At 69.2% G+C, this 54223-nt stretch carries 68 protein-coding genes (2 of these 68 only partly in view); 12 read left to right on the top strand and 56 right to left on the bottom strand.

Annotated features, from left to right (window positions below; all coding sequences use genetic code 11):
* Together FDA94_RS04570 and nagA are read left to right on the top strand one after the other, a co-directional pair.
* Positions 1–486, top strand: partial view of an SIS domain-containing protein gene (locus FDA94_RS04570; RefSeq protein WP_137245730.1) — the 3' portion only. 378 nt of this gene lie to the left of the window's left edge; only the last 486 of its 864 coding nucleotides appear in the window; the start codon falls outside the window, past its left edge; it ends in the stop codon at positions 484–486.
* Positions 483–1604 (top strand): N-acetylglucosamine-6-phosphate deacetylase, encoded by a 1122-nt coding sequence (nagA, locus tag FDA94_RS04565; RefSeq protein ID WP_137245729.1) that lies wholly within the window; start codon positions 483–485, stop codon positions 1602–1604. Before FDA94_RS04570 ends, nagA begins: the two co-directional genes overlap by 4 nt.
* A gap of 136 nt (positions 1605–1740) precedes the next feature.
* Here the strand turns inward: nagA and FDA94_RS04560 are convergent, their stop codons facing one another.
* Complete coding sequence (locus tag FDA94_RS04560; RefSeq protein WP_170990778.1) at positions 1741–2859, bottom strand: GuaB3 family IMP dehydrogenase-related protein; 1119 nt, start codon at positions 2857–2859, stop codon at positions 1741–1743.
* A gap of 26 nt (positions 2860–2885) precedes the next feature.
* Complete coding sequence (guaB, locus tag FDA94_RS04555; protein WP_137245728.1) at positions 2886–4367, bottom strand: IMP dehydrogenase; 1482 nt, start codon at positions 4365–4367, stop codon at positions 2886–2888.
* 457 nt (positions 4368–4824) lie between these two features.
* Between guaB and FDA94_RS04550 the strand changes: the two genes are divergently transcribed.
* Positions 4825–5814 (top strand): helix-turn-helix transcriptional regulator, encoded by a 990-nt coding sequence (locus tag FDA94_RS04550; RefSeq protein ID WP_137245727.1) that lies wholly within the window; start codon positions 4825–4827, stop codon positions 5812–5814.
* Positions 5815–5862: 48 nt separating this feature from the next.
* Entirely contained in the window at positions 5863–6240 is a 378-nt protein-coding gene (locus FDA94_RS04545) for a DUF5319 domain-containing protein (protein WP_062337713.1), read from the top strand.
* Here FDA94_RS04545 and FDA94_RS38995 read toward each other — a convergent pair.
* The 4 genes from FDA94_RS38995 to groES all read right to left on the bottom strand — a co-directional run bounded on the left by FDA94_RS38995 (position 6201) and on the right by groES (position 9262).
* Positions 6201–6362: a hypothetical protein gene (locus FDA94_RS38995; RefSeq protein ID WP_170990777.1), complete on the bottom strand. Its 162-nt coding sequence runs from the start codon at positions 6360–6362 to the stop codon at positions 6201–6203. The genes FDA94_RS04545 and FDA94_RS38995 overlap by 40 nt on opposite strands.
* Positions 6359–7003 carry a sigma-70 family RNA polymerase sigma factor gene (locus tag FDA94_RS04540; RefSeq protein ID WP_137245816.1) on the bottom strand — a complete coding sequence of 215 codons (645 nt, stop codon included), beginning with the start codon at positions 7001–7003 and terminating at the stop codon, positions 6359–6361. Before FDA94_RS04540 ends, FDA94_RS38995 begins: the two co-directional genes overlap by 4 nt.
* Positions 7004–7266: 263 nt before the next feature.
* Entirely contained in the window at positions 7267–8889 is a 1623-nt protein-coding gene (groL, locus tag FDA94_RS04535) for a chaperonin GroEL (RefSeq protein ID WP_137245726.1), read from the bottom strand.
* Positions 8890–8950: 61 nt separating this feature from the next.
* A complete protein-coding gene (gene groES, locus FDA94_RS04530) occupies positions 8951–9262 on the bottom strand; it encodes a co-chaperone GroES (RefSeq protein WP_062337716.1) in 312 nt (103 codons plus the stop codon).
* A gap of 259 nt (positions 9263–9521) precedes the next feature.
* Between groES and FDA94_RS04525 the strand changes: the two genes are divergently transcribed.
* The 3 genes from FDA94_RS04525 (at position 9522) to FDA94_RS04515 (ending at position 13149) form a co-directional block, all read left to right on the top strand.
* Positions 9522–10586, top strand: coding sequence for a ricin-type beta-trefoil lectin domain protein (locus FDA94_RS04525; RefSeq protein ID WP_137245725.1), 1065 nt, complete (start codon positions 9522–9524; stop codon positions 10584–10586).
* A 54-nt stretch (positions 10587–10640) separates the two neighbouring features.
* Positions 10641–11792: a class I SAM-dependent methyltransferase gene (locus FDA94_RS04520; RefSeq protein ID WP_137245724.1), complete on the top strand. Its 1152-nt coding sequence runs from the start codon at positions 10641–10643 to the stop codon at positions 11790–11792.
* A gap of 181 nt (positions 11793–11973) precedes the next feature.
* Positions 11974–13149 carry a hypothetical protein gene (locus tag FDA94_RS04515; RefSeq protein ID WP_137245723.1) on the top strand — a complete coding sequence of 392 codons (1176 nt, stop codon included), beginning with the start codon at positions 11974–11976 and terminating at the stop codon, positions 13147–13149.
* 62 nt (positions 13150–13211) lie between these two features.
* On the opposite strand, the gene tsaD is transcribed toward FDA94_RS04515, so the two are convergent.
* The 16 genes from tsaD to coaA all read right to left on the bottom strand — a co-directional run bounded on the left by tsaD (position 13212) and on the right by coaA (position 26771).
* Positions 13212–14234 carry a tRNA (adenosine(37)-N6)-threonylcarbamoyltransferase complex transferase subunit TsaD gene (tsaD, locus tag FDA94_RS04510; RefSeq protein ID WP_137245722.1) on the bottom strand — a complete coding sequence of 341 codons (1023 nt, stop codon included), beginning with the start codon at positions 14232–14234 and terminating at the stop codon, positions 13212–13214.
* Positions 14227–14658: a ribosomal protein S18-alanine N-acetyltransferase gene (gene rimI / locus FDA94_RS04505; protein ID WP_137245815.1), complete on the bottom strand. Its 432-nt coding sequence runs from the start codon at positions 14656–14658 to the stop codon at positions 14227–14229. Before rimI ends, tsaD begins: the two co-directional genes overlap by 8 nt.
* Before the next feature lie 20 nt (positions 14659–14678).
* On the bottom strand, positions 14679–15380 hold the full coding sequence (tsaB, locus tag FDA94_RS04500; RefSeq protein ID WP_137245721.1) for a tRNA (adenosine(37)-N6)-threonylcarbamoyltransferase complex dimerization subunit type 1 TsaB: 702 nt from the start codon (positions 15378–15380) through the stop codon (positions 14679–14681).
* Positions 15381–15412: 32 nt separating this feature from the next.
* Positions 15413–15952 carry a class F sortase gene (locus FDA94_RS04495; RefSeq protein WP_246059508.1) on the bottom strand — a complete coding sequence of 180 codons (540 nt, stop codon included), beginning with the start codon at positions 15950–15952 and terminating at the stop codon, positions 15413–15415.
* 4 nt (positions 15953–15956) lie between these two features.
* The gene (locus tag FDA94_RS04490) at positions 15957–16592 is read right to left on the bottom strand and encodes a hypothetical protein (protein ID WP_137245720.1); all 636 of its coding nucleotides are present in this window, start codon (positions 16590–16592) and stop codon (positions 15957–15959) included.
* Between the two features lie 117 nt (positions 16593–16709).
* A complete protein-coding gene (tsaE, locus tag FDA94_RS04485; RefSeq protein WP_137245813.1) occupies positions 16710–17138 on the bottom strand; it encodes a tRNA (adenosine(37)-N6)-threonylcarbamoyltransferase complex ATPase subunit type 1 TsaE in 429 nt (142 codons plus the stop codon).
* A gap of 26 nt (positions 17139–17164) precedes the next feature.
* Positions 17165–18217 (bottom strand): alpha/beta fold hydrolase, encoded by a 1053-nt coding sequence (locus FDA94_RS04480; RefSeq protein WP_137245719.1) that lies wholly within the window; start codon positions 18215–18217, stop codon positions 17165–17167.
* Positions 18214–19341, bottom strand: coding sequence for an alanine racemase (gene alr / locus FDA94_RS04475; protein ID WP_137245718.1), 1128 nt, complete (start codon positions 19339–19341; stop codon positions 18214–18216). Before alr ends, FDA94_RS04480 begins: the two co-directional genes overlap by 4 nt.
* Positions 19338–20798, bottom strand: coding sequence for an NAD(P)H-hydrate dehydratase (locus tag FDA94_RS04470; protein ID WP_137245717.1), 1461 nt, complete (start codon positions 20796–20798; stop codon positions 19338–19340). Before FDA94_RS04470 ends, alr begins: the two co-directional genes overlap by 4 nt.
* Before the next feature lie 143 nt (positions 20799–20941).
* Positions 20942–21400 (bottom strand): holo-ACP synthase, encoded by a 459-nt coding sequence (locus tag FDA94_RS04465; RefSeq protein ID WP_137245716.1) that lies wholly within the window; start codon positions 21398–21400, stop codon positions 20942–20944.
* Complete coding sequence (locus FDA94_RS04460) at positions 21397–22113, bottom strand: ABC transporter permease (protein ID WP_137245715.1); 717 nt, start codon at positions 22111–22113, stop codon at positions 21397–21399. Before FDA94_RS04460 ends, FDA94_RS04465 begins: the two co-directional genes overlap by 4 nt.
* Positions 22110–23018: an ABC transporter ATP-binding protein gene (locus FDA94_RS04455; RefSeq protein WP_137245714.1), complete on the bottom strand. Its 909-nt coding sequence runs from the start codon at positions 23016–23018 to the stop codon at positions 22110–22112. Before FDA94_RS04455 ends, FDA94_RS04460 begins: the two co-directional genes overlap by 4 nt.
* Complete coding sequence (locus tag FDA94_RS04450; protein ID WP_137245713.1) at positions 23015–23881, bottom strand: ABC transporter permease; 867 nt, start codon at positions 23879–23881, stop codon at positions 23015–23017. Before FDA94_RS04450 ends, FDA94_RS04455 begins: the two co-directional genes overlap by 4 nt.
* A complete protein-coding gene (locus FDA94_RS04445) occupies positions 23878–24768 on the bottom strand; it encodes an ABC transporter ATP-binding protein (protein WP_137245712.1) in 891 nt (296 codons plus the stop codon). The genes FDA94_RS04450 and FDA94_RS04445 overlap by 4 nt, the downstream gene beginning before the upstream one ends.
* A gap of 53 nt (positions 24769–24821) precedes the next feature.
* A complete protein-coding gene (locus tag FDA94_RS04440) occupies positions 24822–25778 on the bottom strand; it encodes a DUF389 domain-containing protein (RefSeq protein WP_137245711.1) in 957 nt (318 codons plus the stop codon).
* A gap of 69 nt (positions 25779–25847) precedes the next feature.
* Positions 25848–26771, bottom strand: a complete 924-nt coding sequence (coaA, locus tag FDA94_RS04435; RefSeq protein WP_137245710.1) for a type I pantothenate kinase — start codon at positions 26769–26771, stop codon at positions 25848–25850.
* 60 nt (positions 26772–26831) lie between these two features.
* Here coaA and glmS point away from each other — a divergent pair, with 60 nt between their 5' ends.
* Together glmS and FDA94_RS04425 are read left to right on the top strand one after the other, a co-directional pair.
* Positions 26832–28700 (top strand): glutamine--fructose-6-phosphate transaminase (isomerizing), encoded by a 1869-nt coding sequence (gene glmS, locus FDA94_RS04430; protein ID WP_425460134.1) that lies wholly within the window; start codon positions 26832–26834, stop codon positions 28698–28700.
* A 40-nt stretch (positions 28701–28740) separates the two neighbouring features.
* Positions 28741–30147, top strand: a complete 1407-nt coding sequence (locus tag FDA94_RS04425) for a PhoX family protein (protein WP_137245708.1) — start codon at positions 28741–28743, stop codon at positions 30145–30147.
* A gap of 34 nt (positions 30148–30181) precedes the next feature.
* Here the strand turns inward: FDA94_RS04425 and glmM are convergent, their stop codons facing one another.
* Genes glmM through rplM form a run of 3 tightly spaced genes read right to left on the bottom strand, consistent with a single transcriptional unit; the run spans position 30182 to position 32510 of the window.
* Positions 30182–31513 carry a phosphoglucosamine mutase gene (glmM, locus tag FDA94_RS04420; RefSeq protein ID WP_137245707.1) on the bottom strand — a complete coding sequence of 444 codons (1332 nt, stop codon included), beginning with the start codon at positions 31511–31513 and terminating at the stop codon, positions 30182–30184.
* A 1-nt stretch (position 31514) separates the two neighbouring features.
* Positions 31515–32036, bottom strand: coding sequence for a 30S ribosomal protein S9 (gene rpsI, locus FDA94_RS04415; RefSeq protein WP_062431430.1), 522 nt, complete (start codon positions 32034–32036; stop codon positions 31515–31517).
* A 30-nt stretch (positions 32037–32066) separates the two neighbouring features.
* Positions 32067–32510, bottom strand: coding sequence for a 50S ribosomal protein L13 (rplM, locus tag FDA94_RS04410; protein ID WP_061295262.1), 444 nt, complete (start codon positions 32508–32510; stop codon positions 32067–32069).
* Positions 32511–32905: 395 nt separating this feature from the next.
* On the opposite strand from rplM, the gene FDA94_RS04405 reads away from it, so the two are divergent.
* The 3 genes from FDA94_RS04405 (at position 32906) to FDA94_RS04395 (ending at position 36820) form a co-directional block, all read left to right on the top strand.
* Positions 32906–33487 carry a CAP domain-containing protein gene (locus FDA94_RS04405; RefSeq protein WP_170990775.1) on the top strand — a complete coding sequence of 194 codons (582 nt, stop codon included), beginning with the start codon at positions 32906–32908 and terminating at the stop codon, positions 33485–33487.
* Positions 33488–33513: 26 nt separating this feature from the next.
* Positions 33514–34233 carry a hypothetical protein gene (locus FDA94_RS04400; RefSeq protein WP_137245705.1) on the top strand — a complete coding sequence of 240 codons (720 nt, stop codon included), beginning with the start codon at positions 33514–33516 and terminating at the stop codon, positions 34231–34233.
* 61 nt (positions 34234–34294) lie between these two features.
* Positions 34295–36820, top strand: coding sequence for a hypothetical protein (locus tag FDA94_RS04395; RefSeq protein WP_137245704.1), 2526 nt, complete (start codon positions 34295–34297; stop codon positions 36818–36820).
* Positions 36821–36827: 7 nt separating this feature from the next.
* Here FDA94_RS04395 and truA read toward each other — a convergent pair whose 3' ends face one another.
* The 31 genes from truA to rplW all read right to left on the bottom strand — a co-directional run.
* Entirely contained in the window at positions 36828–37631 is an 804-nt protein-coding gene (gene truA, locus FDA94_RS04390) for a tRNA pseudouridine(38-40) synthase TruA (protein ID WP_137245703.1), read from the bottom strand.
* Between the two features lie 76 nt (positions 37632–37707).
* Positions 37708–38220 (bottom strand): 50S ribosomal protein L17, encoded by a 513-nt coding sequence (gene rplQ / locus FDA94_RS04385; protein WP_137245702.1) that lies wholly within the window; start codon positions 38218–38220, stop codon positions 37708–37710.
* 81 nt (positions 38221–38301) lie between these two features.
* Positions 38302–39318: a DNA-directed RNA polymerase subunit alpha gene (locus FDA94_RS04380; RefSeq protein WP_030451474.1), complete on the bottom strand. Its 1017-nt coding sequence runs from the start codon at positions 39316–39318 to the stop codon at positions 38302–38304.
* 110 nt (positions 39319–39428) lie between these two features.
* Positions 39429–40055, bottom strand: coding sequence for a 30S ribosomal protein S4 (rpsD, locus tag FDA94_RS04375; RefSeq protein ID WP_030451475.1), 627 nt, complete (start codon positions 40053–40055; stop codon positions 39429–39431).
* A gap of 20 nt (positions 40056–40075) precedes the next feature.
* On the bottom strand, positions 40076–40480 hold the full coding sequence (rpsK, locus tag FDA94_RS04370; protein WP_020542285.1) for a 30S ribosomal protein S11: 405 nt from the start codon (positions 40478–40480) through the stop codon (positions 40076–40078).
* A 37-nt stretch (positions 40481–40517) separates the two neighbouring features.
* On the bottom strand, positions 40518–40898 hold the full coding sequence (gene rpsM, locus FDA94_RS04365) for a 30S ribosomal protein S13 (protein ID WP_137245701.1): 381 nt from the start codon (positions 40896–40898) through the stop codon (positions 40518–40520).
* A gap of 213 nt (positions 40899–41111) precedes the next feature.
* Positions 41112–41225 (bottom strand): 50S ribosomal protein L36, encoded by a 114-nt coding sequence (rpmJ, locus tag FDA94_RS04360; protein WP_003956441.1) that lies wholly within the window; start codon positions 41223–41225, stop codon positions 41112–41114.
* A 15-nt stretch (positions 41226–41240) separates the two neighbouring features.
* Positions 41241–41462: a translation initiation factor IF-1 gene (infA, locus tag FDA94_RS04355; RefSeq protein ID WP_030451477.1), complete on the bottom strand. Its 222-nt coding sequence runs from the start codon at positions 41460–41462 to the stop codon at positions 41241–41243.
* Positions 41463–41913: 451 nt separating this feature from the next.
* On the bottom strand, positions 41914–42381 hold the full coding sequence (locus FDA94_RS04350; protein WP_170990774.1) for a hypothetical protein: 468 nt from the start codon (positions 42379–42381) through the stop codon (positions 41914–41916).
* A gap of 128 nt (positions 42382–42509) precedes the next feature.
* A complete protein-coding gene (locus FDA94_RS04345) occupies positions 42510–42953 on the bottom strand; it encodes a DUF1707 SHOCT-like domain-containing protein (protein WP_137245699.1) in 444 nt (147 codons plus the stop codon).
* A gap of 31 nt (positions 42954–42984) precedes the next feature.
* Positions 42985–43788, bottom strand: coding sequence for a type I methionyl aminopeptidase (map, locus tag FDA94_RS04340; protein ID WP_137245698.1), 804 nt, complete (start codon positions 43786–43788; stop codon positions 42985–42987).
* A gap of 124 nt (positions 43789–43912) precedes the next feature.
* Positions 43913–44599 carry an adenylate kinase gene (locus tag FDA94_RS04335; RefSeq protein WP_137245697.1) on the bottom strand — a complete coding sequence of 229 codons (687 nt, stop codon included), beginning with the start codon at positions 44597–44599 and terminating at the stop codon, positions 43913–43915.
* Positions 44599–45915 (bottom strand): preprotein translocase subunit SecY, encoded by a 1317-nt coding sequence (gene secY, locus FDA94_RS04330; protein ID WP_137245812.1) that lies wholly within the window; start codon positions 45913–45915, stop codon positions 44599–44601. The genes FDA94_RS04335 and secY overlap by 1 nt, the downstream gene beginning before the upstream one ends.
* Before the next feature lie 215 nt (positions 45916–46130).
* Positions 46131–46586: a 50S ribosomal protein L15 gene (gene rplO / locus FDA94_RS04325; protein WP_137245696.1), complete on the bottom strand. Its 456-nt coding sequence runs from the start codon at positions 46584–46586 to the stop codon at positions 46131–46133.
* Between the two features lie 2 nt (positions 46587–46588).
* Positions 46589–46771, bottom strand: coding sequence for a 50S ribosomal protein L30 (rpmD, locus tag FDA94_RS04320; protein WP_030451484.1), 183 nt, complete (start codon positions 46769–46771; stop codon positions 46589–46591).
* Between the two features lie 2 nt (positions 46772–46773).
* Positions 46774–47406, bottom strand: a complete 633-nt coding sequence (rpsE, locus tag FDA94_RS04315; RefSeq protein WP_030451485.1) for a 30S ribosomal protein S5 — start codon at positions 47404–47406, stop codon at positions 46774–46776.
* A 37-nt stretch (positions 47407–47443) separates the two neighbouring features.
* Positions 47444–47821 (bottom strand): 50S ribosomal protein L18, encoded by a 378-nt coding sequence (rplR, locus tag FDA94_RS04310; RefSeq protein WP_062345048.1) that lies wholly within the window; start codon positions 47819–47821, stop codon positions 47444–47446.
* Positions 47822–47823: 2 nt separating this feature from the next.
* A complete protein-coding gene (gene rplF, locus FDA94_RS04305) occupies positions 47824–48366 on the bottom strand; it encodes a 50S ribosomal protein L6 (protein ID WP_030451487.1) in 543 nt (180 codons plus the stop codon).
* Positions 48367–48384: 18 nt separating this feature from the next.
* Positions 48385–48783 carry a 30S ribosomal protein S8 gene (gene rpsH, locus FDA94_RS04300; RefSeq protein WP_030451488.1) on the bottom strand — a complete coding sequence of 133 codons (399 nt, stop codon included), beginning with the start codon at positions 48781–48783 and terminating at the stop codon, positions 48385–48387.
* 69 nt (positions 48784–48852) lie between these two features.
* Positions 48853–49038, bottom strand: a complete 186-nt coding sequence (locus FDA94_RS04295; protein ID WP_030451489.1) for a type Z 30S ribosomal protein S14 — start codon at positions 49036–49038, stop codon at positions 48853–48855.
* A gap of 5 nt (positions 49039–49043) precedes the next feature.
* A complete protein-coding gene (rplE, locus tag FDA94_RS04290) occupies positions 49044–49613 on the bottom strand; it encodes a 50S ribosomal protein L5 (protein ID WP_030451490.1) in 570 nt (189 codons plus the stop codon).
* Positions 49610–49873: a 50S ribosomal protein L24 gene (rplX, locus tag FDA94_RS04285; RefSeq protein WP_202610623.1), complete on the bottom strand. Its 264-nt coding sequence runs from the start codon at positions 49871–49873 to the stop codon at positions 49610–49612. The genes rplE and rplX overlap by 4 nt, the downstream gene beginning before the upstream one ends.
* Positions 49874–49882: 9 nt before the next feature.
* Positions 49883–50251 carry a 50S ribosomal protein L14 gene (rplN, locus tag FDA94_RS04280; RefSeq protein ID WP_030451492.1) on the bottom strand — a complete coding sequence of 123 codons (369 nt, stop codon included), beginning with the start codon at positions 50249–50251 and terminating at the stop codon, positions 49883–49885.
* Positions 50252–50448: 197 nt separating this feature from the next.
* Positions 50449–50742, bottom strand: a complete 294-nt coding sequence (rpsQ, locus tag FDA94_RS04275) for a 30S ribosomal protein S17 (protein ID WP_030451493.1) — start codon at positions 50740–50742, stop codon at positions 50449–50451.
* Positions 50735–50971: a 50S ribosomal protein L29 gene (gene rpmC, locus FDA94_RS04270; RefSeq protein WP_030451494.1), complete on the bottom strand. Its 237-nt coding sequence runs from the start codon at positions 50969–50971 to the stop codon at positions 50735–50737. The genes rpsQ and rpmC overlap by 8 nt, the downstream gene beginning before the upstream one ends.
* Positions 50971–51390: a 50S ribosomal protein L16 gene (gene rplP / locus FDA94_RS04265; RefSeq protein WP_030451495.1), complete on the bottom strand. Its 420-nt coding sequence runs from the start codon at positions 51388–51390 to the stop codon at positions 50971–50973. Before rplP ends, rpmC begins: the two co-directional genes overlap by 1 nt.
* Positions 51391–51392: 2 nt before the next feature.
* On the bottom strand, positions 51393–52244 hold the full coding sequence (gene rpsC, locus FDA94_RS04260) for a 30S ribosomal protein S3 (RefSeq protein WP_030451496.1): 852 nt from the start codon (positions 52242–52244) through the stop codon (positions 51393–51395).
* Positions 52244–52597, bottom strand: coding sequence for a 50S ribosomal protein L22 (gene rplV / locus FDA94_RS04255; protein ID WP_030451497.1), 354 nt, complete (start codon positions 52595–52597; stop codon positions 52244–52246). Before rplV ends, rpsC begins: the two co-directional genes overlap by 1 nt.
* A 30-nt stretch (positions 52598–52627) precedes the next feature.
* Positions 52628–52906, bottom strand: coding sequence for a 30S ribosomal protein S19 (gene rpsS, locus FDA94_RS04250; RefSeq protein WP_030451498.1), 279 nt, complete (start codon positions 52904–52906; stop codon positions 52628–52630).
* Between the two features lie 11 nt (positions 52907–52917).
* On the bottom strand, positions 52918–53754 hold the full coding sequence (rplB, locus tag FDA94_RS04245; protein WP_061295236.1) for a 50S ribosomal protein L2: 837 nt from the start codon (positions 53752–53754) through the stop codon (positions 52918–52920).
* 190 nt (positions 53755–53944) lie between these two features.
* On the bottom strand, positions 53945–54223 hold the 3' portion of the coding sequence (rplW, locus tag FDA94_RS04240; protein WP_062337777.1) for a 50S ribosomal protein L23. Its footprint extends 24 nt past the window's final position; the window shows 279 of its 303 coding nt (coding positions 25–303); its start codon lies off the right edge, out of view; it ends in the stop codon at positions 53945–53947.

Raw genomic sequence — 54223 nt, 5'->3', positions numbered from 1 at the left:
GAGCGGTCGGTCGTCCAGACCCGCTTCGCGACCACCCAGCTGGCCCTGCTCCGGGCCCACCTGGGCGAAGACCTGACCGGGCCGATCGCCGACGCGGAACTGGCCCTCTCCGACGACCTCGGCGACCTGGCGGAAGCCGAGCAGTACACCTTCCTCGGCCGGGGCTGGACCACCGGCCTGGCGGCCGAGGCGGCGCTGAAGATGCGCGAGGCCGCCCGCGCCTGGACCGAGAGCTACCCGGCGATGGAATACCGCCACGGCCCGATCTCGATCGCGGGCCCCGGCCGGGTGACGTGGATGCTCGGCTCCGCCCCCGAAGGCCTGGCCGCCGAGGTCCTCGACTGCGGCGGCGTCTTCGTCGAGTCGGCCCGCGACCCGATGGCGGAACTGGTGAAGATCCAGCGGGTGGCCGTCGCCCGCGCCCTGGCGCAGGGCCTGAACCCCGACGAACCGCTCCACCTCACGAGATCGGTGATCCTGCCGTGAGCCAGACCCTCGTCAACGCCCGGATCGTCGCCGAAGACACGGTCTTCGACGGCTGGCTCTCCGTCGAGGAGGGCCGCATCACCCACATCGGCCACGGCGCCGCCCCCCGCGACGGCGAGTCGCTGGGTAACCGGCTGGTGGTGCCTGGCTTCGTCGACATGCACGTCCACGGCGGCGGCGGCGCGGGCTACCCGACGGGCGCGGTGACCGAGGCCCGCCGCGCCTTCGCCTTCCACCTGTCGAAGGGAACCACCACGGCGGTGGCCAGCCTGGTCACCGCCCCGCTCGACCACCTCCGCCGGGCCGCCGGCGAACTGGCGGAGCTCTGCCGCGAAGGTCTGCTGGCGGGGATCCACTTCGAGGGGCCGTACATCTCCGCCGCCAAGTGCGGCGCCCACCGCCCGGCCCTCCTGCGCGACCCGTCGGTGCCGGAGTTCCTCGACCTCATCAAGTCGGCCCACGGCCACGCCCGCATGTTCACCATCGCCCCCGAACTGCCGAACGCCCTCGACGCCGTCGCCGCCTGCGTCGCCAACGGCGTGATCGCCGCGATCGGCCACACCGACGCGACCTACGACGAGGCCGAGGCCGCCATCGACGCGGGCGCCACGGTGGCCACCCACCTGTTCAACGCCATGCGCCCCCTGGGCCACCGCGACCCCGGCCCGATCACGGCCGCCCTGGCCGACGAGCGGGTCACCGTCGAACTGATCAACGACGGCTTCCACCTCCACGAGGCGGTCATCGACCTGGCGCTGCGCTCGGCGAAGGGCGGCGTCGCCTTCATCACCGACGCCATGGACGCGGCCGGCATGCCCGACGGCGACTACGACCTCGGCCCGATGCGCGTGGAGGTCAGAGGCGGCGAAGCCCGCCTGGAGGGCGGCGGCTCGATCGCGGGCAGCACCCTGACCATGGACAAGGCCTTCCGGCGCGGCGTCCGCCTCAACGGCCTGACCCTGCCGCAGGCGACCGAGGTCACCTCGCTGAACCCCGCCAGGGCACTGGGCCTGGCCGACGAGGTCGGCTCGATCGCGGTCGGCAAACGCGCCGACCTGGTGGTCTTGGACGACGACCTGGAGGTCCACCGGGTGATGCGCCAAGGCGAGTGGATCTGAGACGACTTCGGCAGGGGCGGCAAGCAGCCATCCGGCGCAAGCGCCGGAAATTTCGGCATATGCGCTGCACGCCACTCCCGCACGAAAGGCGACAGGGCGCCGGGAACAGCATCCCGGCGCCCTGTCGGAACGCTTCTTACGGCTGCGGCGGGGCCACCACGACCTCGACGCGCTGGAACTCCTTGATGTCGCTGTAGCCCGAGGTCGCCATCGTCCGCTTCAGGGCGCCCATCAGGTTCATCGAACCGTCGGCCACCGACGACGGGCCGTGGAGGATCTCCGCCAGCGTCCCTATGGTCCCGAACTCCACGCGACGGCCGCGGGGAAGGTCGGGGTGATGGGCCTCGGAGCCCCAGTGGAAGCCGCGGCCCGGGGCCTCGGCCGCGCGGGCCAGGGGCGAGCCGACCATGACCGCGTCGGCGCCGCAGGCGATGGCCTTGGCGATGTCGCCCGAGCCGCCCATGCCGCCGTCGGCGATGACGTGGACGTAGCGGCCGCCCGATTCGTCCATGTAGTCACGCCGCGCCGCCGCCACGTCGGAGATGGCGGTCGCCATCGGGACCACGACGCCCAGCACGTTGCGGGTCGTGTGGGACGCGCCGCCGCCGAAGCCGACCAGCACGCCCGCCGCGCCGGTCCGCATCAGGTGCAGGGCCGCCGTGTAGGTCGCGCAGCCGCCGACGATCACCGGGACGTCGAGTTCGTAGATGAACTGCTTCAGGTTCAGCGGCTCGGCCCGGCCCGAGACGTGCTCGGCCGAGACGGTCGTGCCGCGGATCACGAAGATGTCGACGCCCGCGTCGATGACGGCCTTGTGGTGCTGGACGGTGCGCTGCGGCGACAGCCGCACCGCCGTGGTCACGCCCGCCGCGCGGATCTCCTCGATGCGGCGGCCGATCAGCTCGTCTTGGATCGGCGCCGTGTAGATCTCCTGCAGCCGGCGGGTCGCGGCGGCGGTGCCGAGCTCGGCCACCTCGTCGAGCAGCGGCTGCGGGTCGTCGTAGCGCGTCCAGAGGCCTTCGAGGTCGAGGACGGCCAGCCCGCCGAGCCGGCCGATCTCGATCGCCGTGCGGGGTGAGACGACGCTGTCCATCGGGCTGACCACGACCGGCAGGTCGAAGCGGTAGGCGTCGATCTGCCAGGAGATCGACACCTCCTCGGGGTCGCGGGTGCGCCGCGAGGGAACGATGCCGATCTCGTCGAGGGCGTAGGCGCGACGCCCGGTCTTACCGCGCCCGATCTCCACCTGAGTCATGTGTGTTTCCTGTTGGTCGATAGAGGTCAGCGACGGTGGTAGTTCGGAGCCTCCACCGTCATCTGGATGTCGTGGGGGTGGCTCTCCTTCAGCCCGGCGGCGGTGATCGGCATCAGTTCGCCGTTCTCACGCAGCTCCTCGATGGTGCGGGAGCCGGTGTACCACATACCCTGCCTGACCCCTCCGACCAACTGGTGGGCCACGGCGGCGACCGGACCGCGGTAGGGGACCTGGCCCTCGATGCCCTCGGGGATGTACTTGTCGTCGCCGGAGACGGCGTCCTGGGCGTAGCGGTCCTTGGAGAAGGACACGCCCCCGCGCTCGCGGTTGCGGACGGCGCCCAGCGAGCCCATGCCCCGGTAGGACTTGAACTGCTTGCCGTTGATGAAGATCAGCTCGCCCGGCGACTCCTCGCAGCCCGCGAGCAGGGAGCCGAGCATGACCGCGTCGGCGCCGGCCGCGATGGCCTTGGCGATGTCGCCGCTGTACTGCAGGCCGCCGTCGCCGATCAGCGGCACCCCGGCCGGACCGGCCGCGAGCGACGCCTGGTGGATGGCGGTGACCTGCGGGGCGCCGACGCCGGCGACCACGCGGGTGGTGCAGATCGAGCCGGGCCCGACGCCGACCTTGACGGCGTCGACGCCCGCGTCGATGAGCGCCTGGGCGCCCGCGCGGGTGGCGATGTTGCCGCCGATGACCTGGACGGCGGTGTTGGCCTTGATCTTGGCGATCATGTCGCAGACGCCCTTGGAGTGACCGTGGGCGGTGTCGACGACGATCACGTCGACGCCGGCGTCGATGAGGGCGCGGGCGCGCTCCTCGGCGTCACCGGCGACCCCGATGGCGGCGCCGACCATGAGGCGGCCGTCGGCGTCTTTGGTGGCCAGCGGATACTGCTCGCTCTTGGTGAAGTCTTTGACCGTGATCAGGCCCTGGAGCCGGCCGCGCTCGTCGACGAGCGGCAGCTTCTCGACCTTGTGGGTGCGCAGCAGCCGGAAGGCCTCCTCGCGGGAGACCCCGACCGGCGCGGTGACCAGCGGCATCTTGGTCATCACGTCGCTGACGCGCTGGGAGTGGTCGGTCTCGTAGCGCATGTCGCGGTTGGTGACGATGCCGACCAGCACGCCGTCGGCGTCGGTGACCGGGGCGCCGGAGATCCGGTAGGTCGCGCAGAGCCGCTCGACGTCGGCCAGGGTGTCGTCGGGCGAGCAGGTGACCGGGTTGGTGACCATGCCGGCCTCGGAGCGCTTCACGAGGTCGACCTGGCGGGCCTGGTCTTCGATCGACAGGTTGCGGTGGAGGATGCCGACGCCGCCCTGGCGGGCCATCGCCACCGCCATGCGCGCCTCGGTGACCGTGTCCATCGCGGCGCTGATCAGCGGGATCCGCAGCGTGATCGCGCGGGTGAGCCGGGTGCTGGTGTCGGCGTCACCCGGCTGCATGTCCGAAAACGCCGGGACCAGCAGTACGTCGTCGTACGTGAGCCCCTGTTCGGTGAATCTGGCCATGGTGTCCGCGAACCCCCTCCTGCGGCAAAGAAGACCTCGTCAGGCCTTCGAGCCAGTCTAGAGCGAGCCGAACAAGGGAACCGCCACACCACAGGCCCCGCGGGAAAAGGTGGGAATCACCACACTCACCGGCCTCACGGGAAAGGGGGGCCGTCGCTAGACGGACCCCCCTGACGCGCCGGTTGATGGGACCCCCACGGTGACCGCCGAGCCCCCCTCCGCGCCCGGTCGATCACGGCGTCCCACCCGTGCCGACGCAGGGTCAAGAGTGCGTCACCCAGGGTCTCGACACAATGTCCGAACCTGCAACTACACGAAGCTGCACCTCTCGCGGTTTTCTCCGCCGCAAACGCAATAGCGCGTTATTCTCGCGAAGTCGCTCGGTGGCCCAGCCGCGGCGGCTCCGGGCGAGGGAGCAGACATCTGGGCGCGACCACGATCTGAAACTGGACCGACGATGACCACCTCTGCCGACCCTTTGGAACGCCTGGGCCTCACCAGGGCCCAGACGGCGGTGTACGAAACCGTCCTGCGGCTGCACCGGGCCACGCTCCCCGAGATCGCCCAAGCCGCCGACGAGCCTGCCGACGAAGTGGCCGCCCGGCTGGCCGGCCTGGTCCGGCTGGGCGCGATCGACGAGCAGGCCGGTGAATACCTCGCCCGCCACCCCGCCGCCGCGATCGGACGCCTGATCGCCGCCCGCCTCGACCGCCTGGCCGAGGAGAGCCGCCAGATCGACGAGGTGCTCGCCTCGGTGGGCGGGCTCACCCTCACCTACGACGCCGGGCGCGATTATCAGGACCGCCGGTTCCCCGTGGAACTGGTGAACGGCGCCGACGAACTCTACGAGAGCGTCATCGGGCTGGCGCTCCAATCGCCGCCTTCTGATCTGGTGACCGCGATCCCCGATGAACGCAGTTTGACGGATTTCATCCGAAAATATGCCGACACGTGGATCGAGGCGCTCAAAAGCGATCTCCTTTCCGCCCGCGCGGTGATCCCCGCATCGGCCCTCGCGATCCCCGGAATGCGCGACTCCCTCGACCGGCTGGCCGCCGCCGGGGCGGGCGTCCGGGCCCTTGATCGCGTACCGAGCTGGTTCTTCGCGATCGGCCACGACGCCGCCGGCCTGCCGGCCGACTGGGGGGTGTCGTTACCCGGCAGCGCATACAACTGTTACCTGGTCAGGGCCCCGATCGTGGTGGGCGCGCTGCGGGCGCTGTTCGACGAGATGTGGCAGCGGGCGGTGCCGGTCCGCCACTCGCCGGGGGCCGTTCAGGTCCTCCGGCTGGCGTCTCAGGGGATCTCCGACGACACCATCGCCCGGCGTCTCGGGCTGTCGGTCCGGACCGTCCGGGCCCGCTTCGCCGACGCCATGGCGGAGCTGGGGGCCCAGACCCGCTTCCAGGCCGGGGTGGAGGCCGCCCGGCGGGGCTGGCTGTCCTGACCCGGCCTTTGAGCACACCGGGAGCGATGGGAGTCATATGGTGGTTACGTGCTGGAAGACGTCCCCCGCGACCCGTTCGCGGACGACCCCAACGACCCCGCCGTGGAGCTGGGCGAGCTCGACGACCCCGAGCCGCTCACGATGGCCGAGCGCGACGAGGCCCTGACCGACCTCGCCGACGTGGAGGTGTTCCGCTCCCTGCTCGAACCGCAGGGGGTGCTCGGTCTGGTGCTCGACTGCCCGGAATGTGGCGAACAGCACTACTTCGACTGGGACCTGCTCCGGGGCAACCTACGCCAGATGATCGACAACGGCCGACCCCAAGTCCACGAGCCCGCCTTCCAACCCGACCCCGCCGACTACGTCAGCTGGGAGTACGCCCGCGGCTACGTCGACGGCGTCATCGACACCGAAGAGAGCCGCTGAACTTCCTGAATGCTGTCAACATCGGCGATCAGGGCCTTCAGGACCAAGATCGCCGGATCGGCTGACCGCACCGCCTCGCGCCGGGCCAACGCGTCGAGCACGGCGTCAACGTCGATTGTCACGCAATCGACTCTAGCTCCGCCATCTGACGGAGCCGGGCAAGAGCGCGATGCTGGGCGACTCTGACCGCGCCCGGCGACATGCCGAGGACGTTGCCCGTCTCCTCCGCCGACAGCCCCGAGACCACCCGCAGGATCAGCAGCTCCCGCTGGTTGTCCGGTAGCCGCGACAGCAGCGCGCGGGCGTGTTCGGCCTCGATGTAGCGCACCACGGTCTCCTCGGGCCCGGGACCCTCGTCGGGCCCGTCGGGGAGATCCTGGGTCGGCACGGCCGAGCGCACCGAACTGCGCAGCGCGTCGGCGACCTTGTGAGAGGCGATGCCGAAGACGAACGACGCGAACGGGCGGCCCATGTCCCGATAACGCGGCAGCGCCGACAGCACCGCGATGCAGACCTCCTGGGCCACGTCGTCGGCGTTGTGATAATGCCCCGAAACCCTGCCAAGCCTGGCTCGGCAATAGCGCACGACCATCGGCCGCAGCTGCGTCAGCAGCCTCTCGATGGCGGTGCGGTCCCCTGTCACGGCCAGACTGGTCAGCTCCCTGAGGTCGGACTCCTCCGGCCTCACGTCGACTCTGGACCCAATCGCAAGCCTTACCCCAGTTGCGGCGTCGGCGACGCATCCCTCGGTCACGTTAGGCATGATGCCCGCCACACAGAGAACTGTCGTCATGGTGAACGGATACGGATTGGTCACATTGGGGCGGCGATAACCGCAAGTAATCGCACGAACACTCGACGGTTTTGGACATTTCAGCAATACGCGCAAATTGCTGTATTTTTGTCAGATGTTCTGACAGGTCAGACCCATTGGACGTTCTGACAAGTTGTCCGGTTGACAGCTTCTATATAGAACTACGGCCCCCACCCCGGAATGGGGTGAGGGCCGTAGAACTGCAACCGTTATTAGTGACCGTGCCCGTGGCCGTGACCCGAACCGCCGGCGGCGGGGGCCTCCTCCTCGGGCTTGTCGACGACGAGCGCCTCGGTGGTCAGCAGCATGCCGGCGATGGACGCGGCGTTCTGCACGGCCGACCGGGTGACCTTGACCGGGTCGATGACGCCCTGGGCGACCAGGTCGCCGTACTCGCCGGTGGCGGCGTTGAGGCCGTGGCCCACGGGGAGCTCGGTGACCTTGGAGGTCACGACGTAGCCCTCGAGGCCGGCGTTCTCGGCGATCCAGCGGGCCGGCTCGACCAGAGCCTTGCGGACGACGGCGACACCGGTCGCCTCGTCGCCCGTCAGGCCGAGGTTGTCGAGTTCGGCGGCCACGTGGACCAGCGCCGAGCCGCCGCCGGAGACGATGCCCTCTTCGATCGCGGCGCGGGTGGCCGAGATCGCGTCTTCCAGGCGGTGCTTCTTCTCCTTCAGCTCGACCTCGGTGGCCGCGCCGACCTTGAGCACGCACACGCCGCCCGACAGCTTCGCGAGACGCTCCTGGAGCTTCTCGCGGTCCCAGTCGGAGTCGGACTGCTCGATGGCGAGCTTGATCTCCTTGACGCGGTCGGCGATGGCCGAGCCCTCGCCGGCGCCGTCGACGATCGTCGTGGCGTCCTTGGTGATGACGACGCGCCGGGCGGTGCCGAGCACCTCCAGGCCGACGTGCTCCAGCTTGAGGCCGATCTCCTCGGAGACGACCTGCGCGCCGGTCAGGATCGCGATGTCCTGCAGCATGGCCTTGCGGCGGTCTCCGAAGCCGGGGGCCTTGACGGCGACCGAGGTGAAGGTGCCGCGGATCTTGTTGGTGACCAGGACGGCCAGGGCTTCGCCCTCGACGTCTTCGGCGATCACGAACAGGGCCTTCTTGGTCTGGGCGACCTTCTCCAGCAGGGGAAGGAAGTCGGCCAGGGAGGCGATCTTGCCCTGGGTCAGGAGGATGTAGGGGTCGTCGAGGACGGCCTCCATGCGCTCCTGGTCGGTGACCATGTAGGCCGAGAGGTAGCCCTTGTCGAACTGGAGACCCTCGGTGAACTCGAGCTCCAGGCCGAGAGCGTTGCTCTCCTCGACGGTGATGACACCGTCCTTGCCGACCTTGTCGAACGCCTCGGCGATCAGCTCGCCGATCTTGGCGTCCTGGGCGGAGATCGTCGCGACGTGGGCGATCTCCTTCTTGTCCTCGACGTGGCGCGCGGAGGCCAGCAGCTTCTCGCTGACGGCCTTGGCGGCCAGGTCGATGCCGCGCTTGAGGGACAGCGGCTGGGCGCCGGCGGCCACGTTGCGCAGGCCCTCGCGGACCATCGCCTGGGCCAGCACGGTCGCGGTGGTGGTGCCGTCACCGGCGACGTCGTTCGTCTTGGTGGCGACTTCCTTGGCGAGCTGGGCGCCCAGGTTCTCGTAAGGCTTGTCGAGCTCGACCTCGCGAGCGATGGTCACGCCGTCGTTGGTGATCGTCGGCGCGCCGAACTTCTTGTCGATGACCACGTTGCGGCCGCGCGGGCCGAGGGTCACCTTGACCGCGTCGGCGAGGGCGTTCACGCCACGCTCAAGAGCGCGGCGGGCGTCCTCGTCGAACGACAGGGTCTTGGGCATTACCAGTCCTCTCAGCGTCGAAGACCCCGGGCGCTCGTCGCGCCCGGGGTCTTCTCACGGCTTACTTCTCGATGATGGCGAGCACGTCACGGGCGGAGAGCACGAGGTACTCCTCGCCGCCGTACTTGACCTCGGTGCCGCCGTACTTGCTGTAGAGGACGACGTCGCCCTCACTGACGTCGAGCGGAACCCGCTTGCTGCCGGACTCGTCCCAGTTGCCGGGGCCAACCGCGAGGACCTTGCCCTCCTGGGGCTTCTCCTTCGCGGTGTCCGGGATGACCAGGCCGGAGGCGGTGGTCTGCTCGGCCTCAAGCGGCTGGACCACGATGCGGTCGCCGAGCGGCTTAACGGGAACCTTGGTGGCGGTCGTCACGATCGGACCTCCCCTTCAGATTGCGATGAATGAGCTGAAGAGGCGACCAGCGGCCTGCCGTCGCGGGTGTCAGACCTATCTGCGTCGCATTGGCACTCTCACTAGGCGAGTGCCAACACGACACAGTATGCACCTTCCCCGAGCACGTCAACACGAGCGCGACCACGTCCACCGCACTTCAGGCGAGTGTTGACAGTCAGTGGTCAGAGTCGTTCATTGATCTCGCCCTCGCTTGTGCCACCAATCGAAGGGATGGGCAATGCGCGCTTTGTTAACGGCCCTCACGGGCCTCCTGCTCACGGCGGGTCTCCTGACCACACCCGCCTACGCGGAGTCCAACGGCGGCGTCCGGATCATGCCGCTGGGCGACAGCATCACCGACGGGTTCAACGTCCCCGGCGGCTACCGCATCAATCTATGGCAGAGGCTGGTCCAGGCAGGTCACACGGCCGACTTCGTGGGCTCGGGGTTCAACGGCCCGGCGAGCCTGGGCGACCACGACCACGAGGGCCACTCGGGCTGGCGGATCGACCAGATCGACGCCCAGATCGTGGGCTGGCTGCAGGCCTACAGCCCCCGGACGATCCTGCTCCACATCGGCACCAACGACATGGGCCAGCAGTACCAGGTCTCCACGGCGCCCGCGCGGCTGTCGGCCCTGATCGACAAGATCCGGGCCAACGCCCCGCAGGTCGAACTGTTCGTCGCACAGATCACGCCGTCCGCCGATCCCTCCTTCAACGCCAGGATCCAGACCTTCAACGCCGCGATCCCCGGCATCGTGGCCTCGAAGGGCCCGCTGACCCACCTGGTCGACCAGAACACCGGCTTCACCACCGCCGACCTGGCCGACGGCCTCCACCCCAACCAGACCGGCTACGACAAGATGGCCGCCCGCTGGATGACCGCCCTCCAGGCGCACCCCGCGAGCCTCGTCTCGACCACGGTCAACCTGGCCAACGGCTCGAGCAACCGCTGCATGGACGTCAACGGCGCCAGCCAGGCCCAGGGCGCCCAGATCATCACCTGGGACTGCCACACCAACCCCAACCAGCGCTGGACCCCCACGGCCGCCGGCGAGTACCGGATCTACAACGGCACCCGCTGCCTGGACGTGAACGGCAACGGCGCCGCCAACGGCACCAAGATCCAGATCTGGCCCTGCAACGGCACCCCCGCCCAGCGCTTCACCCACAACGCCAACGGCTCGATCACGGCTGCGGGCTCCGGCAAGTGCCTCCACTCCACCGGCACCGGCAACGGCGCCCTGGTGGAACTCCGCGACTGCAACGGCACCACGGCCCAGCGCTGGACGGCCAGGTGACCTGACCGCCCGTCGCCGGTCCGCCGGGTGAGCGGCGGGCGCTAGCGTCTTCGTGTGGATCCGGAGAGCTTCGCCCGCCTGCTCACGCCCGACGGCCAGACGGCCCTGGCCGAGGCCTGCGCGGTGCTGGCCTCCGGCGCGAGCCAGATCGCGGCCGTGACCACGCTGCGCAGGCGCTTCGACGCCGGCCTGGTCGCCGCCGCGCTCACCCAGGCGGGGCTGCGCCGCCGCGCGGCCGCCAAGTTCGGCCCCGACGCCGACGTGATGTATTTCACCCCCCACGGCCTGGAGCAGGCCACCCGCCCCGAGGTCGCCGAACACCGCGCGAAACGGCTCGCGGGCCTGTCGGTGGCCGACGCCTGCTGCGGCATCGGCGGCGACCTGATCGCCCAGGCGAGGGCCGGCTGCGAGGTCGACGCCGTCGACCTCGACCCCCTGACGGTCGCCGTGGCGACGGCCAACACCGAGGCCCTGGGCGTACGCGCCCGGATCCGCGTCGCCGACGCCGCGAAGCTCGACCCGTCCGCCTACGACGCCCTGTTCGCCGACCCCGCCCGCAGAACCACGAAGGGCCGGGTCTTCGACCCCGCCGCCTACTCCCCCGCCTGGGACGTGATCCTCGACCTCATCGCCAAGGCGAGCCGGGCCTGCCTGAAGGTGGCCCCCGGCATCCCCTACGAGTACATCCCCGACGGCATGGAGGCCGAGTGGGTCTCCTACCGGGGCGAGGTCAAGGAGGCGGTCCTCTGGTCCGGCGCGGAGGGGCGGCGGGCGACCCTGCTGCCGTACGGCGAGACCATGACGGCGCGCGGCGTCGAGGCCGGCGTCGCCCCCATCGGCCGCTACCTCTACGAGCCCGACGGCGCGGCGGTCCGCGCCCACCTGGTCGGCGAGGTCGCCGAGATCGTCGGAGGCTCGCTGATCGACCCCCAGATCGCCTACCTGACCGCCGACGACCACGTGCCCACGCCGTGGGCGGCGGCCTATCGGGTCGAGGAGGTCATGCCCTTCTCGCTGAAGCGGCTCAGGGCCGCGCTGCGGGAGCGGAAGGTCGGCGCGGTCACGATCAAGAAGCGCGGTTCCGCGGTCGACGTGGAGAAGCTCCGTCACGATCTGCGACTGTCCGGAGAGGGGTCGGCGGTGGTCGTCCTGACCCGTCTCGGCACCCGTCCGGTGGCCGTGCTGGCCACGGAAATGGGCAGGTAAAGCCGCCAGTTCGGGCAATCCATCGGGAACCCCGATGTTTCCCTGTCCCCGGGAAAGTGGCAGCGCCGAGGGTTATCGTTCGGTGACATTACGTGTTCACGTCTTCCTCTTGATCCGGAGCTTCTCGGTGGAAAACCACACCCTCCTTCAAGCGGGCAGTCAGGCCGCAGTGTCCGACCGGATGCGCGAGCTACTGGCCCGCGCGGCCCAGGACCATGTCTACGAGCAGCGCACCCAGGGCGCGGTGCTCGACGAGATCCGCCAGCGCATGGAGGGCATGGAATGGCTGCTCCGCGAGGTCCGCGAGCGCGAGCTCGGGGGCATCAGCGCGACCATGGAGGCGGTCGGCGGCCGCCTCGACGACCTGACCGGCCGCCCGCCCGCCTGGGCCGAGAGCCTGGCCCAGCACATCGAGATGGTCCGTGACCACGTCGACACCGTCGGCGAGAAGGTCACCCCCATCGGCGAACTCCCCAGCCTGTGGGCCGACGTCGGCACCATGGGCGAGAGCGTCGAGGAGTCACTCACGCGGCTGGCCTCGGTCACCGACCGTCTCACCCAGATGCAGGCGAGCATGGAGGCGGCCGCCGCCCGCTTCAGCCGCATCGACAAGGCCGTCACCGACCTCACCGAACGCCTCGACCGCATGGAGGCCGACTTCACCGAGTCCCTCACCACGGGCCTCGACAACGTGGTCACCCGCCTGACCGCGACCCTCGACCAGATCGCCACCCGCATCTCCGGCGTCGAGGGCCAGCAGTCGGCCAGCAACGCCCGCCTGAGCGCCATCAGCGAGGCCCAGTCGGGTGCCAAGGCCCAGTTCCACGCCCTGGAGGGCCAGGTCGCCGGGGTGACCGCCCGCCTCGACCGCATCGACGCCCGCATCGAGACGGCCGACGAGTGCCTGGCCGACATCGACACCCGCGTGACGGGCGTCGAGGCCAAGCTCACCGAGAACGGCGAGAAGCTCGACGGCACCGACCGCGCCGTCAGCGCCCTCGACGAGCGCCTGGGCGCCTGCGTGGGCGACTCGGAGACCCGCCTGACGTCCAAAGTCGAGGCCCTGGAAGAACAGCTCGGCGAGCGCTTCGACGGCGTCGACGACCGCGTCGAGTCGATCAACCAGCGGCTCGGCCAGCTCCCCGCGACCCTGGAGATCGGCGAACTCCACCGCCTGGTCGGCGAGATCGGCCCCCTGGTCGAGACCCGCCCCGACCGTGAGGCGGTCCGCGAGGCCCTGTCGACCACGGTGGAGCCCGCCCACACCGATCTGACCCGGAGGCTGGGGGCGCTGGAGGAGACGATGCTGGCGCTGGCTGAGGCCCTCCTGAGGCCCACCAGGGGCTCCAAGGACTGAACCTCCACACACGAGAAAGGGCCGGGCCACTTCGGTGGCCGGCCCTTTCCGTTTCTGTACGTTCAGACGCTGACGGTCGTGATGGGCATCGACGAGTCGGCCGGGATATCGAGCAGCGAGGGCGCCGCCCCGGCCGCGACCAGGTTGGACCCCAGCGCCGCGACCATCGCCCCGTTGTCGGTGCACAGCCCCGGCCGGGGCACCCGCAGCCGGACCCCGGCCGCGTCGCACCGCTCCTGGGCCAGCGCCCGCAGCCGCGAGTTGGCCGCCACGCCGCCGCCGATCAGCAGGTCTTCCACGCCGTGCGCGCGGCACGCCTGGAGCGCCTTCCTGGTCAGCACGTCGACCACGGCCTCCTGGAACGAGGCCGCCACGTCGGAGACCGACACGGAGTCGCCCTGCTTCTCCACATAGCGGGCCACGGCCGTCTTCAGGCCGGAGAACGAGAAGTCGAGCGTTCCGTCGTCGACCTTGCCCCGGGGGAACGGGATCGCGTCGCCGCGCCCCTCGCGGGCGGCCCGGTCGATGTGGGGCCCGCCGGGGAACGGCAGGCCCAGCACCCGCGCGACCTTGTCGAACGCCTCGCCGGCGGCGTCGTCGACGGTCGACCCGAGTGAGATCACTTCCCGGGTGACGTCGGGCACCAGCAGCAGCGAGGAGTGGCCGCCCGACACCAGCAGGGCCATGCACGGCTCGGGCAGCGGGCCGTGTTCGAGCTGGTCGACCGCCACGTGGGCGGCGAGGTGGTTGACGCCGTAGAGGGGGACGCCGAGGCCGACCGAGTAGGCCTTGGCGGCGGCCACGCCGACCAGCAGCGCGCCGGCCAGGCCGGGCCCCGCCGTGACGGCGATGGCGTCGATGTCGGAGAACTTCAGGCCCGCCTTGGCCAGGGCGCTGTCGACCGTGGGGGCCATCGCGTCGAGGTGGGCGCGGGAGGCCACCTCGGGGACGACTCCGCCGAAGCGGGCGTGTTCGTCCATGCTGGAGGCGATCGTGTCGGCCAGCAGGGTGTGGCCGCGCACGATGCCGACGCCCGTCTCATCGCAGGACGTCTCGATTCCCAGGACGATCGGCTCGTCAGCCATCGAGTTTCCTCACCATCGTGATCGCGTCGGTTCCGTCGTCGTAGTAGCCCCGCCGGAGGCCGAGCTGCTGGAAGCCGAACCGTTCGTACATGGCCTGGGCGGGCGCGTTGTCGGCCCGGACCTCGAGGAAGACCGCGGAGGCCCCCCTGCGGCCGGCCTCGTCGAGCAGGGCGTTGAGCATCAGGGCGCCGACCCCGGCCCGCCGGTGTTCGGCGAGGACCGCGATGGTCTGCACGTCGCCCTGGTCGCCCGCCACCGCCAGGCCGGCGTAGCCGACGATCCGGCCGTCGCGCTCGGCCACGATGTAGTGGCGGGTGCGGGGCTGGTCGGCGAGCTCGCCGAGCATCATGCGCTCGCTCCACGCGTCGGCCGGGAAGGTGGCGCGTTCGAGCTCCATGACGGCCGGCAGGTCGTCGACGCCCATGCCGCGCAGCGTCACGACGCTCACGCCGTCACCTTCTTGGGCGCCCCCGGGATCTGCGCGTCGGGCCGCCGCAGGTAGATCGGCACGGGCGGGCCGAGAATCGCCCGGTTCTGGGCGGCCTCGACCGAGTCGATGCGCCCCTCGGGCAGCTTGGCCGCCGCGGCGGCCTCCTCGGGCGACAACCGGGCCAGCTCGACGGCGGCCAGCGCGGCCAGCGAGCCGGCCGACGGGTGTTCGGGGCCGGTCACTCCGTCGAGGTAGAGCCGGGCGCCCACGACCGTGCCCTGCGCGGGCACGTCGGCCGGCTTGTCGACCCGGGGGCCGTCGAGCCGGGTCGAGCCGTCGGCGTAGGTCGCCCAGAAGAGTTCCTTGCGGCGCGCGTCGGTGATCACCGTGAACGGGCCGGGCACGTCGGCGGCGTAGGCGATGGCGTCGAGGGTGCAGATGCCGTAGGCGGGCACCCCGAGCGTCGTCGACAGCGCCCGCGCCGTGATCAGGCCGACCCGCAGCCCGGTGTAGGGCCCGGGACCGGCCCCTGCGACGACGGCGGTGACGTCGTGGACGGTCACGCCCGCCTCGCGCAGGACGGTCTCGATCGCCGGCGCGAGCAATTCCCCGTGGCGCCGGGCGTCGATGGTGGTGGATTCCGCCAGCACGCGTGTTCCGTCGTGCACCGCGGCGGTCACGGCAGGGGTCGCCGTGTCGAAGGCCAGGACCAGCACAAAAAGCAAGCCTAGCCCTACAGGGCGTGTGCTCAGGCGCGGGATGCGTACACGATGACGTTGTCCTTGTACTCGTGGGCGTCCCAGTCGAACTGGCCCCCGCAGGTGATCAGGCGCAGGCCCTCGCCGAGGTAGACCTTCTCGGCGGGGAACGCGTGCTTGGGGATCTGCTCGATCGCGTCGACCTTGTAGGCGACCGTCTTCCCGTCAGACCTGACGACCTTGACGGCCGCGCCCTTCTTCAGCTCCCGGAGCCGGTAGAAGACGGCGGGCGCGGTCTTGGTGTCGACGTGCCCGATGATCACGGCCGCGCCCTTGTCGCCGGGGACGGAGCTGCCCTCGTACCACCCGGCGATCTTCGGTTTCTCGTACGGCGGCAGCTCGACCTCCCCGTCGCCGGTGAGGCCGAGCTTGATCAGCGGTGCCTTCATCTGCAGCACGGGGATGTCGATGCGTTCGGGCACCGCGCTGCTGCGCGCGCCCTCGACCTCGGCCGTGTCGGGCTTGGTCATCGCGAACAGGACGAACCCCGAGACGATCGCCGCGACGACCATCCGGGTGGAGACGGCCAAGGCGTCAGCCCCGGGCGCGCCTGCGGGCCACCGCGATGCCGAGACCGGCCGCCGCCAGCAGCCCGATGGCGAACGGAGTGACCGGGATGCCCGACTCGTCGGCCGGACCGCCGGCCGCCGTGCCGCCGCCCCCGGCGCCGGGCGCCTTGGTCGGGAAGCGGGTCTCGTCGGCGGTGTTGCCGCTGCGGAGCACCTGCAGGCGGGCGTTGCCGATGTCGTTGGTGGCCGAGCAGCGGACCTCGACGCGGTAGCCGCCGGCCTTCGCGCTGGCCTTGAGCACGGCCACGCCGGTCAGCCGGGGCGCGGGGGCCGCGGACGGCGCGGGCGTCTGGGCCGCGGGGGCCAGCAGGCTCACGATCCCGGTGAACGCGTCGGAATGGGCGCTGGCCTGGTAGCTGGTGCCCGGCAGCGCGGGCGGGCAGTAGGCGGTGATCCGGACGTTGCGGGACTGCCCACCCTGGATCTCGTCGGGGTTGAGCACCACCCGGACCTCCTGCCGGGGCGGGACGGTCGCGGTGACCGTCGGCACCGGCGGTGTCACCGTGATGGACGGTTCGGGGACGATGCCCGCCTCGGCGGAACATCCGGCGACCCCGAGCAGCACCACCCCGGCCAAAGCGGCCTTCGATAACGCGTTCATCGGCCCCACCCCTCCCACCGCCGACCATTACCCAGAAAATCTAGGCCAATCCATGAGGAAAGATCTTCATTTTCTAACGAATCGGCGGCGGTGTGGAAGGCTCCAAGCGGGACGGTACTAGATCGTCCCTACAGGAATTTCGGACCAACGACTGCCAACACCCCGTAGCAGGACATACCTACTCTCATCGGTGTCGTCCCGGTCAATCACGATCTCGAGTCGCTCGTCCGACAGACCCTCGACGAGACCCTCGCCCCACTCGACCACGGTGACCGAGTCGGCGAGCGAGGCGTCGAGGTCGAGGTCGTCGACCTCCAGCGTGCCGCCCAGGCGGTAGGCGTCGGCGTGGACGAGGGCCGGACCCCCGGACAGCGACGGATGCACCCGGGCGATCACGAAGGTGGGAGAGGTGATCGGGCCGCGCACCTTCAGGCCCTCGCCTATCCCCTGGGTGAGAGTCGTCTTCCCGGCTCCCAGCGGGCCGGTCAGCACGACCAGATCGCCCGCCCGCAGCAGCCCGGCGATCTTCACGCCGAGCGCGCGCATGTCCTCGGCCGTGGCCGCAGGCTCCTTCACCTGTCCCCCCGTTCCGCCCGTTCGATCAGGTCGATCAGGGCATCGTTCACGATTCCCGGACACTCGAGCTGCACCAGGTGGGAACTGTCGGTCACCATGGTCAGCGTCGCCGTCGGCACGGCCGCCGCGATCGCCCTGCTGTGCTCGGGCGGGGTCAGCCAGTCGCGGTCGCCGACGATGATCGACGTGGGCACCTTGTTCAGCACGTCGAGCGCCTTCAGCTTGTCATGTGACATGAGCGCCGGGTAGAAACCGGCGATCACGTCGGCGGGCGTGGCCCGGATCATCGACTCGGCGAAGTCGACCAGGGTCGGACTGACCCGGCTGGAGTCGCCGAACCCGAGATGGCGCAGCAGCAGGAACGAGATGTCGTTCCCGGCCTGCCGCCCCCGATCGACCAGCGCCGCCTTCTTCTTCATCACGGCGACGGCGGTGGGAGTGGCCTTGTGGACCAGCTTGGCCACCAGAGCGGGCATGCCGAGGCTGAGCTCGGCCAGCTTGCCCGCGGAGGTCGAGATGAGCGCGACCCCCTTGATCTTGTCGCCGAACAGCTCGGGCCGGCGGTCGGCCAGCGCCATGATCGTCATGCCGCCCATCGAGTGGCCGACCAGCACGCACGGCCCCGGCACCAGGTCGTCGATCACCTGGGCGAGGTCCTCGCCAAGCCGGTCGATCGACTGGTCGACGTCGAGCACCCGCTCCGACAGGCCGTGGCAGCGCTGGTCCCAGACGACCACGCGGTACTTCTCGCGCAGCAGCCGCCACTGGTAGTGCCAGGAGTCGGAGGTCAGGCAGTAGCCGTGGCAGAGCACGACGGTCAGCGGGGCGTCGGGCGGCCCGTCGACCTCGGCGGCGAGGGTGAGGTTGTCGGAGGTGACGACCCGGGCGGTCGTGCCGTGGAGTTCACCGAAGGGTTCGCTGGCCTCCAGGTCGGGCCGGAGCCGGATGCGGCCCACGGCGTAGCGCTTGGCCAGGGCGGCCACCGCCACCCCCGCGGAGGCCGCGCCGACCACGATCCCCGCGATGCCGGCTGTGCGCCGTACTGTCATTCCCGATCTCCTTGCCGCACGTGCACACGTGGCACCCGGGTGCCGATCCTGGTCACGATCTCATGAGTGATCGTGCCGAGGGAATCAGCCCATTCCTGACATGTGGGTTCATTTCTATCGCCTGGGCCGAAAAGGACAACTTCGTCCCCTTCTGTGGCGGGGTGGTCGCCCAGGTCGATGGTGAACTGATCCATGCAGACGCGTCCGGCGATGGTGAAGCGTTGGTCGTTGACGAGGACTTGGGCACGGTTGGTGGCGTTTCGCATGATTCCGTCCGCGTACCCGAGCGGAACCAGGCCAAGCGTGGTCTCTCTGTCGGTGGTGTAGAGGTGGCCGTAGGAGACGCCCGTGCCCTTAGGGACCCTCTTGACCAGGGCGAGCCTGGCGGTGAGGGTCATCGCGGGCCGCAGGCCGAAGTCGCCCATCTCGGGGATCGGGCTCAGCCCGTAGAGGGCGATGCCGGGCCTGACCAGGTCGTAGCGGGCCTGCGGCAGCGTGAGGAGGGCGGCCGAGTTGGCGATGTGCCGCCGGACGCCCGGCAGGATCCCGGCCGCCTCGTCGAAGGCGGCCAGCTGCCGGTCGATGGACGGGTGACCGGGGATGTCGGCGCAGGCGAAGTGCGACCAGACCCCGTCGACCACGATCACGCCCTCGGCCTGGGCCTTCAGCGCCGCGTCGACCAGGTCGGGCCACGCCTCGGCGGTGGCCCCGCCCCGGGAGATGCCCGTGTCGACCTTGAGGTGGACGTTCACCGTTCTTCCGGTACGCCGCACCGCGGCCGCGATCTCGTCGACCAGCCACGGCGCTCCGGCCGACAGGTCGACGCCCTTGGCCACGGCCTCGTCGAGCGGCTCCCCCGGCGGGATCAGCCAGGCCAGCACCGGCGCCGTGATCCCGGCGTCTCTGAGCGCGACGGCCTCGCGGACCGTGGCGACGCCCAGCCCGGTCGCCCCGCCCTCCAGGGCCGCCCGCGCGCTCGGCACCAGGCCGTGGCCGTAGGCGTCGGCCTTGACGGCCGCCATCATCTCGGCCCCGCCGGCGGCCTCCTTGAGGAGGGCGGCGTTGTGACGGATGGCCGAAAGGTCGACCCTGGCCTCGGCAGGAGTGACGAAGCTGCTGCTCATGCATCCATATTTGCAGCCGTCCGGAGGTGCCGGATCACATCCGGCAACGAGACGGCCACATCGAGTGCGGCGATCGGCGCGCCCTCGGCGGCCTTCCGGGCGGCCAGGCCGTGGAGAAAAGCGGCCACGCTGCCGGCGTCGTAGGGGGCCAGCCCGGCGGCCAGCAGCGTCCCCGAGATGCCCGACAGGACGTCGCCGGTCCCCGCCGTGGCCAGCCAGGAGGTCCCGGTCGTGTTCACCCTGACCGGCCGGCCCTGTTCGGCGACCACCGTGGTCGAGCCCTTGAGCAGCACGGTCACCTGGAGCTCCTCGACCGCCCTGCGGACGTGCTCGATCCGTCGGGCCTCGATGTCCTTCGGGTCGACGCCCAGGAGCCTGCCCAGCTCACCGGCGTGCGGAGTGATCAGCGTGGGAGCCTGGCGGTGCAGCAGCTTGGGGTTCTTGGAGACGATGGTGAGCGCGTCGGCGTCCACGATCACCGGCAGGTCGGTGCCGAGCACCTCGGCGGCGATCCGCCGGGCCCGCTCGTCGGTCCCCATGCCGGGCCCGAGCACCCAGGCCTGGACCCGCCCGACCTCCTCGACCGGGTCCTCCTTCAGCAGGGTCGTGACCGCCTCGGGCCACCGGGCCCTGACCTGGTGGACGGCGTCCTCCGGCCCGGCGAACCGGACCATCCCCGCCCCTGCCCTGACGGCCCCGCCGACGGCGAGCACGGCCGCCCCCGCGAACCGGTCGCTCCCCGCCAGGACCCCGACGACGCCCCGCCGGTACTTGTCCGACTCGATCCCCGGCACCGGCAGCAGCCCGGCCACGTCCGCGGCGGTCAGCGCGGTGATCTCCGGCTCGGGCAGGTGGGCCGTCAGCCCGATGTCGACCAGTTCGACGATCCCGGCCCGCTCGGCCCCCGGGTCGACGAGCAACCCGGCCTTCCGGGCCCCGAACGTGACGGTGACCTGCGCCTTCACGGCCTCCCCCGCCACCTCGCCGGTGCTGGAGTCCACCCCGCTCGGTACGTCGACCGCCACCACCAGGGCCCCCGACTCGGCGGCGATCCGGGCGAGCGTGGCATAGGGCTCCCGCAGGCCGCCCTTACCGCCGATGCCGAGCAGCCCGTCGAGGATCAGGTCGGGCGCGCCGACCTCGCCCGCCTCGATCACCCGCCCGCCGGCCCGCTTGAGCGCCTCCAGCCCGCCCTCATGGGTCCTGCTCCCCGCGAGCACCGCCTCGACACGGGCCCCCCGCGCGGCGAGCCGTGCCCCGGCGTAGAGCGTGTCTCCGCCGTTGTCCCCGCCTCCGACGAGCAGGACGACCCGGGACCCGTAGACACCGGGCAGCAGCCGCGCACAGACGGCGGCCAGGCCGGCGGCGGCCCGCTGCATGAGCTCGCCGTCGGGCACGAGGGCCATCAGAGCGTGCTCGGCCTGCCTGACCTGATCGCTGGTGAAAGCAGTCCACATAGTGACGACGCTATCCCGCCGTCGCGGCGCTTCGCCTCGGCGGCCGAGGAGCGCTGGTCGGCCGCCTGCCGGCCGGGGCGGCGGTCAGTGCCGGGGTGGGCGGAGCCGTAACGGAGCAGAACCCGTCGACGGCGGGGGGCCGATCAGCCTTCGGCGATCACGTAGGCGACCGCGAAGCCGCCGTCGTGGCTCAACGACAGGTGCCATCGGCGCACGCCCAGTTCTCCCGCGATCTCCTCGGCCCGCCCGCTGACCATGAGCATCGGCCGGCCGTGGTCGCCGACGACGACCTCGGCCTCGCGGTGGGCCAGGCCCGGCGGGCCGCCCAGGGACTTCGCGACCGCCTCCTTGGCGGCGAAGCGGGCCGCCAAAGACGCCACCGGGACCTCGCGGCCCGCGTCGGCGAAGGTCTCGCCGCAGAGTTCGTCTCCGGCGTGGCCGGTGCACAGCGCACCGGCCTGGCCGGAGACCAGCCCGGTCGAGACCGAGCGGCCCTGGAGTTCGACCTCGGTGAAGAGGCGTTCGCGCAGGGCGGGCCGGCGTTCCAGGGTGGCCGCGAACCGTGCGACGTCCACCAGGTCGACCCCGATACCGACGATCACTCGTCCCCCGTGAGTGAGAGCACCCGTAGCCGCTGACCGGCCCACAGTACCGACCCCACCACGACGATGATCATGGCCGGGACGGCGAAGCTCAGCGCCACCTCCGACTTCAGGAAGGCCGAGGTCGTCACCTGGTCGGCGATCGACTGGGCCCACTGCTGGATGGAGAAACGCCGGGCTCCCGGCACATACCCGCCGATGAGACCTTCCCACACCAACGCGTAGATCACGCCGATGGTGACGGCGTGCCGGGAGACGACTCCGAGGAGGAGGAACACGGCGGCGTAGGCGATCCCGGCGAACAGGGCGCCCAGCGCGAAGCCACTGGCGATGCCCGATTCGGTGCCGATCAGGATGTAGGCCGCCACGTAGGTCGGGATCACCGAGAAGGCCACCATCAGCGAGGCCGCCACGACGAACTTGGTGAGCGCGATCACCGGACGTGAGATCGGCTTCGACATGAGGTGGATGATCGTGCCGTCTTCGATCTCCGGCGCGATCACCCCGGTCCCGGCGATCAGGCCGAGCAGGGGCAGCATGGTGCCGATCGCGAAGGTCCGCATGAGTTCCACGGCGACGCTCTCGTCGCCGCCCCCGATGAAGCGGAACAGCAGGGCGAAGGCGATCAGCGCGATGGGCAGCAGGGCCAGCAGCCAGATCCGCTTGCGGCCCAGCATGGCCCGGTAGGTGATGGACGCGACGACGGTGTTCATGATCGGCCGCTCAGGTAGGAGAAGACGCTTTCCAGGTCTTCGTCGGTCGGGGACACCTGCCACAGGCGGACGCCCAGGTCGCGGGCGAGCCTCGGGAGCTGGTGGGTGAAGCGCCGGAACTCGACGGTGCGGACCTCCAGACCCTGCGGCGTGAACGACACCCCGTCTGAGGCGGTGTCGGCGATCAGCGCGGCCGCCAGCCGCCGGTCGTCGGAGGAGCGCACCCTGAACAGGTGGGGCCGGTCGGTCATCCGCCGCCGGATCTCCCGGTAGTCGCCCGAGGCGGCGTGCCGGCCGGCGACCATGACCTCGATCTGCTGGGCTACCCGTTCGACCTCTTCGAGGATGTGGGAGCTGAACACGATGGTCTTGCCGGCCGCCCCGAGGTCGCGGACCAGGTCCATCAGGTGGAGCCGCTGGCGCGGGTCCATGCCGTTGAACGGCTCGTCGAGCAGCAGCACCGACGGCTCGTGGACGAGCGCCCCCGCGACCTTGATGCGCTGCCGCATGCCCTTGGAATAGGTCTCGATCCGCCGGTCTTTGGCGGCGGCCATGTCGACCTGGGCGATGGCCCGTTCGGCCGCGTCGTCGCCGAGGCCGTGGAGCCGGGCGGCCGACTGCACGAACTGCCACCCGGTGAGGAAGTTGTAGACGCCCTCTTTCTCGGGCACCAGGCCGATCGTGCGGTAGACGTCGTAGTTCTTCCAGATCGGCTTGGCGTCGAGGGTGGCCGTGCCGCCCGACGGCTGGAGGAAACCGGCCATCAGGTGCAGCAGGGTCGACTTCCCGGCGCCGTTGGGGCCGAGCAGGCCGGTCACGCCGGGGCCGATCGTCATCGTCACGTCGTTGACCGCGACGACGTTGCCGTACCACCGGCTGACCTGCCGGATCTCGATCACGCTCATGCGGCCAGCGCCTTCCGGTAGCGGGCGTAGAGCCCGGTGAGGGCCAGGGCCACCACGGCGAGGAGGATCAGCGCCGGCCCCGCCCCGGGCGGGAAGGGCAGACCTTCGGTGGGCTGAGTGCCGAACAGATTGGTCTGTACGGCGTTGACCAGGAAGAACGGGTTGAGCAGGATGCTCCACGACGCGGCGTCGCTGTAGCCCTCGCTCTCGAGCACCCCGGTGAGCACCGCCGAGGCGGCCAGCGTGAACATGTAGAACGCGATCACCGAGGCGACCCCGAGCCCCCGGCGCGGCGTGAAGGACGCCAGCGTCAGCCCGATCGACGTCAGCAGCACCGCGTTGAGCAGCGAACCGCCGAGCGCGGCGAGGTATTCGTGGGTGTGCAGGGGCATCGGCAGGTCGATCAGCAGCTCGCCGATGAACTGCACGGTGAGCGGCACGACCATCAGGATCAGCAGCGCCACGATCATCGCCGCGAGCTTGGCCCCGATGTAGTCGATGATCGTGTTGGGCCGCGACAGGTAGAGCGGGATCACCCGGTGGCGCAGGTCGGGCGCCACCAGCACCGGCGACTGCGCGGCCAGGAAGATCGCGATGACCGGCTGCATGAAGACCGCGTAGTCGGTGTAACTCATCGGCGCCTGCTTCAGCAGCGCCATGATCGCGATCGACACCACGGCCGGGAGCATCATGGCCCCGAACAGCAGGAACGGCATGATCTTCGACTTGAAGGTGCGGCCGAGCCCGAAGGTGCCACGCAGGCTGTGCACGCCCAGCGCGACGGCGGCGGCGCCCCGCCCGAGCCGGGGCCCGTCGTAGTGGCGGTAACCGATGTCGTGAATGACGCCGGTGGGCTGGCTCATCGGAACACATCCTCAATGCGGGCGTGGCGCTGCTCCAGGCGGACCAGGTTGAGATCGAGGTCGACGACCGCGTCTCTGAGCAGGTCGTAGGTCTCGTCGGCGCGCACCTGCACCGTCAGGGAGCGGCCCTCGACGGCGACGGTCTCGCCCGTCTCGGTCAGCCGGGCGGCCAGCTTCTCCAGGCCCTCCTCGACCTCCACGGAGATCACCTGGGACGCCTGGGTGAGCTCGCCGATCGCCGAGGAGCGCAGCAACCGCCCGGCGTCGATGACGATCACGTGGTCGCAGATGCGTTCGAGCTCGCCCAGCAGGTGGGAGCAGACCAGGACGCTGATGCCGAACTCGGTGCCGATCCGGTGGACCAGGCGCAGCATCTCGTCGCGGCCCTGCGGGTCGAGGCCGTTGGTCGGCTCGTCGAGGAAGATGACCTTGGGGTCGTGGACGAGCGCCTGGGCCAGCTTGACCCGCTGCTTCATGCCGGTCGAGTAGCCCCCGATCGGCCGGTAGCGCTCTTCCTGGAGCCCGACGTGGCGCAGCGTGTCGGCGGCCCGTTCGCGGGCCGTGGTGCGCGGCAGGCCGGACATGCGGGCCATGTGGACGACGAACTCGGTGGCGGACTGGTCGGGCGGCAGGCAGTCGTGCTCCGGCATGTAGCCGACGGAGCGCCTGATCTCCTGCCCCTGCGTGGCCGGGTCGAGGCCGAGCACCCGGGCCGAGCCCTCGCTCGCCGGGACCAGCCCGAGAAGGATCTTGATCAGCGTGGACTTGCCCGCGCCGTTGGCGCCCACCAGCCCGGTCACCCCGGCGCCGACGGAGACGGTGAGCCCGTCGAGCGCGGTGACCCGGGGATATCGCTTGGTGAGCGCCTCGGTGGCGAGGATGGTCATGATCGGGACAGTACTCCTTCACCTGTCGACGGGTCGTCGCCCATAAGAACGAGTCATCGGTCAGACCGTGGTCGCGGACCGACTCGTTCGCCGTACTTCCCCCAGAGGAGCCGCTGGGCCAGCAGGGTGAGCGTGCCCGCGATGACCATGCCGAGGATGTTCACCCCGAGCTGCAGCGCCGCCTGCCCGACCTCGGCCCACTCGCCGAGGGCGACCGCGACGGCGGCGTATCCGGCGGCCGGCACGGTGGTGACCGAGATGAACACCCCGACCAGCGACGACGACTTCCCGGCCGTGATCGACAGCACTCCGGCGATCCCAGCCAGCAGGGCGACGATGAACGACCACCGGTCGGGTTTGACGATGAAGTTGACCTCTTCGGTGTTCCCCTCGGCGATCATCGCCGGTTCGATCCAGCCGAGCCCCCGGGCCACCAGCGCGCAGGCCAGGGTGACCGCGATGGCCGCGGCGAACCCGATGACCAGGTTGCGGACCGCGGCCCCGATCAGCCCGTACTCCCGCTGCATGAGCCCGAAGCAGACGGCCGCGATCGGCCCGAACTCGGGCCCGAGCACCATCGCCCCGACGATCAGGATCGGCGAGTTGAGCAGCACCCCGATCGCGGCGAGCTGCGTGGCGATGGCGAGGAAGACGACGAACGCCCACGTCATGCGACTGTCGTCGGCCACCCGTGCGGCGAGTTCCTCCCAGACCACAGCGTCGTCGCCCTCGCCGGGCGCCTCCTCACGGGCCCGGTCGGCGGCCTCGGAGATCGCGATGTCGATCTTCTCGACCGCGATCGACCCGCTGCTCTCGATCCCGAGGCCACGCAGGCTCTCGATGACCCCGTTGGCGGCCTCCCGGGCGACGTCGAACTCGACGAGATCACCCTCGGGAGATCGCGCGACCCCGGCGAGAACCACGAGGTTGGTGACCCCCGTCGCTTCCCTCAGGCACCCCACGACCGCGTCGGTGACCGGGGCGGGGCTGATGACCCGAATGTGCAGCACGCGACCGATTATGGCCGCAGGCGTCGAACGCGGTTTCGCATCCGCCGGAACCTGTGGAAAACCTTCACATCAGACCCGCCTCAACCGGATCCTTCTGATCGAGTGGTCGGGCCCCTTCTGGAGGATGAGCCCCGCCCGCCCGCGCGTGGGAGCGATGTTCTCCACCAGGTTGCGCTCGTTGATGTCGCGCCACACGTTCCGCGCGAAGACGGTCGCCTCGTCCTCCGACAGTTCCGCGATGTGCCTGAAGTAGGACTTCGGGTCGGAGAAGGCGGTGCGCCGGAGCTTGTGGAAACGGTCGACGTACCAGCCTCGGATGTCTTCCACCCGGGCGTCGACGTAGATCGAGAAGTCGAAGTAGTCGTTCACCGCCAGCGCCGTGGGCGGTGCCGGCTGCAGGACGTTCAGGCCCTCGACGATCAGGATGTCGGGGCTTTTCACCACCTGCCGGGCGCCCGGCACGACGTCGTATTCGAGGTGGGAGTAGACCGGGGCGTGCACCTCGGACCGGCCGCGCTTCACGTCGGCCACGAACTTGACCAGGGCCCGCCGGTCGTAGCTCTCGGGGAAGCCCTTGCGGTGCATGATGTCGCGCTCGGCGAGGATCGCGTTGGGGTAGAGGAAGCTGTCGGTGGTGATCAGGTCGACGCGCGGGTGCTCGGGCCAGCGGGCGAGCAGAGTGTGCAGCAACCGTGCCGTGGTCGACTTGCCGACCGCGACGCTGCCGGCGATGCCCAGGATGTAGGGAGGCGGCGCGGCGTCGTCGCCGAGGAAGGTGCTGACGGCGGCCCCGCGCTGGCGGGCGCCGGTGAAGTGAAGGTTCAGCAGCCGGGTCAGCGGCAGGTAGATATCGGTCACTTCGGCCAGATCGATGGGGTCGTCGACCCCCCTGAGCTCTTCGAGTTCGGCCTCGGTGAGCGTCATCGGCGTATTGCGCCGCAGCTCACCCCACTGGGCCCGGCTCAGCTCGACATACGCGTCCCGATCCGCCACGACGCCCAACCCTACCCCGATCTTGACCGCCGGTGGAGTTTCCAGGACTGGCGAAAAGGAATGTTCTGTCCCATACGTGATTGGGGGCGAACTATGTGCGGGATTGTCGGATACGTGGGTTCACGTCTCGCCATCGACGTCGTCGTCGACGGCTTGGCCCGGTTGGAGTACCGGGGCTACGACTCGGCGGGGATCGCCCTGGTCAACGGGAAGCTGAGCGTACAGAAGAGAGCCGGGAAGCTCGCCAATCTCCGGGCCGCGCTGGCCGAGAGCTCGCTCGTCGAGGCCACCGTCGGCATCGGGCACACCCGCTGGGCCACCCACGGGGCCCCGACCGACCAGAACGCCCACCCCCACACCGACTGTCCCGCCCAGGTCGCGGTCATCCACAACGGCATCATCGAGAACTTCGCCGCCCTCCGGGCCGGCCTGGCCGAGAAGGGCCACATCCTGGCCTCCGACACCGACACGGAGGTCGTCGCCCACCTCATCGAGGACGAACGGGCCACCGGCGCGGGCCTCGCCGAGGCGATGCGCCGCGTCTGCCGGCGGCTGGAGGGCGCGTTCACCCTGCTCGCGGTGGACACCGCCGAACCCGACCTGGTCGTCGGGGCGCGCCGCAACTCGCCGCTGGTCGTCGGCCGGGGCGTCGGGGAGAACTTCCTGGGCTCCGACGTGTCCGCCTTCATCGCGCACACCCGCCGCGCCATCGAACTGGGCCAGGACCAGGTCGTCGAACTGCGCGCCCACGACGTCACGATCACCGACTTCGACGGCATACCGGTCTCCTGCCGCGAGTTCGTCGTCGACTGGGACGCGACGGCCGCCGAGAAGGGCGGCCACGACCACTTCATGCTGAAGGAGATCGCCGAACAGCCCCGCGCGATCGCCGACACGCTTCTCGGCCGGGTCGACGAACAGGGCCGGCTGCGGCTCGACGAGGTCAGGCTCCCGCTCGGCACGGTCGACAAGATGATCATCGTGGCCTGCGGCACCAGCTACCACGCCGGACTGATCGCCAAGCACGCGGTCGAACGCTGGGCCGGGCTGCCCTGCGAGGTCGAGCTGGCCAGCGAGTTCCGCTACCGCGACCCCATCCTGAGCTCCGGCACGCTGATCGTGGTGATCTCCCAGTCGGGCGAGACCATGGACACCCTGATGGCGCTGCGGCACGCCCGCGAACAGGGCTCCGCCGTGCTGGCGATCTGCAATGTGAACGGCTCGACCATCCCGCGCGAGGCCGACGCGGTGATCTACACCCACGCCGGGCCGGAGATCGCGGTCGCCTCGACGAAGGCCTTCCTGACCCAGCTCGTCGCCTGCTACCTGATGGCCCTCTACCTGGCGCAGCGCCGCCGGACCCTCCCCGACGAGGAGATCGCCGGCATCCTCGCCCGCCTCTCGAAGGCCCCCGCCGACGTGGAGGCGGTGCTGACCACCGTCGAGCCGGTACGCGAACTCGCCCGCACGCTGAAGAACCAGCGCTGCGTCCTGTTCCTCGGACGCCACGTCGGCTACCCGGTGGCCATGGAGGGCGCGCTGAAACTCAAGGAGCTGGCGTACATGCACGCCGAGGGCTTCGCGGCCGGGGAACTGAAGCACGGCCCGATAGCCCTGATCGAGGAGGGCCTGCCGGTCGTCGTCGTGGTCCCGTCGCCGAAGGGCGAACCGACCCTGCACGGCAAGATCGTCTCCAACATCCAGGAGATCCGCGCCCGGGGCGCGATGACCGTCGTCGTCTGCGAGGACGGCGACACGGCCGTCGAACCCTACGCCGACGCGCTGATCCGCGTCCCGGCCGTCCCGACGCTCCTGCAACCGCTGGTCACGACGGTTCCCCTGCAGGTCTTCGCCTGCGAGCTCGCCAGCGCCAAGGGCCTGGACGTCGACCAGCCCCGCAATCTCGCCAAGTCCGTGACGGTGGAATGAGATTAATGTGACATGAACGGCGAATGACCAGGGAGCCCTCATGGATCGACGTTCGTTCATCACCGGCAGCGCCGGGATCGCCCTGTTAGGCGGCCCCTTCGCCGGGGTCGCCGCGGCCGGCGCCCGGCCCACACGCGTCCACGGAGCCGACTACGGCCCGCTGGCCCCCGTCGCCGACCTGCGCGACGGCGTGGTCCGCCTCGAACTGCCGAAGGGGTTCGCCTACCGGTCGTTCAACCCCGCGGGCAGCGCCTTCACCCAGGGCGGCCTCACCCCGGGCCGCCACGACGGCATGGCCGCCTTCTCCGGGCCGCGCGGCACCGCGATCCTGGTGCGCAATCACGAGGTCAACGGCCCGGTCGGGGCCTTCGGCGACGTGGCCGCCGCCTACGACCCGGCGGCCGGCGGCGGCTGCGCCACGCTCACCGTCACGCGGTTCGGCGAGGTCGTCAGCTCGGGCGTGTCGCTGAACGGCACCCAGATGAACTGCTCCGGCGGGCCCATGCCGTGGGGAGCCTGGGTGACCTGCGAGGAGACCGTCAACGGGCCCGACGTCGGCAACGACTTCACCGGCGCCGACAACACGCTGCTCAAGCAGAAGCACGGCTACATCTTCGAGGTGCCGCTGCGGCGGAGCGCATCACGTACACCCATCAGGAAGGCCGGTCGGTTCGCCCACGAATCGGCGGCCTTCGACCCCGGCAGCGGCGCCATTTACCTGACCGAAGACAACTTCGGCTTCCCCTCGGGCTTCTACCGCTACCTGGCGCCCAAGCACCCCGGCCGGGCGGGCCGGATCCTCGACGGTGGCCGGCTCCAGATGCTCGCGGTGAAGCGCAGCCCGCGCGCCGACCTGTCGGTGGGGCTCGCGCCGGGCTCGATCTGGGAGACCACCTGGGTCGACATCGACGACCCCGACCCGACGTTCACCACGAAACCCACCAACGACCAGGCCATCCAGTACGTCGGCAACCAGGGCCGCGACCAGGGCGCGGCGCTGTTCTCCCGGCTCGAAGGGGCCGTGTACGACAACGGCGTCATCTACTTCGTCTCGACCCAGGGCGGCGCGACCGCACCCGGCGAGACGCCCCCGTCGGGGTTCGGCAAGGGCCGGGGCCAGGTCTTCGCCCACGACACCCGTTCCGGGCGGCTGCGCCTGATCTACGAGTCGCCCTCGTCGCTGGCGCTCGACCTGCCCGACAACATCACCACGAGCAAGCACGGCACGCTGGTCCTGTGCGAGGACGGCGACGGCGGCAACTACCTGCGCGGCCTCACCCGGCGCGGCCAGATCTTCGACTTCTCGCGGCTGGTCGGCACCGACGGGGGCGCGGAGTTCGCCGGGGCCTCGTTCGGTCCGGGCTCTCACACCCTGTACGTCAATGTGCAGTCGTCCCAGGGCCTGTCGTTCGCCATCTGGGGACCATGGCACAAGGGCGGCTTCTGAGAGATCAGAAACCGCCCTCGCAAGATGGCCTAGTTCATCCGCAGGTGACTCGGACGACCTCGGCCAGTCGATCTGCCATCTCCGTCGCCTGGTCGTGCGAGGCCGCCTCGACCATGACGCGGATCATCGGCTCGGTTCCGCTCGGCCGGATCAGCACCCGGCCGGTGTCGCCGAGTTCCAGTTCGGCCTGCGCGACCGCCGCCAGCAGGGCGGCGGCGCCCGCGCGGTTCTTGTCGACGTTCTTCACGTTGACGAGGACCTGCGGCAGCTTCGTCATCACCGAAGCCAGCTCGGCCAGCGGCTTGCCCGAACGGGCCACCGCCGCGAGCAGGTGGAGCGAGGTCAGCAGGCCGTCGCCGGTGGTCGCGTGGTCGAGCATGATGACGTGCCCCGACTGCTCACCGCCGAAGGTGAAGCCGTCTTCGCGCATGCGCTCCAGCACGTAGCGGTCGCCGACGGCCGTCTCGACGACCGTCACCCCCGCCTCGCGCATGGCCAGCTTGAAGCCCAGGTTGGACATCACCGTGGCGACGACCGTGTCCTTGGCCAGGCGGCCCTCGGCGCGCATCGCCATCGCGAGGATCGCCATGATCTGGTCGCCGTCGATCTCGGCGCCGTCGGCGGTCACCGCAAGGCAGCGGTCGGCGTCGCCGTCGTAGGCGATGCCCACGTCGGCCCTGCGCGCCAGCACCGCCTCACGCAGCGGGCCCAGGTGGGTGGAGCCCACGCCGTCGTTGATGTTGAGGCCGTCGGGGGCGGTGCCGATCGTCTCGACCTCGGCCCCGGCGCGCAGCAGCGCCTCGGGGGCGACCATGTGCGCGGCGCCGTGGGCGCAGTCGACGACGACCCGCAGACCGTCGAGACGGTGCGGCAGGGAACTGAGGACGTGGGAGACATAGCGTTCGGTCTCGCCGTACGCCTCCCGGACCCGGCCCACGGCCGCGCCGACGGGACGTTCCCACTTCTCCCCGAGACGCCGTTCGATCTCGTTCTCCACCACGTCGGGCAGCTTGAAGCCGTGGCGGTTGAGGAACTTGATGCCGTTGTCGGGCGCCGGGTTGTGCGAGGCCGAGAGCATGACACCGAGGTCGGCTCCCAGCTCAGGGGTCAGATGAGCGACCGCCGGGGTGGGCAGCACGCCGAGACGGAGCACGTCCATGCCAGACGACGCGAGGCCGGCGACCACAGCGGCTTCGAGGAATTCCCCCGAAGCGCGCGGGTCCCGGCCTACGACGGCGAGCGGGCGGCTCCTCCCGGCATCGCGCAGGACGTGCGCGGCGGCCACGGACAGGTCCATGGCCAGCTCGGCGGTGAGGTCGCGACCCGCGACCCCACGTACCCCGTCGGTGCCGAAGAGGCGGCCCAACTTAACGCTTGCTGTACTGCGGAGCCTTACGGGCCTTCTTGAGGCCGTACTTCTTCCGCTCCGTGGCGCGGGCGTCACGGGTGAGGAAGCCGGCCTTCTTCAGCGGCGGCCGGTTGGTCTCCGCGTCGAGGATCGCCAGCGCGCGGGACAGGCCCATGCGCAGGGCGCCGGCCTGGCCGGTCACGCCGCCGCCGTCGATGCGGGCGATGACGTCGAACTGCTCCTCGGCGCCGAGCACCACGAAGGGCTCGTTGACGATCTGCTGGTGGACCTTGTTCGGGAAGTAGACGTCGATGCTACGACCGTTGATCGTCCACTTGCCGGTGCCCGGAACGATGCGGACACGGGCCACGGCCTCCTTGCGGCGGCCGGTGCCGTACGAGTTGCCCGTGGTGACGGGCTTGCGCACGGGGGCGTCGGCGGCGGGAGCCGACTCGGTGGTGTACTCGGACGGGAATTCCTCGCCCGCGAAGTCCTCGACTTCGCCCTCGACGAGCGTCTCGGTACCGGTGGTCTCAGCCACGGTTCTCCTCTTAACTTTCCTGGCTCGGCGTTACTGGGCGATCTGAGTGATCTCGAAGGGCACCGGGCTCTGCGCCTGGTGCGGGTGCTCCGGACCGGCGTAGACCTTGAGCTTCTTGGCCATCTTCCGGCCGAGGGCGTTCTTGGGCAGCATGCCCTTGACGGCCTTCTCGACGGCCCGGTCGGGACGCTTCTCCATCAGCTCGCCGTAGCTGACCGAGCGCAGACCGCCCGGGTAGCCGGAGTGGCGGTAGGCCTTCTTCTGCGCCAGCTTGTTGCCGGACAGGTGGATCTTGTCGGCGTTGACGATGATCACGAAGTCGCCGGTGTCGACGTGGTTCGCGAAGATCGGCTTGTGCTTGCCACGGAGCAGGACCGCGACGTGACTTGCCAGCCGGCCGAGAACGACGTCGGTGGCGTCGATGACGTACCACTGACGCTCGACGTCGTTGGGCTTCGGGGTGAACGTGCTCACGGCAGTGCCTTCTGTCGGATGATGAACACACGGAGGTTGTGAGGGCACACAGCGGCACAACCTTCCGTCTCCACACATACGGGAGATGACGCCGGACGCGCCGTGTTCAGTCAGCGAAGGACTGAAGCACACACAACGATCCACCACCATACCCGCCGCCGCCGACTTGAGCAAAACGCAACGGTCCAAAACGGAGCGCTTACTCCGCTGCCCTGATCTGCGGGTCAGCTACCCATCCGGTCTCTCCATTCTCATTTTCAACAGGCTCTCGGATCCCTATATTTGGCTGCGGTATGTGGCAGAACCCTCACAACCGGCATTCCCAGCCAAGCGCCCGACGCGGGACGCTGCTGGGCGTTCTGGCATGCGTCCTGGCGGTCCTGGTCTTAGGCATCGTGATCGGCCGGATCACCGTGCTCGGCAACGGCTCCAGTGAGGTCTACCTGCGCGACAACCAGCCGGCCGCCAAGGCGACCCCGTCGCCGCCGCCCCGCCACCGTCCCGGGCTGGTCCCGGTCGCACCCGTGGGCGGCGAGGAGTCGGTGGCCTCCTCCGGAGGCGCGGCCGACAGGAGGCCGCCCCAGGTCAGCAGCCACGTGGCCGAGCTCGAAGAGAACGTGGTGTTCTTCGTCAACGAGGCCCGCGCCAGGGCCGGCTGCCCCAAGCTGCGGATCGACCCCCGCCTGGTGGCCTCGGCCCGGCAGCACTCCGCCGAGATGGCGGCGACCGGGAAGTTCGTCCACGAGTCGCCCGACGGCGCCAGCCCCTGGGATCGCATGACCCGCGCCGGCTACCGGCTGGGCGGCGCCGAGAACATCGCCAAGGGCTACCGGAACGCCGCCGACGCGGTGAAGAGCTGGCTGAACAGCCCCTCCCACCGGCGCAACATCCTCAACTGCCAGCTGACCGTGACCGGGGTCGGCGTCACCCTCGAACCCGGCGGGCCGTGGTGGACGCAGGACTTCGGGTATTCCTGACCCGGTCTGCGGTTAATCTCAAGGTCATGGGTTCCCCCGCCAGACGCCGGTTCGCCGGCGCCGTCCCCGCCGGTCTGGTCGCCACCCTCCTCGTCGGCCTGCTGTCCGGCTGCTCCGACGGCGCCGCCGCGCCCGCCGCCACCGCTTCGGCCTCGCCCAAGCCGAGCCTGCCCGTCGCCCCCGGAGGCACGTTCGGGTACGCCGCCGCGCGCGAGACCGACCCCGATCCGCTCACCCTGAACGAGATCTTCGGCCGCAGCCGCTTCAAGAGCAAAGGCCGCTCCTACAAGATGACCGTCCGGGAGATGGAGAAGAAGGACTGCAAGAACGCGGTCACCGGCGAGAAGCTGCAGAAGGCCCTGAAGGCGGCCGGCTGCAACCAGCTCGCCCGCGCCAGCTTCCACGACGCCAAGGGCACCGTGATCGGCACCGTCGGCGTCGCCAACCTGAAGACCAGCAAGGGCGCCAAGAGCGTCGCCGGGGCCGGCGCGGGCAAGGAACGCAAGGACTACCTGAAGCCGCTCGCGGGCGACGACGACCACACCAAGGAGCTCGGCGACGGCGAGGCCTATGCCGGCGGCTGGACCCACGGGCATTATGCGATTCTGCTCTGGTTCCAGTTCAAAGACGGCCACGAACCGAAGAAAGCCGAGCTCAAGCGCCTATACCAGGCTGCCGTAGACATCACCGACGCCACGGTGTTCCCCGCGCTCGACACCAGGTCAGTGCGGGGTGGCCGCGGCTAGCAAAATGCGGAAACGCCCATAGCGGCACGACGATCTCGCGTGCGCCGATACGCTTCCGGGTATGCGTGGCCAGGATTCCGCCTCCGAGCACGACCACGAGGGCAAGGTGCCCCCGCCCAGTTTCGGGCAGTCGGCTCGTGACGAGAACTACCCGCAGCCCGGAGAGGGCTCCGGCAACGGCTGGTTCGCCGTCCCGACGACCCGCCCTGCCCAGCCGGAGTGGCCACCCGCTCCCGCCGCCCCTCCCGCCGAGCCCCCGACGTGGCCCCCGGCCCCGGCTCGCGAGCCCGAAGATTCCGGCGGCTGGTTCGCCCCCGAAGGCGCGGAACGCTCCGACGAACCCGGCTCGACCTGGCCGGCGCCCCGCTCGTGGCAGCCGCCCGCGCCGGTGACCGAGCACACCCCCGAGGCTCCCCCGACGGGCCACTTCGGCTTCCCGAAGGCCTCGCCCGACCCGCAGTCCGCCTGGCCCCCTCCGGCCTACGACCCGCAGACCGAAGAGACGCGCGACCCGAGGGCCCCGTGGCCGGTCCCCACCGCCCCCGAGCCCGAGGCGCCCCAGGAGGCCCCGCCCGCCTGGCCCGCCTACGACCCGCAGACCGAGGAAACGCGCGACACCCGCTCGGCCTGGCCCGCCCCCGCGCACCCCGAGAACGACACCCGATCAGCCTGGCCCACCCCCGCGCAGCCCGAACCCGAGAACGACACCCGATCAGCCTGGCCTGGCCCTGCGCAGCCCGAAGCCGAGAACGACACCCGCTCGGCCTGGCCCACCCCCGCGCAGCCCGAGCCCGAGAACGACACCCGATCAGCCTGGCCGGCCCCCGTCTACGACCCCGGAACCGAGGAGACGCGCGACTCCCGCGCCGCCTGGCCGCCGATCCCGCCGAAACCCGACGCCGAGCCGCAGCTGCCGGAAGGCGACACCCGGTCCGCCTGGGTTCCCGTCTCCGAAGGCGACGTCGACACGCAGGACACGCGGGGCGCCTGGCCCCCGCCCGTCTACGCGCCGGACACCGAGGAGACCCGCGACCGCGACGCCGCCTGGCCGGTGCCCGCCTACGATCCGGAGACCGAGGAGACCCGCGACCACGGCAAGGCCGGTTCGTGGCCGCCCGCCCCGGCCCAGGAATGGCCCGGCTGGCCCGCCGCACCGACCGCGGAGCCGACGCCGGTGGAAGAGCCCACCGGTGTGGACGCCACCACCTCCGGCCTCCCCCCGCTCCCCGAGTGGCCCGCCGACGAGAGCGAGCGCCCCGGCGAGCCGGGCGACATCGCCGTCTGGCCGCCGCGCCTTCCAGTCGAGGAGTCCGCCGCCCCCGGCGAGCCGGTCGAGTCCCACGACGACCCGCCCGTCTACCCGCGCCACTGGCCCGCGGCCGCCCACGCGGCCGGGTCTCCCGCCGAGCCCGACACGGGCGTGGCCACCGTCCCGGGCGACCGCCCCGAGGCCACGCCGTGGCCGCCCGCGCAGCAGTGGGCCAGCGACACCGGCACCCCGTGGCCGTCGGCCGCGATCCCCGACGAGGAGCCCGCCGAGACGACGATCCCCCGCGAGGAGCAACCGGCCTTCCAGGCGTTCGACCCGGCCGTCCAGGAGAGCCCGCAAGCGTTCGGCGCGGTGAACGGGACCGCGGCCGACGTCCCCACCGATCCGGAGATGCCGTTGCAGAAGGTCGACCCCCAGCCGGAGCAGACGCAGGAGAACCTGTTCACTCCCCCCGTGCCGCCGGCCGCCCCGGCGTCTCCGGGGCGAGGGTTCGAGAGCCTGGGCGCCGCGCCGGTGACCGAGGGGATCGTCCATCCGCCGCTGCCCAAGGGCTACCGCCCGGCCGAGGCCGCCCCGATCACCGAGGTGCCCGTCAGGAAGAAGGGCGGCGGCGTCAAGAAGGTGCTGCTGGCCGGCGGCTCCCTCGTCGTGATCGCGGCCATCGGGGCCTCGGCCTACATGGCCTACGCGGGCGAAGACGAGCCGGCCAACGAGGCAGCCGCTCCCCCGGTGACCAACGCCCCGGCCGCCCCCGGCGGCGAGGCCGACCCGGCCCCGACGGTCGAGGCGGCGATGCTCGACTCGGAGACGACCGACCCCCGCAAACTGACGATCAACGAGGCCTTCCCCGACGCGAAGATCAGCGTGAACGGCCGCACCTTCAAGCGCGTCAAGGTCAACGTCACCGACGACTGCGCCTCGGCCGCCGCCGGCGCGTTCGCCCAGTCCCTGTCGGAGAACGACTGCCGCCGGGTGCTCCGCGCGACCTACGTCGACGGCAAGAAGCAGTACGCCGTCACCACCGGCATAGCCGTACTCCCCACCAAGGACGCCGCTCTGGCCGTCGACCAGACCAAGAACCTCGGCAGCAACCTGTGGTTCCGCGGCCTCAACGGCGACCCCGACTCGGGCGCCGACAGGGTGGCCATCAGCGGAGGCTACGCGGCGGGCATGGTCTGGGGCCGCTACATCGTCTTCAGTTACGCCACCTACGCCGACGGCCACACCCCGGCCGAGAAGGAAAAGGACCTCGGCCCGGTCAGCGGCGCCTTCCGCGACCAGACCGCCGAGATCATCGAGAAGCGCGTCACCGGTTAGATGGCGGTCACGTGCTGAGCGTGCGCACCCGGCGGGTCATCTCCGCCCGGCCCGCGAGTTCCGCGTCCGCCGGGTACCGGACCTCCTCCAAGGTCAGGCCCAGAGCCGGTGCCACGTGGACGCCCGAATCGCGTACCGCGCGGCGGAGGACCTCGCCCGGCCACTCGATGGGCTGGCGGCCGTCCCCGACCATGAGCAGGGAGCCCACCAGCGCCCTGACCATCGAGTGGCAGAAGGCGTCGGCGACCACTGTCGCCGTCAGGAACGTCTCGCCCTGCTCCCACGACAGCCGCTGGAGCTCGCGGATCGTCGTCGCCCCCTCGCGCTTCTTGCAGAAGGCCGCGAAGTCGTGTTCGCCCAGCAGGGCCGCCGAGCCGGCGTTCAGGAGCCCGACGTCGAGGCGCCGGTTGTACCAGAGGACGTCTTTGCGCCGCAGCGGGTCGACTCCCCCGGCGTTGTCGCTCACGCGGTAGCCGTACCGGCGGGACATGGCCGAGAAGCGGGCGTCGAAGCCGGGCGGGGCGACGCTGACGCGGTTCACCCGCACGTCGGGCGTCAGCACCCCCGCGAGCCGCCGGAGCAGCATGGCGGGCTCCTCGACGTCGTCGGCCAGGTCGACGTGGGCGACCTGGCCCCGCGCGTGCACGCCGGCGTCGGTGCGGCCCGCCACGGTCAGGGACGGGGGTTCGGGCAGGCGCAGGATGCGGCCCAGGGCGGCTTCGAGCTCTCCCTGGACGGTACGCCTGCCGGGCTGCTTGGCCCATCCCGAGAAGTCGGTCCCGTCATATCCCAGATCGAGCCGCAGCCGCATCGACAAACCCCTTTGGTGAAAAAGAAACGGGTCCAGTGTCCCGTGGGGACACCGGACCCGGCTGAAACCCGAAGGATCAGGCCTCGTCGTCCTTCTTGGCCTCGGTCTCGGTGACCTCGGCCTCGTCGGCGGAAGCCTCCGCCTTGGTCTCCTCGACCTCGTCGGCCTTGGGCTCCGGCGCCGGGGCGGCGGCGGGCTCGGGGGCCTTGCGGGTCGTGGTGACGGCGTTCAGCGGCTCGGTGACGAGCTCGATGACGGCCATGGGAGCGGCGTCACCCTTACGCTGACCGATCTTGGTGATCCGGGTGTAGCCACCGGGACGCTCCGCGAAGGTGGGGGCGATCTCGGTGAAGAGGTGGTGGACGACGCCCTTGTCACGGACGACGGTCAGCACCTGGCGACGGTTGTGGATGTCGCCCTTCTTCGCCTTGGTGATCAGCCGCTCCGCCAGCGGGCGCAGGCGCTTGGCCTTGGCCTCGGTGGTCTTGATCTTCCCGTGCTGGAAAAGCTGCGTCGCGAGGTTCGACAGGATCAGCTTCTCGTGCGCCGGGGAGCCACCGAGACGGGCGCCTTTGGTGGGCTTGGGCATGACATGCTCCTTTGGATAACCCGCCCCGGCCGTATCAGGTACCGGGGTCGGGCCGATCTAAATGATCGTTCTAGCGGAAGATCAGTACTGCTCGGTCTCGATGAAGCCGCCGTCCTCGTCGTCGTAGCCGCCACCGGCGACAGCGGACGGGTCGAATCCGGGCGGGCTGTCCTTGAGCGCGAGACCCATCTCGTGCAGCTTCTGCTTGACCTCTTCGATGGACTTCGCGCCGAAGTTGCGGATGTCCAGCAGGTCCTGCTCGCTGCGCGCGACGAGCTCGCCCACGGTGTGGATGCCCTCGCGCTTGAGGCAGTTGTAGGACCGGACCGTGAGGTTGAGCTCCTCGATCGGCAGCGCCAGGTCGGCCGCCAGGGCGGCGTCGGTCGGCGACGGGCCGATGTCGATGCCCTCGGCCTCGACGTTGAGCTCACGGGCCAGGCCGAAGAGCTCGACGAGGGTCTTGCCGGCCGAGGCCACCGCGTCGCGGGGCTTCATGCACGGCTTGGTCTCGACGTCGAGGATCAGCCGGTCGAAGTCGGTGCGCTGCTCGACACGCGTCGCCTCGACCTTGTAGGTGACCTTGAGCACCGGCGAGTAGATCGAGTCGATCGGAATGCGGCCGATCTCCTGGCCGGGCTGCTTGTTCTGGGCGGCGGAGACGTAGCCGCGACCGCGCTCGACGGTCAGCTCCATCTCCAGCTTCGCCTTGCCGTTCAGCGTGGCGATGTGGAGGTCGGGGTTGTGCACCTCGACACCGGCCGGGGGCGCGATGTCGGCGGCGGTGACCTCACCGGGGCCCTGCTTGCGCAGGTACATGACCACCGGCTCGTCGTGCTCGGAGGAGACGACCAGGTTCTTGAGGTTCAGGATGATGTCGGTGACGTCTTCCTTGACCCCGGGAACGGTCGAGAACTCGTGGAGCACACCCTCGATGCGGATGGAGGTCACGGCCGCGCCCGGAATGGACGACAGCAGCGTGCGCCGCACGGAGTTGCCGATGGTGTAACCGAAGCCCGGCTCCAGCGGCTCGATGACGAACTTGGACCGGTGCTCCTCGAGGGACTCCTCGACGAGACTGGGACGCTGTGCGATGAGCATGCGTGATTCCCTTCACAGACGGCGGCGCCCGCTATTTGACGCCACTCGACAACAACCATGATGCCGCACGATCCGGTCAAACCGGACCATGCGGCATCAAGGAGCACTACTTACTTGGAGTAGAGCTCGACGATGAGCTGCTCCTGGACCAGCGTGTCGATCTGCTGGCGGACCGGGAGCTGGTGCACGAGCACCCGCATGGCCTCGGGAGCGACACCCAGCCACGCCGGGACGGTCTTGTCACCGGCGGTGGCGCGGGCCACCTCGTAGGGCATGAGGTTGCGCGACTTCTCGCGGATCTCCACGATGTCGTGCTCACGCACGCGGTAGGAGGGGATGTCCACCTTCTTGCCGTTCACGGTCACGTGACCGTGGCGGACCTGCTGGCGGGCGGCGTCGCGCGACTCGGCGAAACCGGCGCGGTAGACCACGTTGTCGAGACGGCTCTCCAGGATCTGGAGGAGGTTCTCGCCGGTCTTGCCGGACTTGCGGTTGGCTTCCTCGTAGTAGTTCCGGAACTGCTTCTCGAGGATGCCGTAGATGCGGCGGGTCTTCTGCTTCTCACGAAGCTGGAGCTGGTACTCAGACTCCTTCGGCCGACCGCGACCGTGCTCACCCGGGGGGTAAGGACGGATCTCGATGGGGCACTTCGCGGACTCACACTTCTTGCCCTTGAGGAAGAGCTTGGTCTTCTCGCGGCGGCAAAGCTTGCAGTCCGCACCCGTGTAACGAGCCATTTTCTCTTATCTCCTGGACGTCAGACGCGGCGGCGCTTCGGCGGACGGCAACCGTTGTGCGGGACCGGCGTCACGTCCTGGATGGACCCGACCTCGAGCCCGGTCGCCTGAAGCGAACGGATCGCGGTCTCCCGGCCGGAACCGGGGCCCTTGACGAAGACGTCGACCTTGCGCATGCCGTGCTCCATGGCGCGGCGGGCGGCGTTCTCGGCGGCCATCTGGGCGGCGAAGGGGGTGGACTTACGGGAGCCCTTGAACCCGACGTGGCCGGCGCTGGCCCAGGAGATCACGTTCCCGTTCGGGTCGGTGATCGAAACGATCGTGTTGTTGAACGTGCTCTTGATGTGGGCGTGCCCGTGAGCGACGTTCTTCTTTTCCTTGCGGCGCACCTTCTTGGGTGCGCCCTGGCGGCTCTTCGGCGGCATTTAAGCGCTATCTCCTGAAATGGGCTGCAGCTAAGGACTACTTCTTGCCCGGCTTCTTCTTGCCGGCCACGGTCTTCTTCTTGCCCTTGCGGGTACGCGCGTTCGTCTGCGTCCGCTGACCGTGGACGGGCAGGCCCTTGCGGTGCCGGATGCCCTGGTAGCAGCCGATTTCGATCTTGCGACGAATGTCGGCCTGAACTTCGCGACGGAGGTCACCCTCGATCTTGAAGTTCGCCTCGATGTAGTCACGCATGGGCACGAGCTCGGTGTCAGAGAGCTGGTGCACGCGCAGGTCGCCGGAGACGCCGGTGGCGTCCAGGATTTCGAGCGCGCGGGTACGGCCGATGCCGTAGATGTAGGTGAGAGCGATCTCCAGCCGCTTGTCGCGGGGGAGGTCGACGCCAACCAGGCGAGCCATGGTCGGGCATTCTCCTTCGTTTCGCGGAGGTCCTGCGCCCCACGCCCCTCCCCAATGCCCGGGGTGAGGGCCCCGGCCTCCGACCGGGGGTCTCCCGCGTGGTTCGTCTCCGAAAGAAGACGCCTTCGCGAGTGTGGCGCGCGATTACAGACCCGGCCCCGCACATGCGTCGAGTCCGTCACCGTGGACGGACTCAGCAGGGGCCGGTGGCGACTAGCCCTGACGCTGCTTGTGGCGCAGGTTGTCGCAGATCACCATGACTCGACCGTGCCGGCGGATCACCTTGCACTTGTCACAGATCTTCTTGACGCTCGGCTTGACCTTCATAGTCCTTAATCGTTCCTACTTGTACCGGTAGACGATCCGGCCGCGAGTGAGGTCGTAGGGGCTAAGCTCCACGACGACCCGGTCGTCCGGGAGGATGCGGATGTAGTGCATGCGCATCCTGCCGCTGATGTGGGCCAGGACCTTATGGCCGTTGTCGAGCTGCACCCGGAACATGGCGTTCGGGAGCGACTCGACCACAGTGCCCTCGATCTCGATGGCGCCGTCTTTCTTGGCCAAAAGTTCCTCACGTTTCACTGATGCTCGGTCGTCTGAGGCTTCGGAACACTAATCAGCCGCGACCTTCAGGCGTTCAGAGAGCGGCGGCGGCAAGGCCGCCACGCAAAAGGTCATAGTGAACCGACAAAGGAGTGTACGGCAACCCGGTGCGGAACGCGAAACGATCACACAGAACGGGCCCTCGTACACAACCGCATTCCAGGATAGCGCAAAACCGGGCCCACCCGTCCGGCACCGCCGACATGCCGGATCGGGTGGGCCCGGTGGCTTCGCGCCCGGACGGCCCGCTCAGCCGGGACGTCCGGTGGCCGAGGGACTCCCACCCGGCCGACAAAGATCATCTACCCGGCGACAACCCGGTCAACGAGCCCTTAAGGCAAAGAGTCGGCATGAAACTCAACAGGGCCCGTCCTTGTCAGGACGGGCCCCGCTTTATCAGGTGCCGCACGACTTAGAAGGCGTCGTTCCAGCCACCGCAGTCGTCGAACCGGCTGGTCCCCTCGCAGACCCGGAAGTCCACGTCCTTCACGAAGCCCTTCTTGAAGCCGAAGAACTTGTCGAAGTCGCCGTGGCCGAAGGACCGGTTCTTGAACCACTTCGTGTGGCTCTTGCCGAAGCGGTCGGTGTAGCGGTACCAGACGTACGACCACTGGCGGTCGCGGTCGGTGTCGAAGAGGTCGCCGTAGAACCAGTACTGGTTGCCGCTCTTGGTCCAGTAGCCCTTGAAGTAGGAGCGGTGGCTCTTCTCGAACTTGTCGCCCCAGTGCGAGAAGTAGGGGCCGAAGAAGTGCTTGGACGAGGCGGCCGCCGCGGAGCCCGTCGACGCGGTGGCGCCGGCGGTCGCGGGGGCGGCCACGGCGCCGGCCATGAGACCGGCGGCGAGGGCGGTGCCGGCGAGAACGCGGGGGAGCTTGCGCATTTGTCTGTCCTCCAGTGAGACCTTCCGGGGATGCTGCTCATCTCCGGACACCGCTCACATTAGGAAGACGCAACCTGTTGTTCTGTGGACGAATGCACACTCAATGCCGAGCGTGCACAACGGCACATTCAGGAGCCCAATTCGCGCTTTTTCCCGTCGTTCTGACTTTGGGCGAGCGTCGCGATGAGCAGCCCGATCCCCCAGGGCCCCATCACCCACAGCGGCCAGGGATAGATCAGCTCTCCGCCCGTCAGCACGATGACCAGCCAGACGCCCCAGTTCACCAGGGAGACGAAGGCCCAGCCGGCCCAGGCCCCCTTCAGGTTCCCCGACACCGGCGCGGCCTGCGGTTTCATCGGCTCAGGACGCGCGGGGAGGTTCTTCAGGTCGATGTCCGGCAGGTCTCGCGTGAGCACCCGGAGTTCGCCGAATGTCTTGGCGGCATAGGCCGCCTCCAGGCGCTCGCCGAACTCCTCGGCGTTCAGGCGGCCGACGACCATGTGCTCCCGAAGCGCGGCCGCGACCTTCTCGCGGTCGGCGTCAGAGGCGCGCATCTCCGGACTGAATGCCATGGCCGAACCTCCAAATGCGTCTTTTTACCAATTATGTAGTGGCAAGCCGTTCTTTGCCGCCGTCGAGAGCCGTCAGAACGAGCGGGCCTTCCGCAGTGACCGCCACGCTGTGCTCGAAATGCGCCGACGCCTTGCCGTCCTGGGTGACGACCGTCCAGTCGTCGGCCAGCACGCGGGTCTGGTCGGTGCCGAGATTGACCATCGGCTCGATCGCCAGGCACATGCCGGCCTCCAGTTTCGGCCCCCTGCCGGGCTTGCCGTGGTTGGCCACCCACGGGTCCATGTGCATCTCGGTGCCGATGCCGTGGCCGCCGTACTCCTGGGGGATGCCGTAGCGGCCCTGGGAGCGTACGTAACGCTCGACCTGGTGGCCGATGTCCGACAGGTGGGCGCCGACCTTCAGGGCCCGGATACCGGCCCACATCGACTCCTCGGTGACCCGGATCAGCTCCAGCAGCTTCGGGTCGACCTCCCCCACCGGGACGGTGACGGCCGAGTCGCCGTGCCAGCCGTCGAGGATGGCCCCGCAGTCGATCGAGATGATGTCGCCGTCGCGCAGCGGCCGCGCGTCGGTCGGGATGCCGTGGACGACCTCCTGGTTGACCGACGCGCAGATCGTCGCCGGAAAGCCCTGGTAGCCCTTGAAGGACGGGATCGCGCCCTCGTCCCTGATCGCCTTCTCGGCGATGGCGTCGAGGTCGAGCGGCGTCATGCCCGGCTCGACCGACCGCCTCAGCAGATCGAGCGTGCGCCCCACGACGAGGCCGGCCGCGCGCATCTTGGCGATCTGCTCGGCCGACTTGATCTGAATCCCGTGTTTGTTCTTCCGAAACATCCCGTAGGCACCCCTTGGGTGGATCATCTTTCAGGGGCATATGCCCGATTCAATACATTGTCCCCTACATGCGGAACGCCACCCCACGTATTCCGTGAGGTGGCGTTCCGGTGGGTCTTGCGGTCTAGCTCTCGTCGCCTTCGGCGTCGTCGACGTGCTCGTGGTTGAACTTGCGCAGTTCACCCATCGCGCGGCCGGTGACCTCTTCGACCGGGCCGGTCGCGTCGACGCCCCGCAGGATGCCCTCGTCGGCGTAGAAGTTGATCAGAGGCGACGTCTGCTCCTGGTAGACCTCCAGGCGGTGCCTGATGGTCTCCTCACGGTCGTCGTCACGCTGGAACAACTCGCCGCCGCAGGCGTCGCAGACGCCTTCCTTCTTGGGCGGGTCGAAGTCGACGTGCCAGACCTTGCCACACGAGCGGCAGGTGCGGCGACCGGCGAGGCGGCGGACCACCTCGTCGTCGTCGACCACGAGTTCCAGCACCAGGTCGAGCCCGGAGCCCAGGTCAGCCAGCATCTTCTTGAGGACCTCGGCCTGCGCCACGTTCCGCGGGAACCCGTCGAGCAGGAAACCGTCCTGCGCGTCGTCTTCCGCGAGGCGACCGCGGACCATCGCGATCGTGACCTCGTCGGGAACCAGGTCCCCGCGGTCCATGTAGGTCTTGGCCAGCTTTCCGAGCTCCGTGCCACCCGACACGTTGGCGCGGAAAATGTCACCTGTCGAGATTTTCGGGATCGACAGATGTGATGCGATGAACTGGGCCTGCGTCCCCTTGCCCGCTCCGGGGGGCCCGACCAGGACGAGACGCACTATCTCAGGAAGCCCTCGTAGTTGCGCTGCTGGAGCTGGCTCTCGATCTGCTTCACCGTGTCGAGACCGACACCCACCATGATCAGAATGCTCGTTCCTCCGAACGGGAAGTTCTGGGTCGCGCCGGCCAGCGTGAGGGCGAAGATCGGAACCATGGAGATCAGGCCCAGATACAGCGACCCCGGTGCGGTCAACCGGGTGAGCACGTAGTTCAGGTACTCGGCGGTCGGCCGGCCCGGACGAATGCCCGGAATGAACCCACCGTACTTCTTCATGTTGTCGGCGACTTCAACGGGGTTGAAGGTGATGGACACGTAGAAGTACGTGAAGAACACGATCAGGAGGAAGAAGGTCGCCATGTAGATCGGGGTGTCGCCGGAACCGAAGTTCTGCGCGATCCACTCGACCACGACGTTGCTCTCCTGGCTGTTGGCGAACAGCGTGACCAGCAGCTGAGGCAGGTAGAGCAGCGAGGAGGCGAAGATGACCGGGATGATGCCGGCCTGGTTGACCTTCAGCGGGATGTAGGTCGAGGTGCCGCCGTACATCCGGCGGCCGACCATGCGCTTGGCGTACTGCACCGGGATGCGGCGCTGCGCCTGCTCCACGAACACGACCGCGGCGATCATGAAGATGCCGACGATCATGACGATCGTGAAGGTGAAGGCGCCCTTCTGCCGGAAGATGTTCATCAGTTCCGACGGGAAGACCGCGATGATCTGAGTGAAGATCAGAATCGACATGCCGTTGCCGACGCCGCGGTCGGTGATGAGCTCACCGAGCCACATGATGACGGCCGTACCCGCGGTCATCGTGACGACCATCACCACGACGGTGAAGATGTCGTCGTTGAGCAGGATCGGGAGATCGTTGGCGGAGGTGCCGAACAGCTGTCCGGACCGGGCCAGTGCGACGAAGGCCGTCGACTGGAGAACCGCCAGGCCGATGGTGAGATACCGGGTGTACTGTGTGATCTTCGCAGTGCCCGCCTGGCCCTCCTTCTTGAGGGCTTCGAGGCGGGGGATCACGACAGTCAGCAGCTGCAGGATGATGCTGGCCGTGATGTAGGGCATGATGCCCAGCGCGAAAACTGAAAGCTTCAGCAACGCGCCGCCACTGAAGAGCTGGACCATCCCGTAGATGCTGCTGAGTTCGCTAGATTGAGCCGCTTCCAGAGCCTTACGGGCGTTCTCCGTGTTCACACCGGGCGTCGGCAGCACCGAGCCCAGGCGGAAGATCACAATGATACCCAGGGTGAAAAGCAGCTTCTTGCGCAGGTCCGGCGTCCGGAATGCCCGGGTAAGAGCGGTTAGCACGGTCCCTCCTGCGCGCCAGAGACGCGGTAACGGTGAGCGATGGTGCGGGGGTCGTCCATCGGCAGGTCTTCTTGCGGGTCTTACCAAAACAGCGGGTCTTACAAATGACAAACGAGCGTTTTGACAGTGAGACTCGGCTAACTGTCCAGCGAACTCTAACGCACTACGGGCGCGGAGGCTCATAACGAGCCCCCGCGCCTCGTGATGCGTGAGGCCTACAGCTCCGTGGTGGAGCCGCCGGCCGCGGCGATCTTCTCCTTGGCGCTGGCGGAGAAGGCGTGCGCCTGCACGTTCAACGCCACGGAGATGTCGCCGGTTCCGAGAACCTTGACCAGTTCGTTCTTCCGGACCAGACCGTTCGCCACCAGGTCGGCGACGGTCACGTCGCCACCGGAGGAGAAGACCTCGCCCAGCTTGTCAAGGTTGACGACCTGGTAGGTCGTCTTGAACAGGGAGTTGGAGAAGCCCTTCAGCTTCGGCAGCCGCCGCTGGAGCGGAACCTGGCCACCTTCGAAGCCGAGAGGCACGGTGGTACGCGAGTGGGAACCCTTCGTACCACGACCGGACGTCTTGCCCTTGGAGCCCTCACCACGGCCCTTGCGGACCTTGGCCTTGTTGGCACCCGGGGCGGGACGCAGGTCATGAATCTTCAGCGGTGCGTTCTCAGTCATGACTAGTCGACCTCTTCAACCTCGACGAGGTGCGTCACGACGGCGACCATCCCGCGGATCTCGGGACGGTCCTCCTTCACGACGACGTCGCCGATTCGCTTCAGGCCAAGCGAACGCAGCGAGTCACGCTGGTTCTGCTTGCCGCCGATCTTGGACCGGGTCTGCGTGATCTTCAGGCGGGCCATGGTCAGCTCCCCGCCTTCGCAGCGGCCGCAGCCTCGGCGAGACCCTCGGCGCGCGCCTTGAGCATCGCCTTGGGGGCGACGTCCTCGATCGGCAGACCACGACGGGCGGCGATCTCCTCGGGGCGCGAGAGGCCCTTCAGAGCCGCCACGGTGGCGTGCACGATGTTGATCGGGTTGTCCGAGCCGAGCGACTTGGACAGCACGTCGTGGATCCCGGCGCACTCCAGGACCGCGCGCACCGGGCCACCCGCGATGACACCGGTACCGGGCGAGGCCGGACGCAGGAGGACGACGCCGGCGGCGTCCTCGCCCTGCACGGTGTGCGGGATGGTGCCCTGGATGCGCGGCACCTTGAAGAAGTGCTTCTTGGCCTCTTCGACACCCTTGGCGATCGCCGCGGGCACCTCCTTGGCCTTGCCGTAGCCGACCCCGACGAGGCCGTTGCCGTCGCCGACGATGACCAGCGCGGTGAAGCTGAAGCGCCGACCACCCTTGACGACCTTGGCCACGCGGTTGATCTTCACGACGCGCTCGATGTACGAGACGCCCTTCTCCTGGGCGCCACCGCGGCGATCGTCACGACGTTCCCGCCGCTCGCCACCGCCGCCGGCACCCCGACGCGGAGCTCCAGCCATCAGTGGTTCCTCTTCTCATTGCTCATAGGACGGGTCATCAGAAGCTCAACCCGCCTTCACGGGCGCTGTCCGCCAGGGCCGCGATGCGACCCGCGTAGCGGTTGCCACCACGGTCGAAGACGACCGAAGTGATCCCGGCGTCCTTGGCCCGCTGAGCGAGAAGCTCGCCGACCTTCTTCGCCTTCTCGGTCTTGTCGGCCTCAAGGGAACGAAGCGAGGAGTCCATGGTGGACGCGCTCACGATCGTGTGACCCTTGCCGTCGTCGACGATCTGCACGAACAGGTGCCGCGCGGACCGGTTCACGACCAGGCGCGGACGCTCCAGCGTGCCGACGACGTTCTTCCGCACGCGGCGGTGGCGGCGGGCTCGCGAAATGGCGCGAGCGGCGCTGTGCTTGCCGTACTTCGCAGCCATGACTACTTACCAGCCTTTCCGACCTTCTTGCGGACGACTTCGCCCTGGTAGCGCACGCCCTTGCCCTTGTACGGGTCAGGCTTGCGCAGCTTGCGGATGTTGGCCGAGACCTCGCCGACCTTCTGCTTGTCGATCCCGTCCACGTGGAACAGGGTCGGCTTCTCGACGCGGAAGGAGATGCCCTCCGGCGCGTCGACGATCACCGGGTGGCTGAACCCGAGCGAGAACTCGAGCTGCGTCGGGCCCTTGGCCTGAACGCGGTAGCCGACGCCGACGATCTCCAACGTCTTCGAGTAACCCGCGGTCACACCGGTCACCATGTTGGCGATCAGGGTGCGGGACAGGCCGTGCAGCGCACGGACCTTGTTCTCGTCGTTGGGACGGGTGACGGCGAGATTGCCGTCGTCACCGCGCGAAACCTCAATGGGCTCGGCGACGGTGTGAGAAAGCGTGCCCTTCGGGCCCTTGACCTGGACACTCCGGCCGTCGATCGTGATGTCGACACCGCTCGGTACAGGGATGGGCAGCCGTCCGATTCGCGACATGCTGTGGTTCCTCCCCTCTTACCAGACGTAGGCGAGGACTTCCCCGCCCACTCCGCGCTTGCCGGCCTGCTTGTCGGTCATCAGGCCGCCGGACGTCGAGATGATCGCGACGCCCAGCCCGCCCAGGACTCGGGGCAGGTTGTCCTTCTTGGCGTAAACCCGCAGACCGGGCTTCGAAACCCGGCGGATGCCGGCGAGCGAACGCTCACGGCTCGGGCCGAACTTCAGCTCCACCACGAGGTTCTTGCCAACCTTGGCGTCTTCGACGCTCCAGGACTGGATGTAACCCTCCTGCTGGAGGATCTCGGCGATGTGCGCCTTGATCTTCGAGTACGGCATGGTCACGGTGTCGTGATACGCCGAGTTCGCGTTACGCAGACGCGTCAGCATGTCTGCGATCGGGTCGGTCATCGTCATGATCGATGGCCCTCCTCGCCGCGGTTTCCCAAGAATGAAGGGGACCTACGGCGTAGTGATGCTCTGGAATTACCAGCTGGACTTGGTGATGCCGGGCAGCTCGCCCCGGTGCGCCATCTCACGGAAGCACACGCGGCACAGGCCGAACTTGCGGTAGACGGCGCGCGGACGGCCGCAGCGCGAACAACGAGTGTACGCCCGGACCTCGAACTTCTGCTTGCGGGCCGCCTTGACCTTCAGTGACGTCTTCGCCATTTGGATCAGGCCTCCTTGAACGGGAACCCGAGCAGCTTCAGCAGCGCGCGGCCCTCGTCGTCTGTGCGGGCGGTCGTGACGACCGTGATGTCCATACCGCGCTGCCGGTCGACCTTGTCCTGGTCGATCTCGTGGAACATGACCTGCTCGGTGAGACCGAAGGTGTAGTTGCCGTGCCCGTCGAACTGCTTGGGCGACAGACCACGGAAGTCGCGGATACGCGGCAGGGCCAGCGACAGCAGGCGGTCGAGGAACTCCCACATGCGGTCGCCGCGCAGCGTGACGTGCGCGCCGATCGGCATGCCCTCACGCAGCTTGAACTGCGCGATGGACTTGCGGGCGCGGACGACGGCCGGCTTCTGTCCGGTGATGGCGGTGAGGTCGCGAACCGCGCCCTCGATCAGCTTGGAGTCGCGAGCGGCCTCGCCGACACCCATGTTCACCTTGATCTTGGTGAGACCCGGGGTCAGCATGACGTTCTCGATGCCGAACTGCTCGCGCAGCTGGGCCGCGATCTCCTCGCGGTACTTCTGCTTGAGACGGGGGGTCACCCGCTCAGCGGTCTGGGCAGTCACTTGGCGTCCTCGTCCTTCGGCTTCTCGTCATCCTTGAGCTTCTTGACGTTGCTCACGTGGATGGGGGCCTCCAGGGTGGTGACGCCGCCTTCCTTGGCGCCGCGGGGACCCTGGTTGGTCTCCTTCGAGTGCTTCTTGATCATGTTCACGCCGGCGACGATCACTCGATCCTCGGTCGGCAGCGCGGCGATGACCCGGCCCTTGGCGCCCTTGTCCTTGCCCGCGATGACCTGAACCAGGTCACCCTTCTTCACGTGCAGCTTCCCCATTTAGAGCACCTCCGGCGCCAGCGAGATGATGCGCATGAACTTCTTGTCACGCAGCTCGCGGCCGACCGGGCCGAAAATACGCGTGCCCCGGGGGTCGCCACTGTCCTTGATGATGACCGCGGCGTTCTCGTCGAACTTGATGTACGACCCGTCCTGACGGCGACGCTCCTTGACGGTGCGGACGATGACGGCCTTGACGACGTCACCCTTCTTCACACCGCCGCCGGGGATCGCGTCCTTGACGGTGGCGACGATGATGTCGCCGATCCCGGCGTAGCGACGCCCAGAGCCACCGAGAACGCGGATGCAGAGGATCTCCTTGGCACCCGTGTTGTCGGCGACCTTGAGTCGCGACTCCTGCTGAATCACAGCTGAACTCCTGATGTGTCGTGCCGGTTCTCGGGGCGGGCCCCGAGCCTGGCCGAACCTACATGTCTTGTCCCTCGGCGCCAGCCAGCAAGCTGACCGCCGCCGCGGGCGAGTCTCCGGACGTGCCGGAGGCTCCTTGGACACCGTCATGGGGGCCGGGCCGAAGCACGGCCCCCACGAGGCGCGATCGCGTTATGTTACTTGGCCCGCTCGAGGATCTCGACCACGCGCCAGCGCTTGGTCGCCGACAGCGGCCGGGTCTCCATGAGGAGGACACGGTCGCCGACGCCGGCGGTGTTCTCCTCGTCGTGGGCCTTGTACTTGGTCGTACGGCGGATGACCTTGCCGTACAGCGGGTGCTTCACGCGGTCCTCGACGGCGACGACGACGGTCTTGTCCATCTTGTCGCTGACGACCAGGCCCTCACGGGTCTTGCGGTAGTTCCGCGCGGTCTTCTCGGTGGTCTCGACGTTCTCAGTTGTTTCAGCCATCGCTCGGCTCCTTCTCGACCGTGACGATTCCAAGCTCGCGCTCGCGCATCACGGTGTAGATACGGGCGATCTCGCGGCGGACGGCGCGCAGCCGCCCGTGGCTCTCCAACTGACCGGTCGCAGCCTGGAAGCGGAGGTTGAACAGCTCCTCCTTCGCCTCCTTGAGCTTCTGGACGAGCACCTCCCCGTCCTCCACGCGCAGCTCACCGGCGGTCAGGCCCTTAGCCATCACGCCTCACCCACTTCACGCTTGACGAACCGGCACTTCATGGGCAGCTTGTGCATCGCGCGGCGCATCGCCTCACGGGCGATGGGCTCGGCGACACCCGACAGCTCGAACATGACGCGACCGGGCTTGACGTTGGCGATCCACCACTCGGGCGAACCCTTACCGGAACCCATTCGCGTTTCCGCGGGCTTCTTGGTGAGGGGACGGTCGGGGTAGATGTTGATCCACACCTTGCCGCCACGGCGGATGTGCCGGGTCATGGCGATACGAGCCGACTCGATCTGACGGTTGGTCACGTAGGAGTGCTCAAGCGCCTGAATGCCGAACTCGCCGAACACGACCCGGGTGCCGCCCTTGGCGGCTCCGCTGCGGTCAGGCCGGTGCTGCTTGCGGTGCTTGACCCTGCGCGGGATCAGCATGGTCAGCTCCCTTCAGCACCCGGCTGCTCCGCCGGGCCGGTCTCGGGGGCGGCCTGGGCGGCCGCCTCATTGCGGGGGGCGCGGTCGCCACGACCGGCACCGGCGCCACGGCGCGGACGGTCGCCGCCACCACGACGGGGACGCTCGGCGCCGCCGCCACGACGGTCGTTGTCGCGACGCTGGCCACCGGCGCGGGCGCCGGCAGCGGCCGCCTCACGCTCGGCGCGGCTGGTCGGGGCCTCGCCCTTGTAGATCCAGACCTTCACGCCGATGCGGCCGAAGGTCGTCTTGGCCTCGTAGAAGCCGTAGTCGATGTCGGCGCGGAGCGTGTGCAGGGGCACGCGGCCCTCGCGGTAGAACTCCGAACGCGACATCTCCGCGCCGCCCAGACGACCCGAGCACGCGACCCGGATGCCCTTGGCGCCGCTCTTCATCGCCGACTGCATCGCCTTGCGCATGGCGCGGCGGAACGAGACACGGCTGGAGAGCTGCTCGGCCACGCCCTGCGCGACGAGCTGCGCGTCGATCTCGGGGTTCTTGACCTCGAGGATGTTGAGCTGAACCTGCTTCTTGGTCAGCTTCTCCAGGTCGCCGCGGATGCGGTCGGCCTCCGCACCACGACGGCCGATGACGATGCCCGGCCGGGCGGTGTGGATGTCGACCTGGACGCGGTCGGTCGTGCGCTCGATCTCGACCTTGGAAATGCCGGCCCGCTCCATGCCCTTCTGCAGCATGCGGCGGATCGCCACGTCCTCGGCGACGTACGACTTGTAGAGCTTGTCGGCGTACCACCGGCTCTTGAAGTCGGTCGTGATGCCGAGGCGGAACCCGTGCGGGTTAACCTTCTGACCCACTAGCGGGCCCTCCCCTTCGGCTCGCGGGACTCCACGATCACGGTGATGTGGCTGGTCCGCTTGTTGATCCGATAGGCGCGACCCTGGGCGCGGGGGCGGAACCGCTTGAGCGTCGGGCCCTCATCGACCCACGCGCGGCTCACGACCAGCGTCTCGCGGTCGAGCTTGAAGTTGTGCTCCGCGTTCGCGATCGCGGACGAGAGGACCTTGTAAACGGTCTCGCTCGCCGCCTGCGGCGCGAACTGCAGCACGGCCTGCGCCTCCGAAGCGCCCAGGCCGCGAATGAGGTCCACCACGCGGCGGGCCTTCCGGGGCGTGTGGCGCGCGTACCGCGCCTGTGCCCTGGCTTCCATCGCTGTCTCCTATTGCTTTTCGAAGGACGCTTACCGCCGGCTGCGGCGGTCTTCCTTGACGTGGCTGCGGAAGGTCCGCGTGGGCGCGAACTCGCCGAGCTTGTGGCCGATCATCGACTCGGTGACGAACACCGGGACGTGCTTGCGGCCGTCGTGGACGGCGATCGTGTGGCCGAGCATGTCGGGCACGATCATGGAGCGCCGCGACCACGTCTTGATGACGTTCTTGGTGCCCTTCTCGTTCTGGGCGTCCACCTTCTTCTGAAGGTGGTCGTCCACGAAGGGACCCTTCTTAAGGCTACGTGGCATTTCGGCTGCTCCTACCGCTTCTTCCTCTTGCTCCGACGCCGGATGATCAGGCGGTCGCTGGCCTTGTTGGCCTGGCGGGTGCGGCCCTCGGGCTTGCCCTTCGGGTTCACCGGGTGGCGACCACCGGAGGTCTTGCCCTCGCCACCGCCGTGCGGGTGGTCGACCGGGTTCATGGCGACACCACGGACGGTCGGGCGCTTGCCCTTCCACCGCATACGGCCGGCCTTACCCCAGTTGATGTTGGCCTGCTCGGCGTTGCCGACCTGGCCGATCGACGCCCGGCAGCGGATGTCGACCTGGCGCATCTCGCCGGACGGCATACGCAGCGTGGCGTACATGCCCTCCTTGGCGAGGAGCTGGATCTGCGCGCCGGCGCTGCGGCCGAGCTTGGCGCCACCACCCGGACGGAGCTCCACCGCGTGGATGAAGGTACCGGTCGGGATGTTGCGGAGCGGCAGGCAGTTGCCCGGCTTGATGTCGGCCCCGGGGCCGTTCTCGATGCGGTCCCCCTGCTTGATGCCGGTCGGCGCGAGGATGTAGCGCTTCTCGCCGTCGGCGTAGTGCAGCAGAGCGATGCGGGAGGTGCGGTTCGGGTCGTACTCGATGTGAGCGACCTTGGCCGGGATCCCGTCCTTGTCGTGGCGTCGGAAGTCGATGATCCGGTACGCCCGCTTGTGGCCGCCACCCTGGTGCCGGGCGGTGACCCGCCCGTGGACGTTACGGCCGCCCTTGCTGTGCAGGGGGGCAAGCAGCGACTTCTCGGGCGTGCTGCGCGTGATCTCGGCGAAGTCCGAGACGCTCGCGCCGCGTCGACCCGGGGTCGTCGGCTTGTATTTACGGATGCCCATCTTTTTCGTTCATCCCTGTCTAATTGCCGCGCCTTCGGCGCGGCGGGTTTGACCGCTTTCAGTCCGCGTCTTCCCTCGTCGCTTCGGGTCGCTTCGCTCCCCTGCGCTCCTCAGTCCAGACACGGACGCGGCCAAACCACCCCTACGTTGGCCTACCGCCACGAGCACGGTAGGCCGGTTTACCTATCAATCAGCCGATCTGGCCGAAGATGTCGATGCGCTCGCCCTCCGCAAGGCTGACGATCGCGCGCTTGGTACCCGGACGCTGGCCGTAGCCGAAGCGGGTCCGCTTGCGCTTGCCCTGGCGGTTGATGGTGTTGACGCCGGTGACCTTCACACCGAAGATCTGCTCGATGGCGATCTTCACCTGCGTCTTGTTCACACCCTGCTTGACCAGGAACGTGTACTTGTTGTGCTCGTCGATCAGGCCGTAGCTCTTCTCAGAGACGATCGGCTTGATGATGATGTC

It is taken from the genome of Herbidospora galbida (assembly GCF_005233835.1).
Lineage (GTDB): Bacteria > Actinomycetota > Actinomycetes > Streptosporangiales > Streptosporangiaceae > Herbidospora > Herbidospora galbida.
Note: the sequence above shows the minus strand (reverse complement) of the source record. Positions and strands in the feature narration are given on the sequence as shown.

Coding starts and splice junctions, on each gene's coding strand:
- FDA94_RS04560 (WP_170990778.1), bottom strand. CDS start 2,859: ATGACTCAGGTGGAGATCGGGCGCGGTAAGACCGGGCGTCGCGCCTAC.
- guaB (WP_137245728.1), bottom strand. CDS start 4,367: ATGGCCAGATTCACCGAACAGGGGCTCACGTACGACGACGTACTGCTG.
- FDA94_RS04550 (WP_137245727.1), top strand. CDS start 4,825: ATGACCACCTCTGCCGACCCTTTGGAACGCCTGGGCCTCACCAGGGCC.
- FDA94_RS04540 (WP_137245816.1), bottom strand. CDS start 7,003: ATGCCTAACGTGACCGAGGGATGCGTCGCCGACGCCGCAACTGGGGTA.
- groL (WP_137245726.1), bottom strand. CDS start 8,889: ATGCCCAAGACCCTGTCGTTCGACGAGGACGCCCGCCGCGCTCTTGAG.
- FDA94_RS04525 (WP_137245725.1), top strand. CDS start 9,522: ATGCGCGCTTTGTTAACGGCCCTCACGGGCCTCCTGCTCACGGCGGGT.
- FDA94_RS04515 (WP_137245723.1), top strand. CDS start 11,974: ATGCGCGAGCTACTGGCCCGCGCGGCCCAGGACCATGTCTACGAGCAG.
- tsaD (WP_137245722.1), bottom strand. CDS start 14,234: ATGGCTGACGAGCCGATCGTCCTGGGAATCGAGACGTCCTGCGATGAG.
- rimI (WP_137245815.1), bottom strand. CDS start 14,658: ATGGGCGTCGACGACCTGCCGGCCGTCATGGAGCTCGAACGCGCCACC.
- FDA94_RS04490 (WP_137245720.1), bottom strand. CDS start 16,592: ATGAACGCGTTATCGAAGGCCGCTTTGGCCGGGGTGGTGCTGCTCGGG.
- tsaE (WP_137245813.1), bottom strand. CDS start 17,138: ATGCGCGCGCTCGGCGTGAAGATCGCCGGGCTGCTGCGGGCGGGCGAT.
- FDA94_RS04480 (WP_137245719.1), bottom strand. CDS start 18,217: ATGACAGTACGGCGCACAGCCGGCATCGCGGGGATCGTGGTCGGCGCG.
- alr (WP_137245718.1), bottom strand. CDS start 19,341: ATGAGCAGCAGCTTCGTCACTCCTGCCGAGGCCAGGGTCGACCTTTCG.
- FDA94_RS04470 (WP_137245717.1), bottom strand. CDS start 20,798: ATGTGGACTGCTTTCACCAGCGATCAGGTCAGGCAGGCCGAGCACGCT.
- FDA94_RS04460 (WP_137245715.1), bottom strand. CDS start 22,113: ATGAACACCGTCGTCGCGTCCATCACCTACCGGGCCATGCTGGGCCGC.
- FDA94_RS04455 (WP_137245714.1), bottom strand. CDS start 23,018: ATGAGCGTGATCGAGATCCGGCAGGTCAGCCGGTGGTACGGCAACGTC.
- FDA94_RS04450 (WP_137245713.1), bottom strand. CDS start 23,881: ATGAGCCAGCCCACCGGCGTCATTCACGACATCGGTTACCGCCACTAC.
- FDA94_RS04445 (WP_137245712.1), bottom strand. CDS start 24,768: ATGACCATCCTCGCCACCGAGGCGCTCACCAAGCGATATCCCCGGGTC.
- glmS (WP_425460134.1), top strand. CDS start 26,832: ATGTTCTGTCCCATACGTGATTGGGGGCGAACTATGTGCGGGATTGTC.
- FDA94_RS04425 (WP_137245708.1), top strand. CDS start 28,741: ATGGATCGACGTTCGTTCATCACCGGCAGCGCCGGGATCGCCCTGTTA.
- FDA94_RS04400 (WP_137245705.1), top strand. CDS start 33,514: ATGGGTTCCCCCGCCAGACGCCGGTTCGCCGGCGCCGTCCCCGCCGGT.
- FDA94_RS04395 (WP_137245704.1), top strand. CDS start 34,295: ATGCGTGGCCAGGATTCCGCCTCCGAGCACGACCACGAGGGCAAGGTG.
- truA (WP_137245703.1), bottom strand. CDS start 37,631: ATGCGGCTGCGGCTCGATCTGGGATATGACGGGACCGACTTCTCGGGA.
- rplQ (WP_137245702.1), bottom strand. CDS start 38,220: ATGCCCAAGCCCACCAAAGGCGCCCGTCTCGGTGGCTCCCCGGCGCAC.
- FDA94_RS04380 (WP_030451474.1), bottom strand. CDS start 39,318: ATGCTCATCGCACAGCGTCCCAGTCTCGTCGAGGAGTCCCTCGAGGAG.
- rpsD (WP_030451475.1), bottom strand. CDS start 40,055: ATGGCTCGTTACACGGGTGCGGACTGCAAGCTTTGCCGCCGCGAGAAG.
- rpsK (WP_020542285.1), bottom strand. CDS start 40,480: ATGCCGCCGAAGAGCCGCCAGGGCGCACCCAAGAAGGTGCGCCGCAAG.
- rpsM (WP_137245701.1), bottom strand. CDS start 40,898: ATGGCTCGCCTGGTTGGCGTCGACCTCCCCCGCGACAAGCGGCTGGAG.
- rpmJ (WP_003956441.1), bottom strand. CDS start 41,225: ATGAAGGTCAAGCCGAGCGTCAAGAAGATCTGTGACAAGTGCAAGGTG.
- FDA94_RS04350 (WP_170990774.1), bottom strand. CDS start 42,381: ATGCGCAAGCTCCCCCGCGTTCTCGCCGGCACCGCCCTCGCCGCCGGT.
- FDA94_RS04345 (WP_137245699.1), bottom strand. CDS start 42,953: ATGGCATTCAGTCCGGAGATGCGCGCCTCTGACGCCGACCGCGAGAAG.
- map (WP_137245698.1), bottom strand. CDS start 43,788: ATGTTTCGGAAGAACAAACACGGGATTCAGATCAAGTCGGCCGAGCAG.
- rplO (WP_137245696.1), bottom strand. CDS start 46,586: ATGACTGAGAACGCACCGCTGAAGATTCATGACCTGCGTCCCGCCCCG.
- rpmD (WP_030451484.1), bottom strand. CDS start 46,771: ATGGCCCGCCTGAAGATCACGCAGACCCGGTCCAAGATCGGCGGCAAG.
- rpsE (WP_030451485.1), bottom strand. CDS start 47,406: ATGGCTGGAGCTCCGCGTCGGGGTGCCGGCGGCGGTGGCGAGCGGCGG.
- rplR (WP_062345048.1), bottom strand. CDS start 47,821: ATGGCTGCGAAGTACGGCAAGCACAGCGCCGCTCGCGCCATTTCGCGA.
- rplF (WP_030451487.1), bottom strand. CDS start 48,366: ATGTCGCGAATCGGACGGCTGCCCATCCCTGTACCGAGCGGTGTCGAC.
- rpsH (WP_030451488.1), bottom strand. CDS start 48,783: ATGACGATGACCGACCCGATCGCAGACATGCTGACGCGTCTGCGTAAC.
- FDA94_RS04295 (WP_030451489.1), bottom strand. CDS start 49,038: ATGGCGAAGACGTCACTGAAGGTCAAGGCGGCCCGCAAGCAGAAGTTC.
- rpsQ (WP_030451493.1), bottom strand. CDS start 50,742: ATGGCTGAAACAACTGAGAACGTCGAGACCACCGAGAAGACCGCGCGG.
- rpmC (WP_030451494.1), bottom strand. CDS start 50,971: ATGGCTAAGGGCCTGACCGCCGGTGAGCTGCGCGTGGAGGACGGGGAG.
- rplP (WP_030451495.1), bottom strand. CDS start 51,390: ATGCTGATCCCGCGCAGGGTCAAGCACCGCAAGCAGCACCGGCCTGAC.
- rplV (WP_030451497.1), bottom strand. CDS start 52,597: ATGGAAGCCAGGGCACAGGCGCGGTACGCGCGCCACACGCCCCGGAAG.
- rpsS (WP_030451498.1), bottom strand. CDS start 52,906: ATGCCACGTAGCCTTAAGAAGGGTCCCTTCGTGGACGACCACCTTCAG.
- rplB (WP_061295236.1), bottom strand. CDS start 53,754: ATGGGCATCCGTAAATACAAGCCGACGACCCCGGGTCGACGCGGCGCG.